Annotated in this window: 46 protein-coding genes; 17 read left to right on the top strand and 29 right to left on the bottom strand. The window is 63.0% G+C overall.

The annotated features are described in order from the left end of the window. Nucleotides 1-217: 217 nt before the first annotated feature. Nucleotides 218-616, bottom strand: coding sequence for a DUF1489 domain-containing protein (locus Q0D44_RS16825; protein WP_294138086.1), 399 nt, complete (start codon nucleotides 614-616; stop codon nucleotides 218-220). 31 nt (nucleotides 617-647) lie between these two features. After that, nucleotides 648-2,081 (bottom strand): magnesium transporter, encoded by a 1,434-nt coding sequence (gene mgtE, locus Q0D44_RS16820; RefSeq protein WP_294138085.1) that lies wholly within the window; start codon nucleotides 2,079-2,081, stop codon nucleotides 648-650. A gap of 169 nt (nucleotides 2,082-2,250) precedes the next feature. Here mgtE and Q0D44_RS16815 point away from each other — a divergent pair, with 169 nt between their 5' ends. Further along, nucleotides 2,251-2,703 carry a peptidylprolyl isomerase gene (locus Q0D44_RS16815; protein WP_119747068.1) on the top strand — a complete coding sequence of 151 codons (453 nt, stop codon included), beginning with the start codon at nucleotides 2,251-2,253 and terminating at the stop codon, nucleotides 2,701-2,703. A 182-nt stretch (nucleotides 2,704-2,885) separates the two neighbouring features. Here the strand turns inward: Q0D44_RS16815 and Q0D44_RS16810 are convergent, their stop codons facing one another. Both Q0D44_RS16810 and Q0D44_RS16805 read right to left on the bottom strand, forming a co-directional pair. Continuing rightward, nucleotides 2,886-3,572, bottom strand: coding sequence for a hypothetical protein (locus tag Q0D44_RS16810; RefSeq protein ID WP_294138084.1), 687 nt, complete (start codon nucleotides 3,570-3,572; stop codon nucleotides 2,886-2,888). Next, a complete protein-coding gene (locus Q0D44_RS16805) occupies nucleotides 3,572-4,231 on the bottom strand; it encodes a peptidase (protein ID WP_294138083.1) in 660 nt (219 codons plus the stop codon). Before Q0D44_RS16805 ends, Q0D44_RS16810 begins: the two co-directional genes overlap by 1 nt. A gap of 314 nt (nucleotides 4,232-4,545) precedes the next feature. On the opposite strand from Q0D44_RS16805, the gene Q0D44_RS16800 reads away from it, so the two are divergent. Further along, nucleotides 4,546-5,097: an opacity protein gene (locus Q0D44_RS16800; RefSeq protein WP_294138082.1), complete on the top strand. Its 552-nt coding sequence runs from the start codon at nucleotides 4,546-4,548 to the stop codon at nucleotides 5,095-5,097. A 118-nt stretch (nucleotides 5,098-5,215) separates the two neighbouring features. On the opposite strand, the gene ppc is transcribed toward Q0D44_RS16800, so the two are convergent. Beyond that, the gene (gene ppc, locus Q0D44_RS16795; protein ID WP_294138091.1) at nucleotides 5,216-7,918 is read right to left on the bottom strand and encodes a phosphoenolpyruvate carboxylase; all 2,703 of its coding nucleotides are present in this window, start codon (nucleotides 7,916-7,918) and stop codon (nucleotides 5,216-5,218) included. Nucleotides 7,919-7,982: 64 nt separating this feature from the next. Next, nucleotides 7,983-9,851: a methyl-accepting chemotaxis protein gene (locus Q0D44_RS16790; RefSeq protein WP_294138081.1), complete on the bottom strand. Its 1,869-nt coding sequence runs from the start codon at nucleotides 9,849-9,851 to the stop codon at nucleotides 7,983-7,985. 119 nt (nucleotides 9,852-9,970) lie between these two features. On the opposite strand from Q0D44_RS16790, the gene Q0D44_RS16785 reads away from it, so the two are divergent. Both Q0D44_RS16785 and Q0D44_RS16780 read left to right on the top strand, forming a co-directional pair. Continuing rightward, on the top strand, nucleotides 9,971-11,422 hold the full coding sequence (locus tag Q0D44_RS16785; protein WP_294138080.1) for an ATP-binding protein: 1,452 nt from the start codon (nucleotides 9,971-9,973) through the stop codon (nucleotides 11,420-11,422). Further along, complete coding sequence (locus tag Q0D44_RS16780; protein ID WP_294138079.1) at nucleotides 11,419-11,889, top strand: low molecular weight protein-tyrosine-phosphatase; 471 nt, start codon at nucleotides 11,419-11,421, stop codon at nucleotides 11,887-11,889. The genes Q0D44_RS16785 and Q0D44_RS16780 overlap by 4 nt, the downstream gene beginning before the upstream one ends. Here Q0D44_RS16780 and Q0D44_RS16775 read toward each other — a convergent pair. The 6 genes from Q0D44_RS16775 to rpmF all read right to left on the bottom strand — a co-directional run bounded on the left by Q0D44_RS16775 (nucleotide 11,870) and on the right by rpmF (nucleotide 16,979). Then, nucleotides 11,870-12,883, bottom strand: coding sequence for a substrate-binding domain-containing protein (locus Q0D44_RS16775; RefSeq protein WP_294138078.1), 1,014 nt, complete (start codon nucleotides 12,881-12,883; stop codon nucleotides 11,870-11,872). The genes Q0D44_RS16780 and Q0D44_RS16775 overlap by 20 nt on opposite strands. A 48-nt stretch (nucleotides 12,884-12,931) precedes the next feature. Beyond that, on the bottom strand, nucleotides 12,932-14,221 hold the full coding sequence (locus Q0D44_RS16770; RefSeq protein ID WP_294138077.1) for an MFS transporter: 1,290 nt from the start codon (nucleotides 14,219-14,221) through the stop codon (nucleotides 12,932-12,934). Nucleotides 14,222-14,345: 124 nt separating this feature from the next. Then, a complete protein-coding gene (gene ihfA, locus Q0D44_RS16765) occupies nucleotides 14,346-14,642 on the bottom strand; it encodes an integration host factor subunit alpha (protein WP_006957683.1) in 297 nt (98 codons plus the stop codon). Nucleotides 14,643-14,744: 102 nt separating this feature from the next. Next, a complete protein-coding gene (locus tag Q0D44_RS16760) occupies nucleotides 14,745-15,713 on the bottom strand; it encodes a beta-ketoacyl-ACP synthase III (RefSeq protein ID WP_294138076.1) in 969 nt (322 codons plus the stop codon). Beyond that, nucleotides 15,710-16,732, bottom strand: a complete 1,023-nt coding sequence (plsX, locus tag Q0D44_RS16755; RefSeq protein ID WP_294138090.1) for a phosphate acyltransferase PlsX — start codon at nucleotides 16,730-16,732, stop codon at nucleotides 15,710-15,712. Before plsX ends, Q0D44_RS16760 begins: the two co-directional genes overlap by 4 nt. A 67-nt stretch (nucleotides 16,733-16,799) precedes the next feature. Beyond that, nucleotides 16,800-16,979 (bottom strand): 50S ribosomal protein L32, encoded by a 180-nt coding sequence (gene rpmF / locus Q0D44_RS16750; RefSeq protein WP_006957677.1) that lies wholly within the window; start codon nucleotides 16,977-16,979, stop codon nucleotides 16,800-16,802. Between the two features lie 208 nt (nucleotides 16,980-17,187). Between rpmF and Q0D44_RS16745 the strand changes: the two genes are divergently transcribed. Beyond that, entirely contained in the window at nucleotides 17,188-17,619 is a 432-nt protein-coding gene (locus Q0D44_RS16745; RefSeq protein ID WP_294138075.1) for an MAPEG family protein, read from the top strand. A 104-nt stretch (nucleotides 17,620-17,723) separates the two neighbouring features. Here the strand turns inward: Q0D44_RS16745 and Q0D44_RS16740 are convergent, their stop codons facing one another. The 5 genes from Q0D44_RS16740 to Q0D44_RS16720 are packed head-to-tail and all read right to left on the bottom strand — an operon-like array spanning nucleotide 17,724 to nucleotide 20,700. Next, nucleotides 17,724-18,392: an MBL fold metallo-hydrolase gene (locus tag Q0D44_RS16740; RefSeq protein WP_294138074.1), complete on the bottom strand. Its 669-nt coding sequence runs from the start codon at nucleotides 18,390-18,392 to the stop codon at nucleotides 17,724-17,726. 59 nt (nucleotides 18,393-18,451) lie between these two features. Beyond that, complete coding sequence (locus Q0D44_RS16735; protein ID WP_294138073.1) at nucleotides 18,452-18,880, bottom strand: Rrf2 family transcriptional regulator; 429 nt, start codon at nucleotides 18,878-18,880, stop codon at nucleotides 18,452-18,454. Between the two features lie 36 nt (nucleotides 18,881-18,916). Next, entirely contained in the window at nucleotides 18,917-19,960 is a 1,044-nt protein-coding gene (locus Q0D44_RS16730; protein WP_294138072.1) for a glycerophosphodiester phosphodiesterase, read from the bottom strand. Further along, nucleotides 19,957-20,313 (bottom strand): ArsC family reductase, encoded by a 357-nt coding sequence (locus Q0D44_RS16725; RefSeq protein WP_017181978.1) that lies wholly within the window; start codon nucleotides 20,311-20,313, stop codon nucleotides 19,957-19,959. Before Q0D44_RS16725 ends, Q0D44_RS16730 begins: the two co-directional genes overlap by 4 nt. A 6-nt stretch (nucleotides 20,314-20,319) precedes the next feature. Further along, nucleotides 20,320-20,700 (bottom strand): RidA family protein, encoded by a 381-nt coding sequence (locus Q0D44_RS16720; RefSeq protein ID WP_294138071.1) that lies wholly within the window; start codon nucleotides 20,698-20,700, stop codon nucleotides 20,320-20,322. Between the two features lie 147 nt (nucleotides 20,701-20,847). Here Q0D44_RS16720 and Q0D44_RS16715 point away from each other — a divergent pair, with 147 nt between their 5' ends. Beyond that, nucleotides 20,848-21,135, top strand: a complete 288-nt coding sequence (locus Q0D44_RS16715) for a hypothetical protein (protein ID WP_294138070.1) — start codon at nucleotides 20,848-20,850, stop codon at nucleotides 21,133-21,135. A gap of 9 nt (nucleotides 21,136-21,144) precedes the next feature. On the opposite strand, the gene Q0D44_RS16710 is transcribed toward Q0D44_RS16715, so the two are convergent. Then, on the bottom strand, nucleotides 21,145-21,558 hold the full coding sequence (locus Q0D44_RS16710) for a globin (RefSeq protein ID WP_294138069.1): 414 nt from the start codon (nucleotides 21,556-21,558) through the stop codon (nucleotides 21,145-21,147). A gap of 151 nt (nucleotides 21,559-21,709) precedes the next feature. On the opposite strand from Q0D44_RS16710, the gene Q0D44_RS16705 reads away from it, so the two are divergent. Then, nucleotides 21,710-22,231, top strand: a complete 522-nt coding sequence (locus tag Q0D44_RS16705; protein WP_294138068.1) for a thermonuclease family protein — start codon at nucleotides 21,710-21,712, stop codon at nucleotides 22,229-22,231. A 37-nt stretch (nucleotides 22,232-22,268) separates the two neighbouring features. On the opposite strand, the gene Q0D44_RS16700 is transcribed toward Q0D44_RS16705, so the two are convergent. From Q0D44_RS16700 to Q0D44_RS16665, 8 genes are all read right to left on the bottom strand, one after another. Then, entirely contained in the window at nucleotides 22,269-22,868 is a 600-nt protein-coding gene (locus tag Q0D44_RS16700) for a glycine zipper 2TM domain-containing protein (protein WP_294138067.1), read from the bottom strand. Nucleotides 22,869-23,069: 201 nt separating this feature from the next. Next, entirely contained in the window at nucleotides 23,070-24,431 is a 1,362-nt protein-coding gene (locus Q0D44_RS16695) for a methyl-accepting chemotaxis protein (RefSeq protein WP_294138066.1), read from the bottom strand. An 88-nt stretch (nucleotides 24,432-24,519) separates the two neighbouring features. Continuing rightward, complete coding sequence (locus Q0D44_RS16690; protein ID WP_294138065.1) at nucleotides 24,520-25,437, bottom strand: EamA family transporter; 918 nt, start codon at nucleotides 25,435-25,437, stop codon at nucleotides 24,520-24,522. Nucleotides 25,438-25,467: 30 nt separating this feature from the next. Continuing rightward, a complete protein-coding gene (locus Q0D44_RS16685; protein ID WP_294138064.1) occupies nucleotides 25,468-26,523 on the bottom strand; it encodes a DUF3667 domain-containing protein in 1,056 nt (351 codons plus the stop codon). A 50-nt stretch (nucleotides 26,524-26,573) separates the two neighbouring features. Beyond that, nucleotides 26,574-26,807, bottom strand: coding sequence for a hypothetical protein (locus Q0D44_RS16680; protein ID WP_294138063.1), 234 nt, complete (start codon nucleotides 26,805-26,807; stop codon nucleotides 26,574-26,576). After that, nucleotides 26,710-27,294, bottom strand: a complete 585-nt coding sequence (locus Q0D44_RS16675; RefSeq protein ID WP_366009726.1) for an endonuclease domain-containing protein — start codon at nucleotides 27,292-27,294, stop codon at nucleotides 26,710-26,712. The genes Q0D44_RS16680 and Q0D44_RS16675 overlap by 98 nt, the downstream gene beginning before the upstream one ends. 72 nt (nucleotides 27,295-27,366) lie before the next feature. Then, nucleotides 27,367-28,887, bottom strand: coding sequence for a fumarate hydratase (locus Q0D44_RS16670; protein WP_294138062.1), 1,521 nt, complete (start codon nucleotides 28,885-28,887; stop codon nucleotides 27,367-27,369). A gap of 101 nt (nucleotides 28,888-28,988) precedes the next feature. Then, on the bottom strand, nucleotides 28,989-29,633 hold the full coding sequence (locus Q0D44_RS16665; protein ID WP_294138061.1) for a glutathione S-transferase family protein: 645 nt from the start codon (nucleotides 29,631-29,633) through the stop codon (nucleotides 28,989-28,991). Between the two features lie 476 nt (nucleotides 29,634-30,109). Between Q0D44_RS16665 and Q0D44_RS16660 the strand changes: the two genes are divergently transcribed. Continuing rightward, complete coding sequence (locus Q0D44_RS16660) at nucleotides 30,110-32,038, top strand: ribonucleoside-diphosphate reductase subunit alpha (RefSeq protein WP_294138060.1); 1,929 nt, start codon at nucleotides 30,110-30,112, stop codon at nucleotides 32,036-32,038. Between the two features lie 52 nt (nucleotides 32,039-32,090). Here Q0D44_RS16660 and Q0D44_RS16655 read toward each other — a convergent pair whose 3' ends face one another. Then, complete coding sequence (locus Q0D44_RS16655) at nucleotides 32,091-32,336, bottom strand: DUF2171 domain-containing protein (protein WP_294138059.1); 246 nt, start codon at nucleotides 32,334-32,336, stop codon at nucleotides 32,091-32,093. A gap of 86 nt (nucleotides 32,337-32,422) precedes the next feature. On the opposite strand from Q0D44_RS16655, the gene Q0D44_RS16650 reads away from it, so the two are divergent. Then, on the top strand, nucleotides 32,423-33,472 hold the full coding sequence (locus tag Q0D44_RS16650) for a ribonucleotide-diphosphate reductase subunit beta (RefSeq protein WP_294138058.1): 1,050 nt from the start codon (nucleotides 32,423-32,425) through the stop codon (nucleotides 33,470-33,472). A 44-nt stretch (nucleotides 33,473-33,516) separates the two neighbouring features. After that, nucleotides 33,517-34,680: an MBL fold metallo-hydrolase gene (locus Q0D44_RS16645; RefSeq protein ID WP_294138089.1), complete on the top strand. Its 1,164-nt coding sequence runs from the start codon at nucleotides 33,517-33,519 to the stop codon at nucleotides 34,678-34,680. A gap of 116 nt (nucleotides 34,681-34,796) precedes the next feature. Here Q0D44_RS16645 and Q0D44_RS16640 read toward each other — a convergent pair whose 3' ends face one another. Continuing rightward, nucleotides 34,797-35,297: a DUF3617 domain-containing protein gene (locus Q0D44_RS16640; RefSeq protein WP_294138057.1), complete on the bottom strand. Its 501-nt coding sequence runs from the start codon at nucleotides 35,295-35,297 to the stop codon at nucleotides 34,797-34,799. 82 nt (nucleotides 35,298-35,379) lie between these two features. After that, nucleotides 35,380-35,931 carry a DUF3617 domain-containing protein gene (locus Q0D44_RS16635; protein WP_294138056.1) on the bottom strand — a complete coding sequence of 184 codons (552 nt, stop codon included), beginning with the start codon at nucleotides 35,929-35,931 and terminating at the stop codon, nucleotides 35,380-35,382. A gap of 169 nt (nucleotides 35,932-36,100) precedes the next feature. Here Q0D44_RS16635 and Q0D44_RS16630 point away from each other — a divergent pair, with 169 nt between their 5' ends. From Q0D44_RS16630 to Q0D44_RS16600, 7 genes are all read left to right on the top strand, one after another. Next, complete coding sequence (locus Q0D44_RS16630; RefSeq protein WP_294138055.1) at nucleotides 36,101-36,793, top strand: LysM domain-containing protein; 693 nt, start codon at nucleotides 36,101-36,103, stop codon at nucleotides 36,791-36,793. 60 nt (nucleotides 36,794-36,853) lie between these two features. Then, nucleotides 36,854-37,117 (top strand): DNA/RNA non-specific endonuclease, encoded by a 264-nt coding sequence (locus Q0D44_RS16625; RefSeq protein WP_294138088.1) that lies wholly within the window; start codon nucleotides 36,854-36,856, stop codon nucleotides 37,115-37,117. A 22-nt stretch (nucleotides 37,118-37,139) separates the two neighbouring features. Beyond that, a complete protein-coding gene (locus Q0D44_RS16620; RefSeq protein WP_294138087.1) occupies nucleotides 37,140-37,532 on the top strand; it encodes a hypothetical protein in 393 nt (130 codons plus the stop codon). 40 nt (nucleotides 37,533-37,572) lie between these two features. Beyond that, nucleotides 37,573-39,750 carry an excinuclease ABC subunit UvrB gene (uvrB, locus tag Q0D44_RS16615; RefSeq protein WP_294138054.1) on the top strand — a complete coding sequence of 726 codons (2,178 nt, stop codon included), beginning with the start codon at nucleotides 37,573-37,575 and terminating at the stop codon, nucleotides 39,748-39,750. Between the two features lie 202 nt (nucleotides 39,751-39,952). Beyond that, nucleotides 39,953-40,234, top strand: coding sequence for a type II toxin-antitoxin system RelE/ParE family toxin (locus tag Q0D44_RS16610; protein WP_294138053.1), 282 nt, complete (start codon nucleotides 39,953-39,955; stop codon nucleotides 40,232-40,234). Further along, entirely contained in the window at nucleotides 40,206-40,526 is a 321-nt protein-coding gene (locus Q0D44_RS16605) for a HigA family addiction module antitoxin (RefSeq protein ID WP_294138052.1), read from the top strand. Before Q0D44_RS16610 ends, Q0D44_RS16605 begins: the two co-directional genes overlap by 29 nt. Nucleotides 40,527-40,689: 163 nt before the next feature. Continuing rightward, nucleotides 40,690-42,534, top strand: a complete 1,845-nt coding sequence (locus Q0D44_RS16600; RefSeq protein WP_294138051.1) for an ABC transporter ATP-binding protein/permease — start codon at nucleotides 40,690-40,692, stop codon at nucleotides 42,532-42,534. The last annotated feature ends 160 nt before the right edge of the window (nucleotides 42,535-42,694 follow it).

The raw sequence follows: 42,694 nt of genomic DNA, 5'->3' as shown, positions 1-42,694 counted from the left end.
AAGGCAATCCTCAAAGCCATCGCAACCTGACGGATATTGCGCCAGAATCTGCCCGCTATCTACGGGACATCGCCTTCCAGCAGCTACATCTGCAGCGTTTTCACACAGGCTGGGTCGTTAGCGGACGATCCCCCTCTTCCAACTGCGCCTAACCGCACTGCGTGCGGCAAGGCTTCATATCCTTCTCCCCGGCGGGGAGAAGGTTGGGTGTAATCGCCTACACCAAGCCAAGCTTCGCCAGTTCCCCCAGCAGTGCGGCGGGCATTGCGGCGGTGGCATCCTCTTCGCCCTCGCCCAGATCGGGTGGGGCGTCCTCCTCCGCCAGATAGCGCCAGCCCTGATGGGCGCGCTTGGGCAGGGGGTGGACGGGGATCAGCGTCGGCGCGAGGCGGATCCAGTGGCGGCCCTGCCCGGTTTCGGCAAAGCCCAGGATCGGGCTGCGGCCGACGATGCGGTGGCCATGAATCCAGTAGAGCGATCCGCCTGCCATTTCCTCGACCCGCTTGGGCAGATAGCGGGTGGTCAGCCGCGCTTCATCGGCATGGCTTTCCAGCCAGGCTTTTAAGCTGGCGGGGCTTTCGCTTTGGAAGGCGATCTTGGTCATGTGCAGCGGCATGGCGGCGATCTGGGGACGGCGTGGCCGGGGTTCAACGCAGGAACAGCGTGGCCAGCCCCAGGAAGCTGAAAAAGCCCAATGAATCGGTCATCATCGTTACGAACACGGCGGACGATACGGCGGGATCGACATTGTTGCGTTCCAGCGTGATCGGCACCAGCACACCCGCCAGCCCCGCGACCAGATTATTGGTCAGGATCGCCGCACCGAACACCAGCGACAGGTCCATCCGCCCATAAATCACATAGGAGCCGATGCCGATCAGCGTGCCGAGCGTCGCACCATTGGTGGCGGCGATGCGGAATTCGCGGCCGATCATCCGCGCGGTGTTGGAACTGGTCAGCTGGTTGGTGGCGAGCGCACGCACGACCACGGCCAGCGTCTGCGTCCCCGCATTGCCGCCCATGCCCGACACGATGCCCATCAAAGCGGCCAGCATGGCGAACCGCTCGATCGTTCCTTCAAACAGGCCGACGACCGACGCCGCGAGCATGGCGGTGCCAAGGTTGACGACCAGCCAGGTGAGGCGCGCACGCACCGTCATCAGGATCGGTTCGTTAATGTCGCCCTCACCCGCGCCGGACAGGCGGAGAATGTCCTCGCCCGCTTCTTCGGAGATTATGTGGACGACGTCATCGACCGTGATCATGCCGACCAGTCGCCCGCTGCCATCAACCACGGCGGCGGAGATGAGCGCATATTTCTGGAAGCGCAGCGCGACTTCTTCCTGATCCATGTCGACCGGGATCAACGTCTGTTCGCGCTTCATGAGGTCAGCCATGGCGACGCTGCGCGGGCAGGTGAGTATCCAGCTGAGCTGGCAATAGCCGATCGGCCGATGCTTGGCATCGACGACGTAGATTTCCCAGAAATCGGTGGTCAAGTCGCCATGGTCGCGCAGATAGTCGATCACCTGACCCACGGTCATATGTTCGGGCACCGCGACAAGATCGCGCTGCATCAGGCGGCCGGCGGATTCCTCCGGGTAAGACAGTGCGCTTTCGATCGCGGCGCGATCTTCCGGGTCGAGTGCCTCAAGGACGGCCTGCTGATCGGCATCGTCCATATCCTCGATCATGGCGACGGCGTCGTCCGTATCGAGTTCGGACGCGAATTCGGCGACCTGCTCGGGCGCGAGATCGCCGATCAAGTCATCGCGGACATAGTCGTTGAGTTCGGACAGAACTTCCGCACCGACCAGATCGCCCAGCGCCGCAGCGACTTCGCCCCGCCGGTCGGCAGGGGTGAGTTCCAGAAGGTCGGCAAGGTCGGCGGGGTGCAACGGCGAGACAAGTTCGCGCGCGCGTTCGGCGTCACCCTCCTCCACCGCGTCCAGCACGGCGGAGACGAAGGCGGGCTTTAGCCGGTCATCCTCATCATGGCGCGATTCTGCCGCGGCAGCGATCGCTTCGTCTACTTCATCCCCGTCCAACAGGGGCTGGGCTGTGTCGCCGCGCTCGCTCATGGCGCCCCCTACTGTCCGGTTCCTGTTGCATTGCGATCCTTTCGCCCATGCACAATATAATTGCAATGGCGCAGAGGCACCGGAAGCCCAAAACACGGGCTTCCATCATGACTTGCAGCCTCTATATGGGTGCCAGCACTACCCCATCCCCCCAATGAGAGGATTTTTCATGGCTGACGATACCCTGACCCTTAGCCTCGACAGCGGCGGCGACGTCGTCATCAAGCTGCGGCCCGACCTGGCCCCCGGCCATGTCGAGCGCATCACCACGCTGGCGAAGGACGGTTTCTACGACGGCGTCGTGTTCCACCGCGTCATCCCCGGCTTCATGGCGCAGGGCGGCGACCCGACCGGCACCGGCATGGGCGGATCGAAGCTGCCCGACATCAAGGCCGAATTCAGCCGCGAAAAGCATATCCGTGGCGTCTGCTCGATGGCGCGTTCGTCCAACCCGAACAGCGCCAACAGCCAGTTCTTCATCTGCTTTGACGACGCCACCTTCCTGGACGGTCAGTACACCGTCTGGGGCGAAGTGACGTCGGGCATGGAACATGTCGACGCCCTGCCCAAGGGCGAGCCGCCGCGCACGCCGGGCAAGATCGTCAAGGCGACCGTCGCCTGATTTGTTGGATCGGCCGAACAAAAGGCCCGCCTCCAGAGCATGGAGGCGGGCCTTTTCTTTTGAGTGCGATCACGCCCCCACTCCGTTCGTTTCGAGCGAAGTCGAGAAACGGCAGCGCGACGTTTCTCGACTTCGCTCGAAACGAACGGAGGTTGAAGAACACCGCCTTAAGTCATCGCAAGCTAATGCCTGCCCGCCATCCCATCTGTCGCTGAGACAGCCTGTGCCGCCACCGCCCCATTGTCCGCCGCCTCGACAACCGGCGGGGTGTATGGCCCGATCCTTTCGATGTGCCAGCGGCGCTGTTCGGCGGTTGATCCGGGGACGTCATTCACCCGGCGCAATATCACCTGGCGCAGCGCGTACCAGGGCTTGCCATTGGCGGCCAGGCGTCCGTAAATCTGCACCGGCACGCTGACATAGAGCGATCCTGCCGCGCCCTCCGGCTCGCTGGGTGCGCCGATATTGGCGTGGATTTCGCTGAACCCCCGGAAGCGCGCGGCGAAATGAGCATCGTCCTGCTGGCCGATCGCGCCAGCGGGGTTCCACAGATCCTGTGCGTCCTCGAACCTTTTTTCCTCCAGCAGGCCATAATAGCCCTGCACCACCTGCGCCGCGCCCTGCCCGCTGTCGGGGTCGATCGTCCCTTCCGCCAGCGGGGTGCGGTCATCGGGCAGGCCACCTAGTGTGCCGGGGGCTGGCGGGGTGAGTGGTTCCATGACCGCCATCGCTTCGGCACGGACGTTATTTTCCACCTGCACCGCATTGGCGCCATTGGCGAGATTGTCGATCGCGCTCTCCTCCCGCCCGTCGCAGGCCGCGACGAGCAGGAGGGAGAGCAAGGCGGTGGCCGTGAGCGGACCCCGCATCAATCAGGGCGTTCCTGCCGCGAGGCACCGGGCGCACGCGATCGGACGGCACGTTCGGACGGGGCCGGACGGGCGCTCCAGTCGCGCTGCGGGCGGGGCTGGCTTGTTTGCGGGCGGTTGCCCTGGGGTTGCCGCAGCCCCGGCTGGGGCGTCGGGCGCACCGCGTCATTGCCACGCCAGTTCCCGCGACCGCGTGGGGCGTCCGTCCCCTGCGGCGGGCGGGGGCGATTGGTCCAGTTCTGGCCATTGCCGGGCTGGCCGTCTCGGCCCTGCCAGCGCCCATCGCGACCGTCGCGATCGCGGCCTCGCCACTGGCCATAGTTGCGGTCGTCCCGTCGATCATCGCGACGCTCGGCCCGGCGGCCTTCCCAATAGCGACGCTGGCCATCATTCCAGCGCTGGCGGCGACCATTGCGGTCGTAGACATAATAGCCGGTGCCGGGATAATAATAATTGTCGTACCAGCCATTATAGAGGCCGGGTTGATAATAGCCGGAGGGGCCATAATAGCCGTCACCATAATAGCCGCCACCGCCATAATAACCGGTGCCGACGCTGACGCCGCCATATCCATAGCCATCATCATAAGCGCAGCCGCCCAGTGCCAGCGCGCCTGCCAGTCCCATCATGGCCACAATCCGATGTCGGAAACCCGTCATCGTCTTTCTCCTCTTCTCCATCTGATGTTGGCGTAACGCCCAGCGGTTGAATTGGTTGTGAATGGATTTGAGGGCAGCCGTCCAGCGTTTATCACAGGTTCAGATAAGCCGGGTCTTGTTCATCTGGGCGACAGAAAGCGTGTTTTTTCCGTCACATAATCGCCTTTCGCCCAATTTTTATGATCCGTTCAGGAAACCTTCGGACAGGACCGGTCATTTATCCCCCGTCGCCTGAGCCGCTTGCAGCGCTCGTTCGTGCGACCCGGCGGGTCCACACCGTCGCACCAATCCACAACAGAAAAAGGGTCATACCCATGAAGACACTGCTTTTGACGGCAGTTGCTGCCGCGTCCTTCGTTCCTGCCGCCATGGCCCAGGATCAGGCCGGCTCTACCAGTCGCATCGAGCCTTATGTCGGCGTGCTGGGCGGCGTGCACAATTTCGACAGCGAAACCGGCAAGGAAGGCATTCCGCCGGTCGGTTATAAGGGCCGCATGGTCGAAGGCGTCGCAGGCGTGAACTATAATGTCGCTGGCCCGCTGGTCGTCGGTGTCGAAGGTGGCGCGTCCAAGGGCGTGTCGGGCGACATCGACTGGGAATATAATGCCGCGGGCCGCGTCGGCGTGAAGGCGGGCAAGGACAGCCTGATCTTCGGCAAGGTCGGTTACAAGTGGGTCAATTTCGACGCACTTGGCCCCGATAGCCGTGATTTCCATGGCACCACCTATGGCGCGGGCGTGGAATTGTCGCCAGCCGATATGGGCGGATCGGCCCAGAGCAGCAACATCCGTTTGCGCGTTCAGGCCGACACGATGGGCAATTTCCGGTCGATCCGCCCGATGGCGGGTGTCGTCGCAAAATTCTAAAAGGTTTGGCGGGCTGTAGCGGCCCGCCCCACCGGCCAATCCCCGCTCAGGGTCCGCCCTGATCAGGGACTGGGGTCCGGGACGGCGCATTGGACTGCCGCCGTCCCGGATTCGCCCACTAGCCGCTGTTCCGCAGCGCCGTTGCGATAGCGTTGATCGACAGTTCTATGCCTTCCTTGATCCGCGGATCATCCTCGCCCGCGCGGTGGCGCTTCAAGAGTTCGACCTGGAGCAGATTGAGCGGCTCGATATAGGGCAGCCGCAGCCGGATCGAGGTTTCCAGCGTCGGATTCTTTTCCAGCAAACGGCTCTGCCCGGTCGCGGCGAGCAGCCCGTCATGGGTCTGCGCCCAGCCCTCGCGGATGCGGCCGAACAGCCGTTCGGCTAGCGCCTGATCCTCCACCAGCGGCAGATAATGGGCCGCGATGCCCAGGTCCGATTTGGCCAGCACCATTTCCAGGTTGCCCATGGCGGACTTCAGGAACGACCAGCTTTGCGCCATGTCGGCGAGCAGAGCCTTATCCTCGAACGCGGCGATCGCATGGCCCACGCCGTACCAGCCGGGCAGCATCACCCGCGCCTGCGCCCAGCTGAACACCCAGGGAATCGCCCGCAAATCCTCGATCGCCGTGCTTTTGGTGCGGCTGGCGGGGCGGGAGCCGATCTTGAGGCCGGAGATTTCCTGAATCGGGGTCAGCTCGCGGAAAAATTCCTTGAATCCCTCTGTGCCGTAAACCAAGTCGCGATAGGCGTTGAAGGCGTTTTTGGACAGCTCGTCCATTGCGCCTGCAAAGCGCGCGGCGTCCTTGTCCGAAATGCCCTCCGGCTCCAGACTGGCGAGAAGGGTGGCGCTGGTCATCGCCTCCAAATTGGTCATGGCGACATCGCGTGATCCGAATTTGGCGGCGATCATTTCGCCCTGTTCGGTGATGCGGATGCGGCCCTGCACCGTGCCTCTGGGTTGCGCCTGAATCGCGGCAAAGGCAGAACCACCCCCGCGCCCGACTGCGCCGCCGCGCCCGTGGAACAGCTGCATCGCTGCGCCGGCATCGGCAAAGACCGGCTCCAGCGCCTTGCTCGCCTTGAACAGGCTCCAGGTCGACGTGATGTAGCCGCCATCCTTGTTACTGTCCGAATAGCCGATCATCACTTCCTGATGGCCGCGCTGCTTCACCACCCCGGCAATTTCGGGCAGGCCGAAATAGGCGGACATGATTTGCGGCGCGGCCTCAAGGTCGGCGATGGTTTCGAACAGCGGGATCGACATGATCGACGCCTGCGGCGGCGCGCCATCGACACCGGCGCGCCACAGACCCGCTTCCTTGAGCAGGATGTTGACCTCCAGCAGGTCCGACACGCTTTCCGCCTTGGAAATGATATAATGGGTGATGCAGGCCGGGCCGTAGGTGCGGTGCGCTTCGGCGGCGGCGTGGACGATCGCCAGTTCGGACGCGGTCTCCTCCGAATAATCGGCAAAGCGCGACCCCAGCGGACGATTGTTCGCCAATTCCCGCCGCAGCAGCGCGATGCGGGCATATTCGTCGAGTGCGGCATAGTCCGGCTCGACCCCCGCGACTTTCAGCAGTTCGGCGACAACGCGCTGATGCACATCGCTATTCTGGCGCATGTCGAGCGTGGCGAGATGGAAGCCGAACGTCTCGACAGCGCGGATCAGGCGGCCAAGCGCGCCCCCGCTCGCCAGCGCGCCATTGCCTTCACTCGCCAGACCCTGCGCCACGGTGACGAGATCGCGGCGGAAATCGGCTGGGCTGGCATAGGCCTGCCCTTTGAGGCTGGACGGACGCGGCGGCTGGCCACCGGTCAGCGTCGCATAGGTCGCGGCCAATCGGGCGTAAATGCCCGACAGGGCGCGGCGATAGGGTTCGTCCTGCCGGCTGGGCGACGTGTCGCCACTGGCGTCGGCAATATCCAGCACCGCCTGCGGCACATGGGCGAGTTCGGTCGAGAGCGACAGCTCCGCGCCCAGCGCATGGAGCGCATCGAGATAATAGACCAGCGCCGCCTGCGCGCCGCGTTTCAGCGCGAACTGAAGCTGGGGTGCCTGCACGAAGGGATTGCCGTCACGGTCGCCCCCGATCCAGCTGCCCACGCGCAGGAAACTTTGCGGGCGCGCCCCCAGCACACGCTCCCACCGGGCATAAAGGGCGGGCAGCACCGGCAGGAAGGTGTCGCGGAAATAGGCAAGGACATTGTCGATCTCATCGGCGACGAACAATTTTTCGCGGCGCAACGGGCGGGTCTGCCACAAGAGGGCGATCTGGCGGAAAATCGCCTCGTCCAGATTTTCGCCATCGTCCGTCTCTTCGCGGCCTGCATCCTTGAGCAGCATCAGGTCGGCGATGCGGTTCTTATGATCGATCATGCTCTTGCGCCGCACCTCGGTCGGGTGGGCGGTGAGGACGGGGACGATCAGCGAGTGCGACAACAGACCCAGCACGGCGTCGCGATCAATGCCGTGCGAGTCCAGCCGGGCAATGGCCGAGGCGACATCGGCCCCCGGTTCGGCCGCTATCCCCTGCCGGTCCTCGGCCAGATTGGCCAGCATCGAGAAAAGCATGAAGCCGCGCACGAAACTGAGCGTGTCATCCAGGCTGAGCGCATCCAGCCCGGTATCGACAAAATCCGCCCCCTGGATGCCCCGCGCCCGATCGACCGAGGCGGAGCGGATATATTCGGTCTGGCGATAGAGGCTTTCCCCGCCATAGGCCCGGATAACGTCGCCCAGCAGGCGACCCAGATAGCGGATGTCGGGGTTCTGCGTGATCGCAGGAGCGGATGCGGAGGAGGAGAGAGTCGCCATGGTAACGATGCTGCATTGCAACAGGGAATGGGTCAAGCAGTTCCCATCGCTTTATAGCCCGTGTTCAGGCTGCCTTGAGCGCCTCGATCAGGCGTCCGAACTCAGCCTTCACCTGTTCGACCCCCTGTCGCACGGCTGCGCCCTGTGCCCGCGTCGTGGCGGCGGCCTGCGCCGAATGCCGCAGTGCATCGGAAATCGCATCGACCGCCTGATTGGTCGCGCCCGCATCCAGCGCGACCGAACGGGAAACCCGCTGAATATCCTCGACCGAGGCAAGCTGTTGCTGGGCGGAGGATGCGGCTACCCCGATCGCCTCGACCAGACTGGCGAGGACGGTGTCGACCGACCCGACCAGTGCGAACGTCTGCTCCGCGGCCTGCTCGATACCGTCGGCACGCGCCTGAATTTCACGCGTGGTCTGGGCCGTCTGGGCAGCCAGCGCCTTGACTTCATTGGCGACGATCACGAAGCCGCGTCCCGCCTCCCCAGCGCGGGCCGCCTCGATCGTCGCGTTGAGGGCGAGAAGATTGGTCTGGCCGGTAATCTCCGCGATCAATTTGGTGGCTTCGTTGACGCTGCCGACATGGCGGCGCAGATTATCATTGGCATGGTGCGCGGCGGCCGACTGGCCACTGGCGGTCGCGGCCGATTCGCGGATGTCATAGGCAGTGCCGGTGAAAGCACCGATCAATGCGGTCAGTTCGTCAATGGTCGCGGTAATCGCCTGGGCCGAACCAGCGGTATCGCGTGCGCGCGCCGTCACGGTATCGACATGCCGCTGCTGCTCGTCGATCGTGCGCATCGTATCGTCGGCGCTATGTTCAAGCGCGGCGGCTGTTTCGAACAATCGGGCCACCAGCACGGCCATGGACCGTTCCAGCGCCTCCGCTATCACGCGCCCGTTCCGCCGCAATTCTTCCTGATGTCGCCGTTCCTCGGTCGCCACCTGATCCGCGCTGGCGGCCAGTGCCTGCCGGGCGGCTTCCGCCTGCACCAGCGCGTCGCTGGCCTGCTGGGCGGCAGTGCGCGCTTCACTTTCCGCATCGCGCGAAAGCTGGACCTGCTTGCGCAAGGCTCCATGCGCAGCCACCAGCCGCCACGCCAGCCAGCCCGACATGGCGAGGAATGTCAGGATGATGGAGGCCATGGCGGGGATGATCTGGCGCAGCGCCTTGGCCCCGGACGATGATCGGCGCCATTCCACCTGCCCCAGCACCTGGCCGGTAATATCCTTGACCCGAATCCCGTTTTCGCTGTCCCCGGTGGTGCCGACATTCCATTTCAGCGACAGTTGATTGGTGCGGCTCATATCCGCCAAAAGGCTCGCATCGATCGGCTTGGTCAAAACCAGATAGCGCAAATCCCCGGACGGCAGACGGGCGACGTCTTTCCATGGCGTGATCGCGCGGACGGCCAGGATCACCGCCTGCCCCTGCAACCGGGCAAAACGCACGATCGCCTGGCGCTCACCCAGCGCGGCGCGATGGCTCTGCGGCAGTGCCGCCATCACATCATGCAAGACAGGCAGGGCCAGCGCCTGGTCCAGCGGCAGGCGGGGCGCGCGGCGAGGCAGTTCGCTGCCCGCCGCCGCCCAGACGGTGCGTCCACGGACATCCAGCACATAGGCATCGGCCACTTCGGTAGCGAGGTTGCTTTCGGCCCATTCCCTGTCGAAGCCGCCATAAACATGGTCGACCGCATCGTCCCAGCGCGCCGACGCCATGACGGCATCGGCCAGTGCCGCGCGCTCACGCAGCAACGCGCCATTGACGACGCGATGGAGGTAGGCGTCGGCATTGCGTTCGATCTGGGTGCTGAGCAGGCCAAGGAGGATGGCGGTGCCGATTATGGCCAACAGGATGACGCCGCCAAGCGGCACCATCGTGTCCCCCAAATTGTTGCTGCCCGCCAGCAATGCACGCCTGCGCAACATGTGTCGGGCCTGAAAGAGGAGGGACTTTTTTACCATCTTCTCACGGCTAACGCAGACTGGTTGAAAATTGGTGAGCAAGCTTCTTGCGCCAACCCGGCTCACTGGGCCAAAGGACGAGCGTGACCGCCAGCATCAGCATAGGAACCGACAGCCACGGCAAGGACGTGCTGGTCGACGTGGAGGAATTGCTTGCCACCCGGCTGCTCGTCCAGGGCAATTCGGGGTCGGGCAAGTCGCATCTGTTGCGCCGCCTGCTGGAGGAAAGCGCCCCGCTGGTGCAGCAGGTGGTGATCGACCCGGAGGGGGATTTCGTCACGCTGGCCGATCAATATGGCCATGTGGTGATTGACGCCGGCGACTATAATGAGCGCGAGATCGTCAAGATGGCGACGCGGATTCGCGAACATCGCGCGTCGGTGGTGCTGAGCCTGGAAGCGCTTGAGATTGACGCGCAGATGAAATGCGCGGCGTCCTTTCTGAACGCCCTGTTCGATGCGCCGCGCGACCATTGGTATCCGGCTTTGGTGGTGGTGGACGAGGCGCAGATGTTCGCCCCTGCTGCGGCTGGCGACGTGTCCGACGAAGCGCGCCGGGTATCGCTGGCGGCGATGACCAATTTGATGTGCCGGGGGCGCAAGCGTGGGCTGGCGGGCGTCATCGCGACGCAGCGACTGGCGAAGCTGGCCAAGAATGTCGCGGCGGAAGCCTCCAACTTCTTGATGGGGCGCACCTTTCTGGACATCGACATGGCGCGCGCCGCCGACCTGCTGGGGATGGAGCGGCGGCAGGCGGAGCAGATCCGCGATCTGGAGCGCGGGCGTTTTCTGGCGCTGGGTCCGGCGATCTGCCGTCGTCCGGTCGCGGTGAAGATCGGCGCGGTCAAGACCAGCACGCGCGGCGGCACGCACAAGCTGATGGCCCCGCCGGTGACGAGCGGCGAGGATTTCCAGGAATTGCTGTTCGCGCCCGAAGCGGCGGATGCCGCCCCGGTTGCGCCGCCGCGCGCCGACCCCCCGCCCCGCGCTGCCGAGGATATCATCCGCGCGCTGGCCGATTCGCCCCAGGCCAAGCCTGCCGCGCCCGAACTGGATTTCGGCCAGAATGAGCCGGTGGTGATGGCGGTGCTGGAGGAAATCGTCGCCGATCTGGGCGATGCCGCGCCCAGCATATCGACCCTCTACCAGGATTTTGGCGTGCGTTGCCGGATGAAGGGGCTGCGCACCCCGCCGCTCGACCTGCCCGCCTTCCGCAAGCGCTTTGCCATGGCGCAGGCCGGGATGATGGATGCCGCCGATGTCCGCTGGGAACCGGCGATGCGCGCCGCCGATCCGCTGCCGGAGGATATGCTGGCCCCCTTCCTGCTGATCGCGCGCGCCGCGATGCAGGGCCACCCCTGTCCCGACGACGCTGCGCTGGCGCGGGCCTATGGCACCAGCTCGCCGGGCAGGGTACGGCGCCTGATCGACTATATGGAGAAACTGGGCGTCATCGTCGCGCGGACCGATTTTTCGGGCAAGCGCTCCATAGGCGTGCCGGGGCTGGGCCTGTCGACGGCGGTGGCGGAGGCATGATGCCTGCTATCCTTTTCGTCTGCCTGGGCAATATCTGCCGGTCGCCGCTGGCCGAAGCGGCATTGCGGGCGGAGGCAGAGCGGACCGGGCTGGATGTGCTGGTCGATTCGGCGGGGACGGGCGACTGGCATGTCGATTGTCCGCCCGATCCGCGCGCGGTGCGGCAGGCGATGCGCCATGGCATCGACATATCGACCTATCGCGGGCGACAGGTGAGCGCTGCCGATTTTCACCGCTTCGCCCATGTCTTTGCGCTGGATGGCGAGAATCTGAAAAATCTGCGGCGCATCCGCCCTGCCGACGGGACGGCCAAGCTGGCGCTGTTGATGGACATGGTGCCGGGGTGCGAGGGGCGCGGCGTGACCGATCCCTATTATGGCGACGAAGCCGGATTTGCGCAGACATGGGACGATGTGACCCGCGCGGCGCGGGCGATCGTCGCGGAACTCAGCTCGATTCGCGGATGACGAGGCGCGGGGCGATGCTGATCGACCCGGCATCCTCCCCGGCGAGGCGACGGAACAGCAGGTCGACCAGCTGGCGCGCGCCGCCCTCTATATCCTGCGCCACGGTGGTGAGCGGCGGGCTGGTGAGGCGGGCCATGGGGATGTCGTCAAAGCCGATGATCGACAGGTCGCCTGGCACCGAGAGGCCATTGTCGGTCGCGGCGGACAACAGGCTCATCGCCACCACGTCCGACGCCGCGAACAGGCCGTCGGGGCGGTTGCCCGCCGCGAACCAGGCGGCGGCCACCTCCAGACTGGCTTGCGGGGTGATGTGGGTGTGGACCAGCTCTACCGTGTCGCGCAGTTCGGCTGGCAATGCAGCGACAAAGCCCTGATAGCGGGCGGCAAATTCGGGCACCGCGACATTGCCGAAAAAGGCGAGGCGACGCCGGCCCCGTTCGACCAGATGCTGCGCCGCCAGCGCGCCGCCCGCCTGATTGTCGGTGCCCACCGTGATATGGGCGTTGCGGGCCGATTGTTCGCCCCAGATGACCATCGGCGCATAATGGGCGGCAGTGCGGTCCAGCACCGCGCTCTGGTTCGACTGGCCGATGATGATGACGCCGTCGGTGCGGCCGGTGCGAATGAAGCTGTCGAGCCAGTCATCCCCCTGTGGCAACACGCGCGAGAGCAACAGGTCGTACCCGCGATCCGCCAGCGCATCGGCCAGGAAACCCAGCATCACCATGAAGAAGGGGTCGGAGAGATGCTGGCCCCGCTCATGCCCCAGCGGCAGCAGCACGGCGATCGCCCCGCTGCGGCCAAGGCGGAGATTTTGCGCCGCGACGTTCAGCTTGAAGCCGTGCCGGTCGGCCAGCGCCTGTATCCGCTCGCGCGTATCCTTGTTGAGTGCGCCCTTGCCGGTCAGCGCGCGCGATACGGTGGAGACGGAAACGCCGCCGATACGCGCCAGATCGGCAATGCTTTTGACCTGTTCGGGCTTGCTGTCGTCCATCGCATTCAAGACTAGGGCAAAGTTGCGCCGCCGACAACGGCCTGTGGTTCAGGCGGCGCGCGCGGGCGTGCGCACCAGCAAAGTCGCCGCGCCGGCCATCACCATCATCACGCCCGTCATCAGCAAAAGGTTGCGCGGATCGCCGCCCAGCAAAGGCTGGTAGATGAGCGGCACGATCAAGGTTTCCAGCAACATGGGGATGACGATGAACATGTTGAAAATGCCCATATAGACCCCGGTGCGTTCGGGCGGGATGGCGTTGGCGAGCAGAACATAGGGGTTGCCCATCATGCTGGCCCAGCCAATGCCGATGCCGATCATCAGCAGGAACAGATGCGAGGTGTCGCGCACCTGCGGAATGGCGAGCATGGCAAGGCCGGACAAGGTGACGGCGATGGCATGGAGATATTGCGCGCCGATGCGACGGCTCAAGGGCACCATGGCGAAGGCCGCGAGGCAGGCGATTGCGTTGTAGAACGCCCCCGCCTGTCCAGTGAGCAAGACCGCCTGGCGAAAGCCGCTGCTGGCGGGATCGCTTGTGTCGAACAGCGAACGGGCCAGCGCAAAGGCGATGAACTGCCAGTAAGCGAACATCGCAAACCACTGGAACAGCATCGACGGGGCCAGTTGACGCATGGCGGTGGGCATGGCGCGGATCGCGGCGACAAAGTCACGCAATGCGGTGGCGGGGGAGAGCGGCTCTGCCTGCATCCGTGTCACCTCTTCGGGTGGCAGGGGCAGTTCGCGCACGCGTAGCACCGACCAAAGGATGGTGGAGATGGAGATGACAGCCCCCGCGACAAAGGCGATGCGGGTGACCTGCGGAATACCGTTGGCGTCGATCAGGTCGCCGTCAAAGCCCCACCAGACCAGCAGCGAGGGGGCGAGATAGGAAAGCGTCTGGGCGAGGCCGGTAAAGGCGCTCTGGGTCAGGAAGCCGACCGGACGCTGGCTTTCGTCCAGCCGGTCACTGACATAGGCGCGGTACGGCTCCATCGTGATATTGTTGGCCGCGTCCAGCATCCAGAGCAGGCTGGCGGCGAACCAGAGCGTGGGGCTGTAGGGCATCAGCAGCAGGCCCAGGCTGCACAATATCGCGCCGATCAGGAAATAGGGGGTGCGGCGGCCCCATTTGCTGACGGTGCGGTCGCTGAGCGCGCCGACGATCGGCTGGACCAGCAGGCCGGTGACCGGGCCTGCCAGCCAGAGCAAAGGCATGGTCGCTTCGTCCGCGCCCAGATAGCGGTAGATCGGTCCCATATTGGCCTGTTGCAGACCAAAGGAGAATTGGATGCCGAGGAACCCCAGGTTCATTTCGACAATGCGCGACAGACGCATCCGCGGTTTGCTCAACGCATTGGCCATCGTCCCGATCCTCTCCCGCGCCCCATTATCCGACGAGCGCCGGTGGACTGGATAGCAGAAGTCGAGACGCTTGCAAACGTTTGCTTAAGGCATGTTCTCAGTCGCCTGCGACGCGATCCCGCATCGTCTGGCTGGCGCGAAAGGTCAGGACGCGGCGCGGTTCGATCGGCACTTCGACACCGGTCTTGGGGTTGCGGCCCATGCGCTGGGTCTTGTCGCGCAGGACGAAGGTGCCAAAGCTGGAAATTTTCACATTTTCGCCGCGTCCGAGCGCGTCGGACATATGGTCCAGGATCGATTCGATCAGCGCCGCCGCTTCCGCCCGCGACAGGCCGACATGGCGGTTGACGCTTTCAGCAAGGTCTGCGCGCGTTAAAGTGCCTGTCCCCGTCATTGGATTCCCCATTTCCACCCCATGGACCATCACGGTCGGATGGCCTCCACGGGAATGTGCGGGATTTGCAGGGCTTTGGCAAGGTTGCCTGATAGTATGGGATCAGACTCGCAGGACGCAGGCGCCCCAGGTGAAGCCACCGCCCATCGCTTCCAGCACGATGAGGTCGCCCGGCTTGATCCGCCCATCGCGCATGGCGCAGTCGAGCGCCAGCGGAACCGACGCCGCCGATGTATTCGCATGGCGATCCACCGTCACGACGACCCGGTCGGGCGACAGTTTGAGCTTGCGCGCGGTGGCGTCCAGGATGCGGGCATTGGCCTGATGCGGCACCAGCCAGTCAATGTCGCTGTTGGACAGGCCCGCCATGCCCATGACTTCGTTCAGGACCGAGGCGAGGTTGACCACTGCGTGGCGGAACACTTCCTGGCCCTTCATCCGCAGCTTGCCCACGGTCTGGGTCGTGGACGGTCCGCCATCGACATAGAGAAGGCCATTGTGGCGGCCATCGGCATGGAGCTTGCTCGCCAGGATGCCCCGCGCGCCGTCGGCGCTCTCCTCTGCGCCCAACACGACTGCACCCGCGCCATCGCCGAACAGGACGCAGGTGGTGCGATCTTCCCAGTCGAGGATGCGGCTGAATGTTTCCGATCCGATCACCAGCGCGCGATGCGCCGCACCCGAACGGATCATGCTGTCCGCGACGGTGATGGCGTAGAGGAAGCCCGAACAGACGGCCGCCACATCGAACGCTACGCAATCATTGATGCCAAGCGCTGCCTGCACCTTGGTGGCGGACGCCGGGAAGGTCTGGTCCGGGGTCGCGGTCGCCAGGATGATGAGGTCGATGTCCTGCGCGGCGACACCGGCGGCGTCGAGCGCAGCGCGAGCGGCGTCGGTGGCCAGCGAGGCGGTGGTTTCATCGTCGCCCGCAATATAGCGATTGCGAATACCGGTGCGCTCGACAATCCATTCGTCGCTGGTGTCGACCGCCTGCGCTAGTTCAGCATTGCTGACCGCGCGGACAGGCAGGGCCGATCCGGTCCCCAGAAGAATCGCACGACGGATCACTTGGCGGGCTGCTCCAGCTTTGACGAGGCGGTGAGCGCCTGCACGGCGGCCATGTCGGCCGCAATGCGGCGGGTGATATCTTCTTCCAGCAGGCGCGCGGCAACATGGACCGCATTGGCGATGCCCTTGGCGTCGGCGCTGCCATGGCTTTTGACGACCACGCCGTTGAGGCCCAGAAACACCGCGCCATTATGGTTGTTGGGATCGAGGTGATGCTTGAGCAGGTGCATCGCAGGCTTGGAGATCAGGAAGCCGATCTTCGAGCGAATCGAGCTGGTGAAGGCGTTGCGCAGCACGTCGGTGACGAAGCGGGCCGTGCCCTCGATCGTCTTGAGCGCGACATTGCCGGAAAAGCCGTCGCACACGATGACATCGGTATCGCCCCGGCTGATCTTGTCGCCTTCGGTAAAACCGTCAAAGCTCATCGGCAGGGCGTGCGCGGCACGCAGGATAGCCGCGGCGTCGCGGATTTCATCAGTACCCTTGAGTTCTTCGGTGCCGATGTTGAGCAGGCGCACGCGGGGCCGTTCCAGGTCGAACGCGATGCGGGCATAGGCTGCCCCCATTACCGCGAACTGGACAAGATTGCGGGCGTCGCATTCCGTATTCGCGCCCAGATCGAGCATGACGACATCATTGTTGCCGAGCGTGGGCAACAGCGCGGCCAGCGCGGGTCGATCAATGCCGGGCATGGTACGGAGCGCCAGCTTGGCCATGGCCATCAATGCGCCGGTATTCCCGGCCGAAACCGCAGCCCCCGCCTTACCCGATTTCACGGCTGCTATGGCCATGCTCATCGAGCTGCTTTTCTTGCGAATCGCGACGCTGGGCTTGTCGGCACCATCGACGACGGTATCGGCATGGACGACGTCCGACGCCGCGCGCAAATTTGGATGGCTGTCGAGCGCCGCCTTGATGCGGGTTTCGTCGCCGAACAGGGTGAAGCGCAGCCCTTCGTGGCGGTGACGGGCGAGCGCCACACCCGCCATCATCACGCGCACGCCTTCATCCCCGCCCATCGCGTCTATGGCGATTCGCGGTTGGCTGGACACCCTAGATCACCCCTTTGCGGAGATCGAAAAGTCGTTACGCCCCGACGGCGACGATTTCGCGGCCGTTATAATGGCCACAGGCGCCGCACAGATTGTGGGGACGCTTGAGTTCACCGCAGTTGGAGCATTCCTGGAATGCTTCGACGCGCAGCGAATCGTGGCTGCGGCGCATACCGCGCTTGGAGGGGGACGTTTTCCTTTTGGGGACAGCCATGTCGGCACCTTGTTCCGTAAATCTATCAGGTTGTGCGAACGGCCAGATCCAACATGAAAGCTGACGCCACAGGCGCCGCAGACCCATGCGGCCCTGGGTGATCGCGAAGCCCTGCGCCTATAGCGCTTTTTGATCGGGGTGCAAGTCCTTCCTTGCCCGCTCCGTCCCGGCAGCTAGGGTGCAGACTATAGAAATGAGGGGAAAACCGATGCTTTTGCCGATCACGCTGACATTCGCTGCCGCCTGCGCACTGCTCAACCTTTGGATCGCGACGCGGTGCGCACGGATTCGCATTGCGAACAAGGTGATGCATGGCGATGCGGGCAATGCGCTACTGGCGCGACGGATGCGGGCGCACGCCAACTATATCGAATATACGCCGATCGTGCTGATCCTGTTCCTGGTCGTCGAACTGGCGATCGGCGCATCGTTATGGCTGTGGATCGGGGCGCTGGTCTATATTGTCGCGCGGGTCGCCCATGCGTTCGGCATGGATGCAGATGCGCCTACCGTGTGGCGCGGCGGCGGGGCGCTGCTGACCTGGATCGTCATGGTCGGCATGGCGATAACGGCGCTGACGATCGCCTATACCGCAACGCGCGACGTGCCTGCGCCACCGGCACTGTCGGCGCAGGTGTAACCCCATATCCGTTCGAGCTGAGCCTGTCGCAGCCCTGCTCTTTACTTCAATAAGAGCGACCTTTCGACACGCTCAGGGTAAACGGAGGGGGTGCCAGACGAGGATTAGCCCAGCACCGAATCGGCGACGAAGGGGTTGGTGCGGCGTTCGTAGGCGAAATTGCTCATCTGGCCGTGACCGGGGACGAAGGCGGTGTCGCCGCCCAATGGCCAGAGCTTGCCGGTGATGGCGTCGATCAGTTGCTGATGATTGCCGCGCGGAAAGTCGGTGCGGCCGATCGACCCCTGGAACAGCACGTCGCCCACGATCGCCAGCTTGCTGGGGGCGTGGTGGAACACGACATGGCCGGGCGTATGACCGGGGCAATGGAGGACGTCGAGGGTAAGGTTGCCGACCGTTACCTGATCGCCATCGACCAGCCAGCGATCCGGCTCAAAACTTTCGCCCGGCACGCCCCAGCGTTTGCCGTCCTCCGCCAACTTGTCGATCCAGAAACGGTCATCTTCATGCGGCCCCTCGATGGGTACGCCCAGGTCACGGGCCAGCACGCCCGCCTGCCCGCAATGGTCGATATGGCCATGGGTGACGAGCAGCTTTTCAATCGTCACGCCATGCTGCGCCGCTGCCTGTTTCAGTACCGGCAGGTCGCCGCCCGGATCGACGAACGCGCCGCGCATGGTGGCGGTACACCAGAAGAGGGTGCAGTTCTGCTGGAGCGGGGTGACCGGGATCAGCGTAGCCTTAAGCGGGCGGTCTTGCGGGGATGTCGTCATGCGCCCGATGTGGCGAAGCGGCGGGACGGACGCAAGGGGAAGCGAACATCCCTGTCTGGTTAGTTTGCCTCGTCCAGCGCCGCGAACGGCTCGGCCAGGCTGATGCCGTCCAGCACCCGCGCGGTCTCGTCGCGCACGCGCAACATCACCCGGTGGAGGCGACATTCCGATTCGGGTAGGCAGTTGGTGCAGCTTTCATGGGCGAAGCGGCTGGCGCAGGGCGTCAGCGCGAGCGAGCCACGGGTCAGGCGGACAATGTCGCCATAGCTGATATCGACCGGGGCGAGCGCCAGCCAATAGCCCCCGTCCCTGCCCCGCTGCGTCGCCACCAGCCCTTCGCGCGACAGTTCGGACAGGATCACCGTCAGGAATTTGCCCGGAATATTCTGGCGCGCGGCAATCTCGTTCAGCGGCACCGGACCTTGACGATAGCGGTCGGCAAGATGCTGGAGCGCGCGGATGGCATAACGGGTCTTTTGGGACAGCATATTAGCGTTATTCGCTCAGGCGATGCGTTTGACAAGTCAAGGCGCGGCTTTCTCCAGCGCGATGCGCGCTTGGGCGGGGGAATCGGTAAAGGCCGCGTCCACCCCGGTCGCCGCCACCGCGCGGACATAGCCGGCAAAATCGCCCCGGCCCTGCGCGTCATCGGGGCGCTGATATTGGACGGGCAGGAAGAAATTTTCCATCCGCAGCGTCCAGATATGCACCTGTAGCCCGGCATTATGCGCCTGCCCCACCAGCGCGGTCGCGCCGTCATCGGCCAACACCCGGCTGGTCGACGGGCCAATGCCATCGGCATAGTCCGCGATGGCCCGCAACCCTTCCACGCTCATCATTGCGTCATAGGTCAGGTCAGGCCGGTCGGCCGGTCCGCCACTGCTGTCAATCAGCTGGATCAGCCGCAGCCGGGTGACCGCGCGCAGAGCCTGGAGATTGCCGACCTCGAACGACTGGATAAAGACCGGGTCCGCTTCAGTCAGATAGCCATATTGTTCCAGCAGCGCGAGCATCGGCGCCTGATGCGGCAGGCCGATCCCGGCAAAATAGCTGGGATGCTTGGTTTCGGGATAGAGACCGATGCGGCGGCCCGCTTCCGCCTCCTTGGCGCGGACCAGCTTCAATATCTCCTCGAACGTCGGGATGAGGTAGAGGTCGTTGAAGCGGGTGTTGGCGGGGCGCAGCAAGGGCAGACGTTCGCGCGCGCGCAGGGTGCGCAGTTCGGCCAAGGTGAAATCTTCGGTAAACCAGCCGGTCACCGCCGCGCCGTCGATCGTCTTGGTCGTCTTGCGATCGGCAAATTCGGGATGGTCGGCGACGTCGGTCGTGCCGCTGATTTCATTTTCGTGCCGGGCGACCAGCACGCCATCCTTGGTCAGGACCAAATCCGGCTCGATAAAGTCCGCGCCTTCGTCAATCGCGCGTTCGTAAGAAGCGAGCGTATGTTCCGGCCGTTCGCCGCTGGCCCCGCGATGGGCGATCAACAAGGGTTCGGCCATGGCGATCTCTACCGGCAAAAGGAGGAACAGCAACGTCAGGCAGGCGCGGATCAGGCGCCGCCCGCTCATGCTATGGCACCTGCCAGCGCATTCTCATAGGTCGTCGCCTTGAAGCCGACGATGGTCTGCTTGCCCGTGTCCAGGATCGGGCGCTTGATCATCGACGGGTTGGTCATCATCAGCAGGATCGCCTTGTCCGCGTCGATATGCGCCTTGTCCCCGGCATCCAGCGCCTTGAAGGTGGTACCGGAACGATTGAGGATGGTTTCCCAGCCATGTTCCATCACCCATTCCTCCAGCTTCGCCTTGTCCACGCCCGACACTTTATAGTCGTGGAAGCTGTAGGAGACGCGCTCATTATCGAGGAAATTGCGCGCCTTCTTGATCGTGTCGCAGTTTTTGATGCCGTACATCGTGATCATGGCGACTTACCCTTTGAATGCGGTGACTTCGATTTCGATTTTCATGTTCGGCTTGATCAGCCCAGCCACGACACAGCTAGCGGCGGGGCGGATGGTGCCGAACACCGGCGCGGTCGCCTGACCCAGTTCGTCCCAATAGGCGGGATCAGTGATATAATAAGTGACGCGCACCACGTCGGCAAAGGCAAAGCCCGCTTCCTCCAGCGCCGCGTCAATGACCTTGAGCGCGTTGGTTGCCTGATCGGCGACGCTGTCGGGCATAGTCTTGGTTTCAGGATCAGTGCCGGTGGTGCCGGCGACGAAGCACCAGTCGCCCTGGACGACGGCACGGGAATAGCCGACCTGCGCCTCAAAGGGCGAGCCGGACGAAATAAGCTGGCGGGACATGACGGATTCCTGCTGCAGTGCGAAAGGATCGCGCCCGCCCTTGCCCCCTTGGCCCGATGCTGTCCAGTGGATTCAGCGACGCCTAAGCGGAACGGCGGGCGATGCGGACCGTTGGGAAGGGATTGAAGCTGTTACAGGAGAGCGTCCATGGCCCACCCTATCCCCGACAATGATATCGACGACAATGCCGAACAGAGCGAAGCGGGAACGCAGGCGCAGGACGTGGCGGAGTCCGCACGGACGCGGGCTACGGACCTGAGCGAGGATAGCGAACGCGGCGGACACAGCAATCCGGCGCAGATCATACCCGATGACGTGCCGGACCTGGTCGACACGATGAATGCCATGAACCGGTCCGGTCGGATCGACATGGATGCCTATGCCGGGGAACCGGCGATGGATGACGAGGACGGGGCGGAAAGCGACGAGGACTGACGCCTTCGATCAAGCGGCTGCGCTGCCACCGTCCAGCGCGAAATTGATCATGCCGCGCGCCATATGCCCCAGCGCCTGTGCCATCGCGTCGCCTATGGCGGGGTCCATATCTTGCTGACCCGCTATGGCGCAGGTCATCGCCAGCGCCCAATCGTCGGCCAGCGCGGGGGTGATCGGGAAGGCGCGGTGGAGCGACATGACGCACTGGCCGCGCCCGAACCAGTCGCGCGGGCCGCCCAGCCAGCCGGACAGGAAACGGGTCAGGCCATGACGGACCGGCCCCAGATCGGCTGCATGGAGCGCGCGCAGGTCAGCATAGAGGCTGTCCTGTTCGATGAGGTCATAGAAGCGGTTGACGATCGCCGCGACCACCGGTTCGCCGCCGATGCGGACATAGGGGCTGGGCGGCGCGGTGGCGTTCATCGACTGGCTCCATTTCGGATGAAGGAGGGGTCAGCATGACGCATGTAAAGCGCGCGTCATTGATCCGCGTCAAAGCCGATCCTCACCGGATCGGCGAGAGGATGGACCGGCTTTAACGCCCTCTTTGCCAATGGCCGCCTATTCTGGCGGCATGGCGAGACAGAGATATGGACGAACGCAACGGCGCAGCGCGGGCTTTAGCGGCCCGGCGATCATCTACGCGCTGTGCCTGGGGCTGCTGGTTGGCTGGTACGGGCCGGTGTGGATGGAGCGCGGCGCGTGGCCGCGGCTGGAAATGCCCCGGCAAAGCGCGCCTGCCGATACGCTGTCAGCGGAATTCGGCTTTTGCTACAGCGGCGGCGGGGTCAATTGCGTGGTGGATGGCGACACATTCTGGTTCAGCGGCGAAAAATACCGGATCGCCGATATCGACACGCCCGAAACCCATGGACCGCGCTGTGCTGCCGAGGGCGCATTGGGCGCACGGGCGACGGAGCGGTTGCAGGCGCTAATGAATGAAGGCACCTTTTCGCTGGAAAGCGGCGATCGGGATACCGACCGCTATGGTCGGGCGCTTAGGGTCGTGACGCGCGGCGGCGAATCGATCGGCGGGATGCTGGTGGCCGAAGGATTGGCGCGCGAATGGGATGGGGCGCGGCGGTCCTGGTGTTAAAAAGGGCGGACGCGCAACGCCCGCCCCTTCATTCAACTTAGCGGCAGTTCAGGCTGCCACGGTCGATTTCACGGCCCAGCAGTGCGCCTGCGCCGCCGCCGATCAGGATGCCCGCGACATTGGACTGGCCACGGTCGATCTGGCTGCCGAGCAGGCCACCGAGCGCCGCACCGACGATCAGGCCGGTCGTGCCGTCCGAACGGCGGCAATAATAACGATCGTCATAGCCGCGATAGATGCGGGTGCGGCGATCGACGCGGATGGGCTGATAACCGGCGCGATAATAGCGGTCGGGGCGATAGCTGCGGCCATAGCGCGGATCGGGGCGGTTCCAGTCATAGCTGTACACCGGGCGGCCGGGCTGGCGATAAGTAACGCGGCGGTCGTCCCGGCGGTCATGACGCCAGTCACGGCGGTCATCGCGGCGGTCGGCGCGACGCTCCTGCCGGTCATCGCGGCGGTCTGCGCGTCTATCATGACGATCATCCCGACGGTCCGCCCTGCGGTCCTGGCGATCATCGCGCCTTTCGCGATTGTCGCGGCCCGGCTGGGCGAAGGCGGGCGCGGCCGCAAGCCCGGTCAGCGTCATTGCGCCGAGCGACAGGGCGGCAATGGCCTGTCTGAAAGTGAATGTCATGGGCGGGGTCCTTCGATTGGGTGCAGTGTTAAATGTCAGAACCGCCGACGATAGAAGATGTTGCATGAACGATACAAAACCGCCCGTTCATCGTAGAGCAGGATGAGGCGGGGCGGGATGGCGGCAGAATCGCCACCAACCGAAGCTGTATAGTGAAATTGGGTGATGCCCGGATCGTTCAGACACCCGACAGTCTGGCCGTCAGCCCTGATCCTGATAGGCCATCTGGAGTATGCCCCAGTGCCGTCCCTTTACATGGATCGACGCGATCACCTGTTTCAGCAGGATGACGTCGCCGGACGCGGTCAGGCGGCGATAGGCCTTGATGCAGAAGGGTTGGGTCGTGCGACATTGTTCGCGCGTGTCGGGAAAATCGAAGATCAGCCCCTGCCGCGAATATTCCGCATTCCATGGGTCATCGCCCGGACGCTGGGGATGGGCGCGTTCGGGCATGGCGACCGCGCCAAAGGCGTTGCGGTCGGTAAAGGTCATGCCGAACAGGCCGGTGAAGGCGCGGGCCTTGTCCTGCTGCGCGCGCGCGGCGGGCAGCATCACATCCTGCACGGGATGGCTATATTGTTGCGGATTGGTGCCGGGGATCGGTGTGGGATAATCGCTGAACAGCGCCGCTTCGCTGATCTGCCCGCTATCGATTGCCTGCTCGATCGCGCGGCTGACGATCTCGGCCGATTCCAGACTGAAACTGATATAGGGCGAATCGGGAATCGCGACCCCGCTTTCGGCCAGATATTGCAGCAGCATGTTGGTATCTTCGCTGGCGGTCGATACGCGGCCCGACAGCCTTTGCAGGCCACCCGCATTGTCCGCCGACGTGCTGGCAAGCGCAGCCAGGCCGGAGCGGATTTCGCCCGCCGACCCAACGATGGACGCGATCCGTTCGGCCACGCCCTCGCTATTGCTCGACAGGTCGACCATCAATGATCCCAGCCGTTCGACAAGCGCCTCTATGTTGCGCGTGTCCGATTGCGCGGTGCGCGCGGTCTGCGCGCCGCGGTTGATACTGTCGAGCATCCCGCCCGCTTCGCCGGTCAGCGCCGCGATCGACTGTTCGATCGTATGGGTCGCAGCGCCCGTTTCCTGCGCCAGCTTCTTCACTTCGGCTGCGACGACGGCAAAGCCGCGCCCGGCATCGCCCGCGCGCGCCGCCTCGATCGTGGCGTTGAGCGCGAGCAAATTGGTCTGGCTGGCAATGCCGCTGATCACATTGGTAACATGGGCGACGGTCTTGAGCGCTTCGCCAAAACCGTCCAGCCGATCATGGATGCGGCTGACCTGATCGATCAGGTCGACAAACACATGGTTGGCGGCGGACAATTGCCGGCCCGAATCGTCGATGATGGAACGGGCGGCAATCGCCTTGGCACGCGCATCCTGCCCGGCATTCGCCACGCTTTCGCCATCGTGCGACAATTGCGTTGCCGCGCCGCTGATCGCTTCGATCGTGCGCGCCTGCTGCGTCACCCGGTCGGCCAGTTCGCTGATGTCGGCCTGTAAATCGAGCGTACGGATGCCCAGGTCGCCCGACAATTTGGCCACCTTCATCACCGCTCTTGCAACGGTTTCGGATTTTGCTTCGCTACCCACGGACAGAGGGCTAATCCAACATGGTAAAGGAAAGATTAGCGATGCGTCAGAGCGATCCGGCCAGCGCCAGCACCACGCCAGTCACGACCAGCAGCAGCCCGATCGCCTCGCTGCGCTGCATCTGTTCCTTGAGGTAAAAATGCGCAAAGCCCATGGTGAAGGCCACCTCGACCTGACCCACGATCCGCACCAGTGCCACTGGCGCAGTCGCAAAGCCGGTGAACCAGCAGGCCGACCCAAGGGCCGAGAGCATCCCGACCTGTCCCGATACCCGCCAGGTAGCAAAAACGCGCCGCATCTCACCGGGTTCGCGCGCCAGCAGCCAGCAGCCCTGCATGACGGTCTGGAGCGCGACCGTCACCGCCAGCACGACCAGCGCTGCAAGAATCGGATCGCCGGTTTCCACTTGCTGCGTTGCGCGTCGGATGCCGATCGCGGTCAGCGCGAAGAAAAATCCCGACGCGATGCCGCATAGTGCGGCGGGCTGGCCCAGCGCGCGGACGAAATCCATCGCGCTCATCCGTTTGCCACCCGTCGAGAGCAGCATCACCCCCGCCACGCCGGAGCCGATCCCGGCCCAGGCGAGCGGCGACAAGCGTTCGCCCATGAGCAGAAAGGACAGGAGCGCGCCCTGCACGGCTTCGGTCTTGGAATAAGCCGTGCCGACGACGAAATTGCGATGGCCGAACGCCAGGATCAGCAGGTTGGTCGCAATGATCTGCGCCAGCCCGCCGCCGATGCAGAAGAGCAGGAACAACGGCCCGACGGCGGGGAGGGTCGCAGGATTGGCCAGCCAATATCCGCCCAGCAGCATCAACGCGAACGGCAGGCCGTAGAGATAACGCACCAGCCCCGCCGCATTGAGCGACAGGCTCTGGCTCACCCGCCGCTGGACGGCCGTGCGCCATGCCTGCACGCCACCTGCCATCAGCGTTGCGGGCAGCCAGATCGGGGAACTGATCATCGCGCCGCTATAGTCGCCAGGCGCTCTGCGTCATCCCATCATCACCAGCATGGTGAAAAACAGTGCCAGCGCGAGGCAGGCGAACATATAGAGCAAAGGCAGCCGCCACAGCGCGCCAAGGCGCGAGAGGCTGTAGGCATCCTTCATCTGCCGGTACATGTGCCAGGCGGCGTAAAGCAGCAGGGCGGTCGTCAACAGACCGGCGGTGACGTGCAGCGCCGACAGCAGCATCGACAGCGAAAAGAGCAAGGACATGAAGGCGATCGAATAGGTCACATAGATCGCATGATCATACATTTTGAAGCGGCGGCTGAACGGGAAGAGCAGCCATACGAACGGCATGGAAAACAGGATCAGCGCCCAGGAGAATTTATAGGCGTTGGCCTTGAGCTTGTAATAGGCCAGTTCCGGGTCCTTCGCTGCGGCGCTGACCACCTCCCCCACCGTGGCGGCGACCCCGCCATTCATGCCCTCACCGCGCAGACTTTCGGTCATGTTGGCGGCAAGCGAAATGCCCTGCCTCTCGTCACGCGCCTCGCCCAGATCCTCGTTCAGCGTCGCGCGCTGTGCCGGGGTCAGACCCGGTGCCTTCAGCCGCGTCTCGATCTTCGCAATCTGCGCGTCGGCCTTCGCCTCCTCGGCGCGCAGTTCGGCGATCGCGCCATCGTCCATCTGCACCATCTTGCCCGCACTGGCGCCATGGCCGCTGGTCAGCGAGAAGATGGCGTACATCAGGAAGGCACTGAACAGGAACAGGGCGAAGGGCGACACGAATTTCGCCCGCTCGCCATGGATGTAGCGCCGCGTCAGCTTGCCCGGCCGTAGCGCCAGTTCGGGCAATGTCCTGAATATCTTGCCCTCAAAATGCAGAACGCCATGGGCCAGATCATGCCCGATCGCGCCGAAACTGCGGTGAACATGCGCCGCCTGCCCGCATTGCGCGCAATAGGCTCCGGCGAGTGTCGCGCCACAATTGAGGCAAGCCCCATGGCCGTCATGCTCTGACTCGCCATGCCCCGGCTCGACCGCGCGCGCGATCATGCCTCCGGTAATGGCGTCCCCCGCCGCGTCGATTTCCCCCGTCATGGGGAACAGGATAACAGCGGTGTATGACGCTTGCCAGACAGTTGTTGCGTTTAGCTCGGCTTGACGCTGGGCAGGCCATGGCGTGCCCAGTCCCGCCCCATCGTCCAGTTCGCCTCCAGCCGCACCAGCGGATTGGGCGCACACCAGATTTCGCCACTGTCGGACAAGCCAGTCACCCAGATCAGATTATGCTCCTGCCCATAATCGATGACGGCCAGGGCATAGCCCTTCCCCTTGCCCTCCACATGGACGGGTAAGGGTGGGTCGAGTTGCGTGAAGGACATGGGACTGGCTCCGGGATAAGGATGCGGAGACAATGCCGGGTAGAGGCCGGGGTTCCAGGCGCTTGATGCAGGTTGGTGCGATTACCTGATCCTCCCCGCGCGAAGCGGGGGGAGGGGGACCGGCCGAAGGCTGGTGGAGGGGAAATGCGCAACGGTCGAGAATGTACCGCACAACCGCATCAAGATCAGCCAGCACATCGGTGGCCCTGATCCGAATGATCCTTACGCCTTGCGCCGCAATCCATGCATCGCGCTGCATATCATGCGCCATTTGGCGGGGATCGTCATGCACAGCCCCGTCCACCTCGATGGCGATCCGCGCGGTGGCATAATAGAAATCCAGCACATAAGGGCCAAGCGGGTGCTGCCGCCGAAACTTCAGCCCTTGCGGCTTGACACGCATCCATTGCCATAAAGCTATTTCGGGCGGTGTCAGGGCGCGCCGGAACTTGCGCGCTTTCTCAACGGTCTTTCTATTTGGAGGCATGGCGCATCTCCCCTCCACCACTCGCTTCGCGAGCGTTCCCCTCCCCATCTTGCGATGGGGAGGATCATTCCGTCACACGCCCTCCAGCAGCCCTTCGCGCTTGATCTTCTCCTGCCAGACCAGGGGAGCGAGGTGGTGGACATTCTGGCCTTCGCTATCGACCGCGACGGTCACGGGCATGTCAGCCACATCGAATTCGTAAATCGCTTCCATGCCCAGATCTTCAAAGCCCACGACCTTGGCCCCCTTGATCGCGCGCGCGACCAGATAGGCGGCGCCGCCGACCGCCATCAAATAGGCGCTCTTATGCTTGGCGATGGCTTTGGTCGCCGCCACGCCGCGTTCGGCCTTGCCGACGCAGCCCAGCAGGCCCTGCTCCAGCATCATGTCCATGAAGCTGTCCATGCGCGTGGCGGTGGTGGGACCAGCGGGACCGACCACTTCGTCGCCGACCGGATCGACCGGGCCGACATAATAGATGACGCGGCCCTTGAAATCGACCGGCAGGCTCTCGCCGCGGCTCAGCATATCCTTGATCCGCTTGTGCGCGGCGTCCCGCCCGGTCAGCATCTTGCCGTTGAGCAGCAGCCGGTCGCCATGCTTCCAGCTCTGAACAATCTCCGGCGTCAGCGTGTTGAGGTCGACGCGGATCGCCTCCTTGCTCGGCGTCCAGTTGACGTCGGGCCATTCGGACAATTTGGGCGCTTCCAGATAGGCGGGGCCGGAGCCGTCCAGCGTGAAATGGGCGTGGCGGGTGGCGGCGCAGTTGGGGATCATCGCCACGGGCTTTCCCGCCGCATGGCAGGGATAGTCGTAAATCTTGACGTCAAGGATGGTGGACAGGCCACCCAGACCCTGCGCGCCGATGCCCAGCGCGTTGACCTTGTCGAAAATCTCGACCCGCATCTTCTCAATCTCGGTCTGCGGCCCGCGCGCCTTGAGTTCGCCCATGTCGATCGCGTCCATCAGGCTTTCCTTGGCCAGCGCCACCGCCTTTTCCGCGGTGCCGCCAATGCCGATGCCCAACATGCCGGGCGGACACCAGCCCGCGCCCATCTGCGGGATCATCTCCAGCACCCAGTCGACGATCGAATCGCTGGGGTTCATCATCTTGAACTTGGTCTTATTCTCACTGCCGCCACCCTTGGCCGCGACGTCGATGACGACCTTGTTGCCCGGCACCATTTCGACCGACAGGACGCAAGGGGTATTGTCCTTGGTATTCTGACGGCTGAACGCCGGATCGCGCAGGATCGATGCGCGCAGGCGGTTTTCGGGGTTGAGGTAGGCGCGGCGCACGCCCTCATCGATCACGTCCTGCATCGAGCGGCTATTGTCATCCAGCCGGCATTCCATGCCCCATTTGACGAACACATTGACGATGCCGGTGTCCTGGCAGATCGGGCGATGCCCCTCCGCGCACATGCGGCTGTTGGTCAGTATCTGGGCGATGGCGTCCTTGGCCGCCGGGCTTTGCTCCGCCTCATAGGCTTTGCCCAGCGCGCGGATATAATCCATCGGGTGATAATAGCTGATGAACTGAAGCGCGTCGGCGACGCTCTCTATCAGGTCGGCGGTCTTGATGAGCGTCATCTTACCCAGATCCCTTATGTCTGCGGCCCGGCCCTGCACGGCGGGTTCCTGCACGGGCAGCGGCTAGTCAGGAATCGCCCGCCTGTCCAGAGAGGCGCAGCTTAGCCACCCGCAAAGGGGAAATTGTGCCACCACGGTTCCTTCTCTGCCAGCACCCGCGCAAAGCTGGGCCGCGCCACCAGCCGGGCGAGATAGGCGGACAGGCGCGGATGGTCGCTGCCGATCGGCACAATCTTGTCGGCATAGAAGAGCGCCGGGGCCGCCGCGCAATCGGCCAGGGTGAAACTCTCCCCCACCGCCCAGCCATGCGTGCCGATCCGCGACTCCAGCAGGGCATAGGCTTTCGCGATCAGCGCGCGGGCCTGCCCTACGCCATAAGGATCGCGCGAGTCGGCCGGGCGCAGCCGGTCGGCAACGATCGCCTGCATCGGCGTCATGACATAATTGTCGAACAGCCGGTCCATCATCCGCACCTGCAACGCCGCGTCGGGATTGAGCGGAATCGGCCGGAACGTACCCGGCTCATGGGTCATCAGATATTCGATGATGATGCTGGCTTCGGCGACGATCGTGTCGCGGGTCGAATCGCGCAGCAGCGGGAATTTGCCGATCGGCCACAGCGCCAGCCATTCCTGCGCGACGCCCTCCTCCTCCATCATTCGGGGCGTGAAGGGCGTGCCATTTTCATAAAAGGCGATCAGCACCTTCCAGCAATAGGAAGAGAGCGGGTGATAATAGAGAATCATCGGTCGGCCTTTGCGTCGGGTGAACAGGACGGGCGGCGGTCTGCTGGAGGCACCATCATAACGCCTTTTGCGCGCACCACGCATTTGCGTGGCAAGGCAAAATTATTTTTTATGCCGACTTTTCCCGCTTGTCTTTCCGGGGAGCGAGGAAAGTCCGTGCGTCGCTGCGTTGCAGCGGGCGAAATCAGCGACGAAAGGAATCGGAACAGCGACGAGCTGAGTCCCTAAACCGTCATTTACCCTCTTGCGCCCAAAACAGGCTATGGCACTATCTGTGGTATCGGGTAAACGGGGGTCACCCAACAGATTGTGATTGCGTCGCTGGACCAGTTTTCAGCGCAAGGGGGCTTTTGTCGCTGCAATCCCGTCAGTTGGTCCCATTTCCGCCCCGTCGCGATACGGTATCTGCTAAGGTGTCGGCACCTGCCGAACCAGCTTGACCGAATCGAACGGAACAGGAACATTGGGGGTTGAGCATGGATTTTCGTGATAGCGGACAGGGTGGAACAAACGACGTGGCGACTGTGATGGATGATGTGATGGACCGGGTGAGCGAACAGCCTGCCGCGCCGACCAAGGCGGAGCCTTTATCCTCGTCCGCGGTGCAGGAACGGCGCTTCGACGTCGTGACCGATCCGTCGCGCGACGCACTGCTGACCGAGTTTGGCAAGGACACGCTGAACGACCGCTATCTGCTGCCCGGCGAAAGCTATCAGGATCTGTTTGCCCGCGTCGCGGCGGCCTATGCCGATGATCAGGGCCACGCCCAGCGCGTCTATGACTATATTTCGCGCCTCTGGTTCATGCCCGCCACCCCGGTCCTGTCCAATGGCGGCACCGGGCGCGGCCTGCCGATCAGCTGCTATCTCAACAGCGTGGACGACAGTCTGGAAGGCATCGTTAACACCTGGAACGAGAATGTCTGGCTGGCCTCGCGCGGCGGCGGCATCGGCACCTATTGGGGCAGCGTGCGCGGCATCGGTGAGCCGGTCGGCCTGAACGGCAAGACGTCAGGCATCATCCCGTTCGTCCGCGTCATGGATTCGCTGACGCTGGCGATCAGCCAGGGCAGCCTGCGCCGTGGCTCTGCCGCCTGCTATCTCGACGTGTCGCACCCGGAAATTGAGGAGTTCCTCGAAATCCGCAAGCCATCGGGCGACTTCAACCGCAAGGCGCTCAACCTGCATCATGGCGTGCTGCTGACCGACGAGTTTATGGAAGCGGTGCGCGACGGTGCTGACTTCCACCTGCGCAGCCCCAAGGATCAGTCGATCCGCGGCACCGTCAACGCCCGCGCCCTGTTCCAGAAGCTGGTCGAAACCCGGCTGGCGACGGGCGAACCCTATATCGTGTTCAACGACACGGTGAACCGCATGATGCCCAAGCATCATCGCGATCTGGGGCTGAAAGTCTCGACCTCCAACCTCTGCTCTGAAATCACCCTGCCGACGGGTCGCGACCATCTCGGCAATGACCGCACCGCCGTGTGCTGCCTTTCCTCGATGAACCTGGAAACCTGGGACGAGTGGAAGGACGAGAAGCTGTTTGCCGAGGATATCATGCGTTTCCTCGACAATGTGCTGCAGGACTATATCGACCGCGCCCCGCCCGAAATGGCGCGCGCCAAGTATAGCGCCAGCCGCGAACGCTCGGTCGGGCTTGGCGTCATGGGCTTCCACAGCTTCCTCCAGGCGCGCGGCATCCCGTTTGAGGGGGCCATGGCCAAGTCGTGGAACCTGCGCATGTTCAAGCATATCAAGAGCCAGGTCGACGAAGCCTCGATGCAACTCGCGATCGAGCGTGGCCCTTGCCCCGATGCTGCCGATCAGGGCGTGATGGAGCGTTTCTCCTGCAAGATGGCGATCGCGCCGACCGCATCCATCTCCATCATCTGCGGCGGCACGTCGGCCTGCATCGAGCCGATCCCGGCCAATATCTACACCCACAAGACGCTGTCGGGCAGCTTCTCGATCAAGAACCCCTATCTGGAAAAGCTGCTGGTCGAAAAGGCCAAGGATTCGACCAATGTCTGGAATTCGATCCTGGAGCATGGCGGCTCGGTCCAGCATCTCGACTTTCTGAGCCAGGAAGAGAAGGACACGTTCAAGACCAGTTTCGAGATCGATCAGCGCTGGCTGCTCGAACTGGCCGCGGACCGCACCCCCTATATCGACCAAGCGCAGTCGCTCAATCTGTTCATCCCCGCCGATGTGGAAAAATGGGACCTGCTCATGCTCCACTTCCGCGCATGGGAACTGGGCATCAAGTCGCTTTACTATCTGCGGTCGAAGAGCGTGCAGCGCGCCGGTTTTGCCGGCGGCGTGGAAGCCGACAACACGATCGACGCGCCCAAGTTTGAGATTGGCGAGACCACGGACTATGACGAGTGTCTGGCCTGTCAGTGACGCGCATAGCCATGGGCGTAGCGCGACGGTCCATACCGCCGCGCCACCCGGCTTATTTTTCTTCTTCGAACGTCACGGCAACATCGCCATTGGCGCTCAACCGCACGGTGCCGTCGCTTTCGATGTCGGCGATCAGGCCTTGGGAAATATAGTGATGATGCCCTTTGTGGCTCCCTTCCCCGCTGTCCTTCTTGGTCAGCTTGATGCGGTCCCCGTCCATATGGTCGACGGTGCCGACATGCACGCCGTCTGCGCCGATGACTTCGGCATGTTCCTTGATTTGGCTGAATTCAACCATGATTGCGCTCCTGTGAAGGGGGTGGTGTGTCTTGAACGCGCCGTACCCGCACTGGTTGCGCCTACCCTTTAAAGCGGAGCCGTCCCATGTCCCTTCTCAAAGCCTCCAAAGTCTACAAGCCGTTCGAATATCCATGGGCCTATGAGTTCTGGAAGCGCCAGCAGCAGCTGCACTGGCTGCCCGAAGAAGTGCCTTTGGGCGAGGATTGCCGCGACTGGGCGCAGAAGCTGTCCGATCATGAGCGCAACCTGCTGACGCAGATTTTCCGCTTCTTCACCCAGGCCGACGTGGAAGTGCAGGATTGCTACCACGAAAAATATGGCCGCGTGTTCAAGCCGACCGAGGTCAAGATGATGCTGACCGCGTTCAGCAACATGGAAACCGTCCATATCGCGGCCTACTCGCATCTGCTCGACACGATCGGGATGCCCGAAAGCGAATATTCGGCCTTTCTCCAATATAAGGAGATGAAGGACAAGCATGACTATCTGCAACAGTTCGGCGTCGATACGGACGAGGATATCGCCCGCACCCTGGCCATGTTCGGCGGCTTTACCGAAGGCTTGCAGCTGTTCGCCAGCTTCGCGATGCTGATGAACTTCCCGCGCTTCAACAAGATGAAGGGCATGGGGCAGATCGTCACCTGGTCGATCCGCGACGAGACGCTGCATTGCGAGGGCATCATCAAGCTGTTCCACGCCTTCTGCGCCGAACGCCAGTGCCTGACCCCCGCGGTCAAGGACGACATCATGGACATGTGCCAGAAAACCGTCCGTATCGAGGATGCGTTCGTCGATCTGGTGTTCGAAATGGGTCCGGTCCCCGGCATGACGCCCAAGGACATCAAGAAATATGTCCGCTACATTGCCGACTGGCGGCTGGGCCAGCTGGGCCTGAAACCCATCTACATGATCGACGAGCATCCGCTCCCCTGGCTCGCCCCGATGCTGAACGGCGTCGAACATGCCAATTTCTTCGAAACCCGCGCGACCGAATATTCAAAGGGCGCGACGCGGGGCCAGTGGAACGAGGTCTGGGACGCGTTCGACCGCCGCAAGACCCGCGCGGCACCGGCCAACGCGGACGATGCCACCGACCCCGACATGTTCAAGGCGGCGGGCATCGCGGCGGAGTGATTGCCAAATTCGTGAAGGGCATCGGGGTGACATTGCTGTTTGCAATGGTTGCCCTGTGCCTCGCCGTGACGATCGTACCGCCCTTCCTGGACCGCATCTATTATGAAGGGCCGGAAAGCCGCCATTATGACGGCGCGCATTTCTTCAATCCCGATGGTGTGATCGACGTGCCGGCCCCGCCGGGGACGAGCCGGCAGGGCTTTATCGCCCGCTGGCTGCTAGGCAATGACGACCGGCCGCCATGGCCCGACTCTATTGCAGTCAAGCCAGCCCGCCCTGCGCCTTTTGCCGCGCCGCGCGGGATGGTGGCGACATGGGTGGGCCATGCCACGGTGCTGGTGCAGGCGGCGGGCATCAACATATTGACCGACCCGATCTGGTCGGACCATGCCAGCCCCCTGCCCCCCTTCGGCCCCAAGCGGGTCGCGCAGCCGGGCATCCGCTTCGATGATCTGCCCAAGATCGACCTGGTCGTGCTGAGCCACAATCATTACGACCATATGGACCTGCCGACGCTGAAACGACTGTGGGACCGCGACCGGCCCAAGATCGTCACCAGCCTGGGCAATGACACGATATTGAAAGCGCATGGCATCCCGTCGACAGCGCTGGACTGGGGCCAGTCGGTCAGCGGCGCGGCGCTCAATGGCCTTGCGCCGCAGGCGGTGATCCAGTGCGGCAATTACGAACATTGCCCCGACTATCGCGTCCATGTGACCCGCAACCATCATTGGGGCAGCCGCTGGGGGGCAGATCGCAACCGGGCGCTCTGGTCGAGCTTTTTGATCGAAACGCGCGCGGGCAATATCTTCTTTGCCGGCGACACCGGCGCGGGCGACATGGGCTGGCCTTATGAGGCCACGCGATTCGGGCCGATCCGGCTGGCGCTTATTCCGATCGGCGCCTTCCGCTTCTGGAAGGGGCAGATGGCGTCGGACGCCCATATCGGCCCGCAACAGGCGGTGGAAGTGTTCAAGCGGCTGGGCGCATCGACCGCGATCCCGATCCATTGGGGGACGTTTCGCCTGTCCTACGAACAATGGGATACGCCACCCCGGATGCTGGACCTGTTCCTGGCGTGCGAAGGCATCGCGCGCCAGCGCTTCGCCCCGCTGCGGATCGGCCAGTCGCTGATGGTGCCGGGCTATTCGGCGGTGCCGCGCGGCAAGGGACGATGTGACCGGCGCGCGATCAGGGCGCTGGAATAGGATTTCTACCAAACCCGTTCGCCCTGAGCCTGTCGAAGGGCCACACTTCTTGAAGAAAAGTACAAGGCTTCGACAACCCCGGATCCAGTCCGGGGCCGAACGGGTTTAGGGACAAGTCACCCCTTGGGACATTCTCCCACCCGCGTGCCGGAAAGGTCATAGGTTGCACGCAGCACCGCGCCGCCGCCTTCCGATTGGGTCATGGTTTCGCCCAGTGTCAGCGTATCGGCAGTATAATTGCCTTCCACCGCAATCTCCGACGTACCCTTGCCCGCCGTGCAGGCCAGCGTCGCGATCAGGCGGCCCTTGCGCGCCATCTTGTCCTTATAGGTGCAGGCAGTGCCGTCCTTGCCCGCCAGCGCAGCGGCGTTCGGCATTCCTTCGGCATCGACGGTGAGGCAGATCTTGTCCTCGCTCACCTGTTTGAGCGCCGCCTGATATTGCGCCGGGGTGATGGTGGGGGTGTTGTAACCGGTGGTCTTGCGGGTCAGCACCCACTCGCCCGCCTGCATCAGGATCGGCGCTTCCTCCGCCTGCGGCGCGGGGGCCGGTTCGCTACAGCCGCCAACGGCCAGCATCATCGCAAGCGGGATCGCCGCCAGCACGGTCTTTTGCATATCCTCTCCCCCGTTCTCTTAATCGGAACGGGGGCAAGGCTCTACCCGTCGCGGCCAAAGCGCAAGCGGAAATACGAGGGGATTATTCCGCCGTGGTGCAGGTCGGTCCGATCCACTTGCCTTCGGACCGCGCCTTCATCGCCATGGCCGCGCCGTTAGGGCCGCCTGCCATCTTCATGTCCATATCCATCGCATAGGCCTCCCCGCCATAGGTGCCGGACATGGTGGCCGTCATCGTGCCGCCATCCGCCTTGCACGACACCTGCCCCTTCACGCTGCCGCCGCTGACGGCGAAGCCCTGATAGGTGCAGTCCTTATTCTCCTGACCGGAAAACATCTCGCCGCTGGGATTGGCCGCTTCTTCGGGGGTGACGCAATATTTGAGCGAAGTCTGGCTCATCATGCTCTTCATCTGTTCCTTCATGCCAGCAGGCGCGCCCGGCATATTGGACAGGTCGATATCCTGCACGGTGAAGCGCCCCTCCCACTGGCCCGGCTTCAACTGCACCTTGTCGACCGCAGCCTTGACCTCCTCCTTGGTCATCGAGCCGGTGGCCGGCGCGTCACCGGGCTTGTCCCCGCAGGCAGCGAGCAGCAGGGTCATGGTGGCGGCGGCAAATACAGCTCTGATCATCGCTTATCCCCTCATCGCGTCGGCATGGGCTGGGCCGTGGATAGCGGAGCATATCAAGCCGGTGCGACATTGCAAAATTGTCGCCGAAATGGATGGGATTGAGCATTTTGTTCTTGGTTTGTTCTCATTATCACGTTAGGTCATTTCCCGCAAATCGGGGGATGCGCGAATGCCGGGGAATGAGTCGAGCCGACAGCCAGAACGGGCAGCCTTCAATCTCTATCTCCGCACAGGTCGGCGAGCGGACCTGCCCCCGCCCGTGCAGGTCGAAGTGAAATTCAACCCGTGGCACGACGAAGAGGATGGGCGGTTCACCTTTGCCGGACAAGGTCGTTACTTTCCGCGCGGCGGTGGTAATCGCGCGCAGGCAGGTGGAACCGGGGCTAGCGGACAGGTGCGGAGACCGGCCCGGCCGGATAGCGATCGCGCGCCGGATCGCCGCCACCTGCGCCCCGATCATCCCGGCAACCATTCGACCCATATCGTGCAGCCAGGCGATACGCTGACGCGCATTGCGGCGCGGCGCAAGGGGCTGACGGCGCGCGATCTGGCATGGTTGAACCAGCATCCACTCGACCGGCCGCTCAGCATCGGCCAGCGGATCAAAGTGCCGCATCAGGCCTATCTGGATGCCGGACGTGCGGCCAAGAACAAGTTTCTGGCGCTAGCCTATTATATGGACATGCATGGCGGAAAGTTGCCGCCCGACCCAGCCAATCCACCGTCGCTGGAAAGCCAGCTCCTCGACACGAACTGGCGCAAGGAGACGAAAAATGGCTATGATTTCCAAATCGATGTCATTGCGCGACCGAGGCAAGTCGTTGCTGTGCTTACAGACGGCCCGATTGCTGCGCGCTCATGACGCGCTCAGGCTCGGGCGGGGCATCCCGATCGCCGTCCGGGCGATGATGGCGGGCATTTTATCGCTGCTCGCTTCAATGGTCCCGGCGACAGCGTCAATCATTTCGCCCAGGATCGGATTTTCAACCGCGGTGCCTATCGCGCCATGGAAGATGGTTGGGCGAGGAATTTGCGAGACGGCAAAAGCGTCGTCGTTCATATCGTTCCGCTATATGAGGGAACCTCCAAACGGCCTTATCGCATCAACGTCACATGGCGCGTCAACGGCAAAGAAGAATTTAGGGATTTCTCAAACGAAAGCAAAGGCAAGCCCCGTGACCGATAAACTTGACGCCTTGGGGCCGCTCATGAACGAGATTGGACTTGAATTGGCCGCCCTGGTCGGCGGCGATCCAAATGGTGTTTTTCTTTATGTGGAAATCGGCGAGGGTTGGGTGAGTCCCAGCGTTTTTAAGGACGAGGGAGAAGTCATCCGCTATTATAATCCACGTGAGACAAATCTTAGCGATATGCTGTGGGAAGCTTGGTATCTCGAACCAGATGGACCAAATATGCGATGGTCGGTTCTGGAATATACCATCCAAGACAAAAAATTCCACGTCAGCATGAAATATCCCGAAGAGGTCAACGTAGAGATCGTCGATGACGAACGGCGCGAAGCCGCCCTGCGCGCCCGTTTCGGCGACAAGCCGGTTGTCTATCCACCCCCGCCCAAAGGCGCGTTCGAGTTGAAGCCCTGACGTCAATTGCGTCCTGACGCAAAGACCCCATATTGTCCCCATGGCCATCCAGATCCGCACCACGCTCGACGAACCCGATACCGACGCCAGCTTCGTGCCGCACCGGCCTGCGCGCCCCGACAAGAGCGAGGGAGGGCGTCCCTTCACGCTGGTGAGCGATTATGAGCCGTCGGGGGACCAGCGCACCGCGATCCCCGAACTGGTGGAACAGGCGCTGGCCGGGGAGCGCGATCAGGTGCTGCTGGGCGTCACAGGCTCCGGCAAGACCTTTACCATGGCCAAGGTGATCGAAGCGTTGCAGCGCCCGGCGCTGATCCTGGCGCCCAACAAGATTCTCGCGGCGCAACTCTATGGCGAGTTCAAAAGCTTCTTTCCCGACAATGCGGTCGAATATTTCGTCAGCTATTATGATTATTACCAGCCCGAAGCCTATGTCGCGCGGTCGGACACCTATATCGAGAAGGAAAGCAGCGTAAACGAGAGCATCGACCGGATGCGTCATTCGGCCACCCGATCGCTGCTGGAACGCGACGACTGCATTATCGTCGCATCCGTCTCCTGCCTCTATGGTATCGGCTCGGTCGAAACCTATTCGGCCATGACCTTCTCGATGAAGAAGGGCGGGATCGAGGATCAGCGCGAGATCATCCGCAAGCTGGTCGCGCTTCAATATAAGCGCAATGATGCAGGCTTTGCGCGCGGCAATTTCCGGGTGAAGGGCGACAATCTGGAGATTTTCCCGTCCCATTATGAAGATACCGCGTGGCGCGTCAGCTTCTTCGGCAATGAGATTGAGGCGATCGTCGAGTTCGACCCGCTGTCGGGCAAGAAGGTCGCCAGCCTCGATTATGTGAAGGTCTTTCCCAACAGCCACCATGTCACCCCCGGCCCGACGCTCAAACAGGCGATGGAGGCGATCCGTTTCGAGCTGACCGAGCGACTGAAGGAGCTGGAGGCGGAGGGCAAGCTGCTGGAGGCGCAGCGGCTGGAGCAGCGGACCAATTTCGACCTGGAGATGATCGCTGCGACCGGCAGCTGCGCGGGAATCGAAAATTACAGCCGCTTCCTGACCGGGCGTCTGCCCGGCGAACCGCCACCGACCCTGTTTGAATATCTGCCCGAAAATGCGCTGCTGTTCGTCGATGAAAGCCATCAGACCGTGCCGCAGATCGGCGCGATGGCGCGGGGCGATCATCGGCGCAAGATCACCCTGGCCGAATATGGTTTCCGCCTGCCCAGTTGCATCGACAACCGCCCGCTGCGCTTCAACGAATGGGACGCGATGCGACCGCAAACGGTCAGCGTCTCCGCCACGCCCGGCAAATGGGAAATGGAGCAGACCGGCGGCGTGTTCAGCGAACAGGTGATCCGCCCCACCGGCCTCATTGACCCGCCGGTCGAGATCAAGCCGGTCGAGGATCAGGTTGATGACCTGATCAACGAATGTCGCAAGGTCACGGCCAACGGCTATCGCACGCTCGTCACCACGCTCACCAAGCGGATGGCGGAGGATCTGACCGAGTTCATGCATGAGGCGGGGATCAAGGTTCGCTACATGCACTCAGATGTCGAGACGCTGGAGCGCATCGAGCTGATCCGCGACCTGCGGCTTGGTATCTATGACGTGCTGATCGGCATCAACCTGTTGCGCGAGGGTCTGGACATTCCCGAATGCGGGCTGGTGGCGATCCTCGACGCGGACAAGGAGGGCTTTTTGCGTTCCGAAACTTCGCTGATCCAGACGATCGGTCGCGCGGCGCGGAACGTCGACGGTCGCGTCATCCTTTATGCCGACCGGATCACCGGCTCCATGGAGCGCGCGCTGAACGAAACCGGGCGCAGACGCGAGAAGCAGGAAGCCTATAACCGCGAACATGGCATCACGCCGACCACGATCAAGCGCAACATTGGCGACATCATCGCCCATGTGTCCAACAAGGACAGCGTGCTCATCGAAACCGGCGACGCCGACCGGCCCCACATGGTCGGCCACAATCTGCGCGCCTATATCGAGGATCTGGAAAAGAAAATGCGCGCCGCCGCCGCCGACCTAGAGTTTGAGGAAGCCGGCCGCATCCGCGACGAAATCCGCAAGCTGGAGGCCGAGGAGCTTGGGTTGCCGCATGAGCAACAGGTGGCGGCTCCAAGGGGCCGTGCGACCGAGGGCAAGCCGGGGACGCGGAAGTTGCGATATGGGAAAACGCAAAGAAAATTTTAGTTACCCAGTAAACGACTTTCACGCTTTAAGTGATTGAAATATAAGATTCAGTGGTTAACTAAAAATTATAAGACGGTGCTAAAATTGCACGCTTTTTCAGCTTGTTATGTCAATGAATGGCGTCGCATCATGCGACAAAACCCCTTGTAGACAGCGCACATTTTTGCATTATGAAAAGGCTTGCTCTGAACAGGACAAGCCGATGATCCGCTCCTTCGCCGATCCCGAAACCGAAAAAATCTGGCTGGGCCAACATAGCCGCAAATTGCCCCCTGACATCCAGAATCGCGCTTATAACAAACTCAGGATGCTTGACGCTGCCGAACATCTCGACGACCTCAAAAATCCGCCCGGCAATCGCCTTCATGCGCTTTCGGAGGATCGGGCAGGACAGCACAGTATTTCCATAAACATGAAATGGCGTGTATGCTTCGTTTGGAAAGATGGAGACGCCCATGACGTCGAGATTGTCGATTACCACTGATTCTGACTGGCTGAAAAACGATCATGCCGGGGAAATGCTGGTATCAGAGTTTATGGAGCCGCTTAATCTGTCGATTGAGGGAATGGCTGAACTTGTCAAAGTTACGCCTGAACGGCTGCGTTTGGTAATCGATGGATCATGTCCGATGGATGCGGAACTCGATCTGCGCCTTGGTCGCTATTTCGGCATGACGGAAGGTTTTTTCCTGCGGTTACAGGCTCAATATGCCCTGTTGGAGGCAAAGCGTGCGCTGAATGGGGAATTGGAAAGCATCGTGCCGCGCGCTGCCTGACCTTCCATGCATTTACACCCCATCTAGCCGCTTCGCCTCCATTGATTTGACCCAAACGGACTTTCCGCGCGAACGGCGAGGGGATGGTGCAAAGCGCGACCTGCCCTGGGAGAGCCAGCAAAGCAAAACTGGATAATCCCGCGCCGAGCTCTACATAGCGCCTATGCCGCCTGACATGCCCACATCTGCGCCCTTGCCCCCTGTCTGGGCGACGCTTCGGCGCTTCCTGCCCTATTTGTGGCCAGCGGACGCACCGGCGCTGCGGCGGCGGGTGGTGGTCGCCATGCTGTGCGTGCTGGCGGCCAAGGCCATCAGCCTGGCCATGCCCTTTGCCTACAAGGCCGCGATCGACCGGATGGTGCCGGGGATGGAACCGGCCGCAAGCCTCGCCATCGCGCTGGTCGCGGTCTATGCGGGCGCGCGTTTTGGCAGCGTGTTGTTCGACAATCTGCGCAATGCGGTGTTCGAGAAGGTCGGGCAGGAGGCCGGGCGGCGGCTGGCCGATGATGTGTTCGTCCATCTCCACCGTCTGTCGCTGCGCTTCCATCTCGACCGGCGCACGGGCGCTGTCACCAAGATTGTCGAGCGCGGCACCAAGAGCATCGACACGATGCTCTATTTCCTGCTGTTCAACATCGCCCCCACCGTGCTGGAGCTGGTCGCGGTCTGCACCATCTTCTTCGTGAAGTTCGGCGCGTGGCTGGTCATCGTCACGCTGGCGATGGTCGCGCTCTATATCTGGTTCACCCGCACCGTGACCGAATGGCGCAACCAGCTGCGCCGCGACATGGTGGACATGGACACCAACGCCGTCGCCCATGCGGTCGACAGCCTGCTCAATTTCGAGACGGTCAAATATTTCGGCGCGGAAGAACGCGAGGCGAAACGCTACGGCACATCGATGCGGCGTTACGCGCAGGCGGCGGTCAAGAGCGAGAATAGCCTGGCCTGGCTCAATATCGGCCAGTCGCTGATCACCAACCTGATGATGGCGGGCGCGATGGGCTATACCGTGTGGGGATGGAGCCGCGGGCAGTTCACCACTGGCGACGTGGTGCTGGTCAATACGCTGCTGGCCCAGCTGTTCCGGCCATTGGACCTGCTCGGCATGGTCTATCGTACGATCCGCCAGGGGCTGATCGACATGGAGGCGATGTACAAGCTGATGGACACGCGCCAAGAGATTGCCGACGCGGACGGCGCCCCTGCCCTGGTCCCGTCCGGCGGCGAAGTGCTGTTCGATCATGTCCGCTTCGGCTATGATCCCGAACGGGAGATTTTGCACGATGTCAGCTTCACCGTGCCTGCGGGCCGGACGCTGGCGATCGTCGGGCCATCGGGCGCGGGCAAATCCACCATCGCGCGCATCCTGTTTCGCTTCTACGATATTCAGGGGGGCCAGGTCAGCATCGACGGCCAGGATATTGCCGGCGTGACGCAGGCCTCGCTGCGCGCGGCCATCGGCATCGTGCCGCAGGACATGGTGCTGTTCAACGACACGGTCGGCTATAATATCGGCTATGGCCGCGAAGGCGCGAGCCAAGCGGAGATCGAAGCCGCCGCCAAGGCCGCGTCGATCCACGACTTCATCCTCAGCTTGCCCAAGGGGTATGAGACCCGCGTGGGCGAACGGGGTCTGAAACTGTCAGGCGGGGAAAAACAACGGGTGGCGATTGCCCGCACCCTGCTGAAAGACCCGCCAGTGCTGGTGCTGGACGAAGCGACCAGCGCGCTCGACAGCCGGACGGAGAATGAGATTCAGGACGTGCTGCGCAACATCGCCCGCAAGCGGACCACCCTGATCGTCGCGCACCGCCTGTCCACCGTGGTCGATGCCGACGAAATCATCGTGCTGGACCAGGGCCGCATCGTCGAACGCGGCCGCCACGCCGATCTGGTGCGGGCGGACGGTCTCTATGCCGTGATGTGGAACCGGCAGGCGGCCGAGCGGGAGGATATGCCGGTCGAGCCGGGGATAAGCGATGTGTTTGAGGTGGTGCGGGAATAAACCATTTTCCATTCGTTTCGAGCGAAGTCGAGAAACGTCGCGCACAGGTTTCTTGCATCTTGCGGTTGACCTGAGAGCAGTTGCATTCGGGTTGACCGTCTGGGGTGGCCACCCCAGACGGTCTGACGGATGGGACCGTGGGTTTCTGGGTTAGAGCCGA

It is taken from the genome of Sphingobium sp., from assembly GCA_023266575.1.
Classification (GTDB): Bacteria; Pseudomonadota; Alphaproteobacteria; order Sphingomonadales; family Sphingomonadaceae; genus Sphingobium.
Note: the sequence above shows the minus strand (reverse complement) of the source record. Positions and strands in the feature narration are given on the sequence as shown.

What these genes read in the sequence shown, in the direction of transcription:
- Q0D44_RS16650 (WP_294138058.1), top strand. Translation starts at nt 32,423, where the DNA reads ATGTCCCTTCTCAAAGCCTCCAAAGTCTACAAGCCGTTCGAATATCCA.
- ihfA (WP_006957683.1), bottom strand. Translation starts at nt 14,642, where the DNA reads ATGACGGGGACAGGCACTTTAACGCGCGCAGACCTTGCTGAAAGCGTC.
- Q0D44_RS16800 (WP_294138082.1), top strand. Translation starts at nt 4,546, where the DNA reads ATGAAGACACTGCTTTTGACGGCAGTTGCTGCCGCGTCCTTCGTTCCT.
- Q0D44_RS16645 (WP_294138089.1), top strand. Translation starts at nt 33,517, where the DNA reads ATGGTTGCCCTGTGCCTCGCCGTGACGATCGTACCGCCCTTCCTGGAC.
- Q0D44_RS16610 (WP_294138053.1), top strand. Translation starts at nt 39,953, where the DNA reads ATGATCCGCTCCTTCGCCGATCCCGAAACCGAAAAAATCTGGCTGGGC.
- Q0D44_RS16710 (WP_294138069.1), bottom strand. Translation starts at nt 21,558, where the DNA reads ATGAACGCCACCGCGCCGCCCAGCCCCTATGTCCGCATCGGCGGCGAA.
- Q0D44_RS16775 (WP_294138078.1), bottom strand. Translation starts at nt 12,883, where the DNA reads ATGGACGACAGCAAGCCCGAACAGGTCAAAAGCATTGCCGATCTGGCG.
- Q0D44_RS16805 (WP_294138083.1), bottom strand. Translation starts at nt 4,231, where the DNA reads ATGACGGGTTTCCGACATCGGATTGTGGCCATGATGGGACTGGCAGGC.
- Q0D44_RS16690 (WP_294138065.1), bottom strand. Translation starts at nt 25,437, where the DNA reads ATGATCAGTTCCCCGATCTGGCTGCCCGCAACGCTGATGGCAGGTGGC.
- rpmF (WP_006957677.1), bottom strand. Translation starts at nt 16,979, where the DNA reads ATGGCTGTCCCCAAAAGGAAAACGTCCCCCTCCAAGCGCGGTATGCGC.
- Q0D44_RS16655 (WP_294138059.1), bottom strand. Translation starts at nt 32,336, where the DNA reads ATGGTTGAATTCAGCCAAATCAAGGAACATGCCGAAGTCATCGGCGCA.
- Q0D44_RS16730 (WP_294138072.1), bottom strand. Translation starts at nt 19,960, where the DNA reads ATGAGCGGGCGGCGCCTGATCCGCGCCTGCCTGACGTTGCTGTTCCTC.
- Q0D44_RS16605 (WP_294138052.1), top strand. Translation starts at nt 40,206, where the DNA reads ATGACGTCGAGATTGTCGATTACCACTGATTCTGACTGGCTGAAAAAC.
- Q0D44_RS16715 (WP_294138070.1), top strand. Translation starts at nt 20,848, where the DNA reads ATGGCCCACCCTATCCCCGACAATGATATCGACGACAATGCCGAACAG.
- Q0D44_RS16680 (WP_294138063.1), bottom strand. Translation starts at nt 26,807, where the DNA reads ATGTCCTTCACGCAACTCGACCCACCCTTACCCGTCCATGTGGAGGGC.
- uvrB (WP_294138054.1), top strand. Translation starts at nt 37,573, where the DNA reads ATGGCCATCCAGATCCGCACCACGCTCGACGAACCCGATACCGACGCC.
- Q0D44_RS16740 (WP_294138074.1), bottom strand. Translation starts at nt 18,392, where the DNA reads ATGACGACATCCCCGCAAGACCGCCCGCTTAAGGCTACGCTGATCCCG.
- Q0D44_RS16685 (WP_294138064.1), bottom strand. Translation starts at nt 26,523, where the DNA reads ATGACGGGGGAAATCGACGCGGCGGGGGACGCCATTACCGGAGGCATG.
- Q0D44_RS16825 (WP_294138086.1), bottom strand. Translation starts at nt 616, where the DNA reads ATGCCGCTGCACATGACCAAGATCGCCTTCCAAAGCGAAAGCCCCGCC.
- plsX (WP_294138090.1), bottom strand. Translation starts at nt 16,732, where the DNA reads ATGGGCGGGGATGAAGGCGTGCGCGTGATGATGGCGGGTGTGGCGCTC.
- ppc (WP_294138091.1), bottom strand. Translation starts at nt 7,918, where the DNA reads ATGGCGACTCTCTCCTCCTCCGCATCCGCTCCTGCGATCACGCAGAAC.
- Q0D44_RS16660 (WP_294138060.1), top strand. Translation starts at nt 30,110, where the DNA reads ATGGATTTTCGTGATAGCGGACAGGGTGGAACAAACGACGTGGCGACT.
- Q0D44_RS16600 (WP_294138051.1), top strand. Translation starts at nt 40,690, where the DNA reads ATGCCGCCTGACATGCCCACATCTGCGCCCTTGCCCCCTGTCTGGGCG.
- Q0D44_RS16700 (WP_294138067.1), bottom strand. Translation starts at nt 22,868, where the DNA reads ATGACATTCACTTTCAGACAGGCCATTGCCGCCCTGTCGCTCGGCGCA.
- Q0D44_RS16640 (WP_294138057.1), bottom strand. Translation starts at nt 35,297, where the DNA reads ATGCAAAAGACCGTGCTGGCGGCGATCCCGCTTGCGATGATGCTGGCC.
- Q0D44_RS16745 (WP_294138075.1), top strand. Translation starts at nt 17,188, where the DNA reads ATGCTTTTGCCGATCACGCTGACATTCGCTGCCGCCTGCGCACTGCTC.
- Q0D44_RS16810 (WP_294138084.1), bottom strand. Translation starts at nt 3,572, where the DNA reads ATGCGGGGTCCGCTCACGGCCACCGCCTTGCTCTCCCTCCTGCTCGTC.
- Q0D44_RS16635 (WP_294138056.1), bottom strand. Translation starts at nt 35,931, where the DNA reads ATGATCAGAGCTGTATTTGCCGCCGCCACCATGACCCTGCTGCTCGCT.
- Q0D44_RS16620 (WP_294138087.1), top strand. Translation starts at nt 37,140, where the DNA reads ATGAACGAGATTGGACTTGAATTGGCCGCCCTGGTCGGCGGCGATCCA.
- Q0D44_RS16770 (WP_294138077.1), bottom strand. Translation starts at nt 14,221, where the DNA reads ATGCGTCTGTCGCGCATTGTCGAAATGAACCTGGGGTTCCTCGGCATC.
- Q0D44_RS16665 (WP_294138061.1), bottom strand. Translation starts at nt 29,633, where the DNA reads ATGATTCTCTATTATCACCCGCTCTCTTCCTATTGCTGGAAGGTGCTG.
- Q0D44_RS16630 (WP_294138055.1), top strand. Translation starts at nt 36,101, where the DNA reads ATGCCGGGGAATGAGTCGAGCCGACAGCCAGAACGGGCAGCCTTCAAT.
- Q0D44_RS16735 (WP_294138073.1), bottom strand. Translation starts at nt 18,880, where the DNA reads ATGCTGTCCCAAAAGACCCGTTATGCCATCCGCGCGCTCCAGCATCTT.
- Q0D44_RS16780 (WP_294138079.1), top strand. Translation starts at nt 11,419, where the DNA reads ATGATGCCTGCTATCCTTTTCGTCTGCCTGGGCAATATCTGCCGGTCG.
- Q0D44_RS16815 (WP_119747068.1), top strand. Translation starts at nt 2,251, where the DNA reads ATGGCTGACGATACCCTGACCCTTAGCCTCGACAGCGGCGGCGACGTC.
- Q0D44_RS16670 (WP_294138062.1), bottom strand. Translation starts at nt 28,887, where the DNA reads ATGACGCTCATCAAGACCGCCGACCTGATAGAGAGCGTCGCCGACGCG.
- Q0D44_RS16790 (WP_294138081.1), bottom strand. Translation starts at nt 9,851, where the DNA reads ATGTTGCGCAGGCGTGCATTGCTGGCGGGCAGCAACAATTTGGGGGAC.
- Q0D44_RS16705 (WP_294138068.1), top strand. Translation starts at nt 21,710, where the DNA reads ATGGCGAGACAGAGATATGGACGAACGCAACGGCGCAGCGCGGGCTTT.
- Q0D44_RS16725 (WP_017181978.1), bottom strand. Translation starts at nt 20,313, where the DNA reads ATGATCACGATGTACGGCATCAAAAACTGCGACACGATCAAGAAGGCG.
- Q0D44_RS16695 (WP_294138066.1), bottom strand. Translation starts at nt 24,431, where the DNA reads ATGAAGGTGGCCAAATTGTCGGGCGACCTGGGCATCCGTACGCTCGAT.
- Q0D44_RS16675 (WP_366009726.1), bottom strand. Translation starts at nt 27,294, where the DNA reads ATGCCTCCAAATAGAAAGACCGTTGAGAAAGCGCGCAAGTTCCGGCGC.
- mgtE (WP_294138085.1), bottom strand. Translation starts at nt 2,081, where the DNA reads ATGAGCGAGCGCGGCGACACAGCCCAGCCCCTGTTGGACGGGGATGAA.
- Q0D44_RS16720 (WP_294138071.1), bottom strand. Translation starts at nt 20,700, where the DNA reads ATGTCCCGCCAGCTTATTTCGTCCGGCTCGCCCTTTGAGGCGCAGGTC.